Source organism: Synechococcus sp. PCC 6717, assembly GCF_022698185.1.
Classification (GTDB): domain Bacteria; phylum Cyanobacteriota; class Cyanobacteriia; order Thermosynechococcales; family Thermosynechococcaceae; genus Thermosynechococcus; species Thermosynechococcus lividus.
On sequence record NZ_JAKLTV010000001.1, the window covers coordinates 1 to 57,671 of the forward strand.

Below are 57,671 nucleotides of genomic sequence, written 5' to 3' on the forward strand. Positions count from 1 at the left end.
ACTTCTTTCTGAATACGGTTCTTGTTAGTAATGCTGGGGCAAATGGTACTGTTGATGTATCTGCAAGCCTCAGCGAAGCCCTGCAGAACTTGGTCTAGCTTGACAATTTGCTCTGCAGTGGGATTTAGTTGACAGACAATGGTCAGTATTTGCTGTGGCATGAGTTCATTTTATGCGCTTAAATGGTAATATGGCAACTGAAGTTGCTAAAGGAGCTTTCCTCCCTGTACTGAAGTACGGGGCTTCCAGCCCTAACCGTTGTGAAACAAGTAAGTTTATGGTAACCCGTACCTATCGCTCCACCCCTCACTGGCAACAGTGGGTCTTGTGGGTGACGCCGTCGTTGCGAGGATCGCGGCGGCAACCACGCACTGCGCGGCAGCGGCGTACATTCCTGTATCCGTTGGTGGGGCTAGGGGGAGCACTGTTGCTGTGGCAAACGGATAGTCAGCTCCTGCTGGCCACCCTCAGTGGTGTGGGAACCGTGTGGCTGTTAGCGCGCTGGCAGCGGGTGCTCTACGAGTACGCTCAACACCTAAAAACGCAAGTAGCTCAGGCTGCCCAACACCCCCTAGGGGCTACGGTGGCCGCTGGGGCGATCGCCTGCTTGGGCACCTACACCCTCACCCATCTCTGGCAGGGTGCAACGGATCATTGGTTGGTCATTGCCCTTGTCCTACAAGGCGCCCTCTTACTAGCGTTACTCACGGTGTTGATCTGGGTGGCGGCTCAGCAGCAACAGCAGCAATTGCAGCGCTGGCTCCAAGAGCTGAGTCATGCAAATCCCTTACACCGTCTCATCGCCATTCGACAGTTGAGCTGCTTGGTGGATCGCGGCGATCGCCAGTGTGCTCAGGAAGCCCTCTACTTGCTCCTCAACCAAGAAACAGAGCCTCTCGTGCGGCGAGCCGCGTTGTCCGTTTTAGACCAGCTTGATGACACCCCATAACCCCAACTGGCTAGAGCGGTGGTGTATTGCCCACCTCACTCGCGCCATTGCTCGGGTGATTGACGTCGTGCCACAGCGCCTAGATTACGAGGGCTTTGTTGCCATTAGCCAGCAGGTGAAGCAGGGGCGATCGCCCGCAGCGCAGCAGCAGGTCATTGCCGCTGTTTTTGCCCAAGTTATTCCCCCATGGATCAGTACCATTGTCCGCACCCTATTTCGGCCAACGCGCTGGGTGTGTGAAACCAATGCTTGGTTTGCCACCCGCCTCACGGGCTGGTTAGTTGGATCTAGCGATCGCTACTGGGTGGAGGTGCTCTCCCCCAATCAAACTCCCCAACGGCAACTCAGCGGCGTGCGGATTCAAAAGTGTTACTACCTCGCACAAGCAGAGTGCGCGGCATTGTGCATCAATCTGTGCAAGCACCCCACCGAGGAGTTTTTTCGCAACCAGTTGGGTCTTCCCCTCACCATGACCCCCAACTTTAGCGATTACAGTTGTGAAATGGTCTTTGGCACCCCGCTGACCCCCATCCCMCCCCCTGCCATTCCGCGCTGTTTTGAGCAGCCCCATCTTGACCCCTGCCCCCACGTTCTTGGTTCAACGCCGGGTGCGATCGCCAAAGAGGGCTAAATAATCTTGGCTTTCGGTGCCTAGCCAGCGATCCCAAAACGTAAAGTAAAGGCCATAGTTACAGTGAAATTGGCTGTGGTGCAAACTGTGGTGCGTCGCGCCAATGAACCACCGCCCCAGCCAGTGGGTAGCAAAGGAACGGGGATAGATCTCTAGATTCAAATGATTAATCACACTGGAAAGGGTCATCACGGTTAACTGCGCCACAATCGTGTAGGGATGCAGAGGCACCACCAAAATAACTGCGGGTAAAAACAGGGCTTGCAGCAGCGATTCCCACGGATGGAAGGCAAAGGCCGTCCACGGCGAAGCCACAATGCTGTGGTGATGTACCCGATGCACATGGCGATAAATACGGGGATGGTGCATCCAGCGGTGCAACCAATAGTAGTAGGTTTCGTGCAACAGTAAGACCACTAAGAGGCTAACGGGCACGTACAGGTAATCCCGCCAAGACTGGAGATCGACATAGATAGCGGTCCAGCCCTGCTGCCAAATCACCGCCGTCACTGCCCCCGCCAGTGCAAAAATAGCCGAGGTGAGGAGCGACCAACCAAATTCCTGGCAAAATTGCCAGCGGCGATAGGGACGCAAATTGACGCGCCGCCTCCTGAGCGGGGTGTAACCCGCTAGGCCATAAAACAATGAAAAGAGACCGGCAATGAGGATAAGACGGCTGACAATCATTAAAAACATGACCCCAACCATGATCACAAAGAGGGTGGGGTCACTTAAGTTATAGGGAATCATGGTGGCAGGTGATGCAGCTCAGCGCCTAGAGCCAGCCCAGCCAGTGCAGAAAACCTTCGCCCGTCCAATATTCCCACGCCAGCAGTGCCACTAAGCCAATCATTGCGGCTCGACCGTTCATCCGCTCAGCAAAGGTATTAAACCCATACTTAGGGGTTTCTAGCTTTGGCGATCGACTAGGCTGTGTTTGCGATGCCATACCTACTCCTCGTCGTCGGTATTTTCTTCACCCTCTGGGAAGTAAAAGCCTTTGGCACGCTCAGTCAAAATTGATTTACCAATCGACAAGGCGCGTTGTGCCTGAAGAGCGGCTTGACGTTTCCAAACAGCGCGGCGCATACTGCGCTTAGATTTCGAGGTTTTTTTCTTGGGGCAGGCCATGATGGTGTCTCGCCGAGTTCAACTTTCGCAATCTCTAACTATACTGCAAATATTGATCCGCAGCAAGTTTAAGGAGTGCTGGTACGGTGGATCCCCTGAACAGGTCTATGCAACTATTTACCCTAGCGGCTAACGTCAATCTTTACGATGCCCCGACGGGCGATCGCCTCGCCACCCAAGGGGCGGCGGCACGCTTTCTGTGGGCACCGGCTCTGCAACCTGCACAACCCACCGCCCGGCTCTATGTTCAACTAGCGGAGGATGAGTACTGGGGCTGGCTTGACCCATCTGACTACCCGAAGTTACAGCCGGCAACCACCCCCTATCAGCCCATCCCCTGCGATCGCGCCGCCGTTGTCAGTGCTATTGAAGCCATTATTGAGTTTTGCGAAGCAGCCCGCCGGGTGCCCCACGAATACCTATGGGGCGGGACAGTGGCTCCCCACTACGATTGTTCGGGCTTAATCCAGGCCAGCTTTGCCAGCCAAGGGATTTGGCTCCCGCGGGATGCCTACCAGCAGGAGGCCTTTACCACCCCCATCGCCCCCAGAGGCGCAACCATTGACGAAGTCTTACCCAAATTGGAGCGGGGCGATCTGATCTTCTTTGGCACCCAACAGAAGGCTACCCACGTTGCCCTGTACCTAGGGGAGGGGTACTACCTCCATAGCTCCGGTAAAGAGTGTGGCCGCAACGGCATTGGTGTTGATACCTTGCTCCCCAGTGCTGATCCGGTGGGTACCGCCTATCGGCAACAGTTCCGTGGGGCGGGGCGGGTGGAGTCGAGCTACCTGCCCATGCCCAACTTCTGCGCCTTTTGATAGACTTTGCCTTCCGTGAGGAGGGACGGCGCAATCACAATTTCCACCTGCTGCATTTCCCGCAGGTCTTTCGCCCCCAAAGTGCCCATACTCGTTTGCAGTGCCCCCAAGAAATTATGGGTACCATCATCAAGCTGGGCGGGACCGCGCAAAATTTGCTCTAGGGTGCCCGTTGTGCCCACATGAATACGGGTTCCCCGAGGTAGCACCGGACTTGGGGTGGCCATCCCCCAGTGATAGCCGCGACCGGGGGCTTCCTTAGCGCGGGCAAAGGGCGACCCCATCATCACGGCATCGGCACCACAGGCAATACACTTACAGACATCGCCCCCCGTCACTAAGCCGCCATCGGCAATGACTGCCACATAGCGTTGGCTTTCTTGGAAGTAGGCATCTCGCGCAGCTGCACACTCAGCGATCGCCGTCACTTGCGGTACCCCGACCCCCAAAACTCCGCGGGAGGTACACGCGGCTCCTGGCCCAATACCCACCAGAATAGCGGCAGCACCGCAGCGCATGAGGCTGAGCGCCACCTCGTAGGTCACACAGTTACCCAGAATCACAGGCATAGGCATCCGCTGGCAAAACGCTGCCAAATCTAGGGGTGCCACAGAGTCGGATGCCAGATGAAATGGTGACACTACCGTTGCCTGCACAAATACAAGATCGGCACCCGCCGCTGCCACCGTATCCCCGAAGCGACTGGCACCCGCAGGGGTTAAACTCACAGCAGCAATTCCCCCCTGCGACTTAATTTCGTGAATGCGCTGCTTAATGAGGTCTGGTTGAATGGGTTGAGCATAAAGTTGCTGCATCAGGGGGACAAATTCGTCCACACTGACACTGGTAATCTGCTCGAGAATTGGGGCTGGATCGGCATAGCGCGTTTGAACCCCCTCGAGGTTMAATACTCCCAACGCCCCCATCTGGCTGAGTTTGACCGCCATTGTGACATCCACAACCCCATCCATGGCACTGGCAATAATCGGAATCTCTCGCTCAAGGGTGCCCAGTCGCCAGCGAGTATCTGCGAGTTGGGGGTCTAGGGTACGACTGCCGGGAACCAACGCAATTTCATCAATACCGTAAGCGCGACGGGCGGTGCGGTGTCCCCCAAGTTGAATGGTCATGGTGTTCCTCGTAGGTGCATTAGGTGGATAAAACATAGTGGTGCAGCTATTGCCACAGCGCCTGTGACAATTTACAAAAATTTACAACTAATGTACCAGTAACCGCTACCCACTAGTTCACTGGTGGTTTGGGCGATCGCCGGATCGATTGAAACGATGCGGGGCGCGGTGGAGGCGCACCTAGCCGCTGCGGTCGTTGTGGGCGAGCACTCCCACCAGTTGCGGGACGGGGTTTGCGCTTCGGCTTCAGCTTGCGGGGGGGCAACACACCCACCACGGTGGCTTCATTGACCACTAGGGTGGTGCCTTCCCGCTGCACTTGAAAATCCCAAAAATAGCCCGGTGATTTCATAGAGACCGTCCCTTTAAGTTTGATCTTAAAGGCTTTGATTTTATCGCCACGGCGGCGCGGTAGTTGCTGCACTTTCACAACCACAAAGTTTTTGTCTTGGGAATTAAAAATAACTTCACCGCGCACCGAAAAATAGCCGTCACTAACACCGGGATCGCTATCGATCGTCTGCTCTTGCTGCAAGCGTTCAGGTTCCCACACACCGACCACCTGCAGATGCAACCTAACATCATTGTCCACCTCCCGGGTACGGGGATAGACCACCCACAGATGGGGCTCATTGAGATCAAGATATTTTTTAATCAGGTTCATCACCTGTCCCAACAGAACCGTCTCAATTTCGGCGCCGTCTTCCGTAATTAATACACCACGGTTAAATTCCGTTTCGCTAGCAGGGACATAGCGACCCCGCACAACGCCGATGGCGCGGTACTGCATGCGATCGCTGGGGGGGGGGATGGGTTGCGGGCGACGGAGGATGTCTCCCTTAGATGGTTCAGATGGGTCAGCCACACTCATCTCTGGCATCTCTGGCTTGGGGGGGGCTGGTTTTTTACTCCCTGAAGAGATACTGACAATTTCCGGGCGAGCTTTGGCTGGGGGTGTCAATTCTGGGTCTGTCGCGGTGGGCGGCGTGGCTTGGCTTTTGGGCAGACGGGGGCGCTTGGCCCGGGGTTCAGGAGTCATAGCGGTTCTCGCAAACGTTTCCGGTCATGAACAGTTCAGCCATATTCAGCAGGGAAATGGGACACGGCAATGCTAAACAGCGTACCCTCAATTATGCGATGCGACTTGGGAGCTAAGCAACATCATTCCTATTGCTGTCTTTAATGGGGGGCTTCGGCGTGAACGATCGCCCCAAAGTCACCAATCACAGCCGCACAGTTGCGCAATAGCCCCAGTAAGGCTAAACGATTGGCGCGCAGGTGATTCTCGTCTGCCATAACCAGCACGCTCTCATCACCATCAAAAAAGCGACTGACGATGGGGGTGAGGGTTTGTAGGGTGGTGACAATGTCGCTATAGGTGCGAGTTTGCTGTGCTTGCTTCACGGTGGGCAGTGCCGCTTTCAAAGCCGCATAAAACTCTTTTTCAATAGGAGCTTCGAGAAACTTAGCCTTGACCGCTCGCAAGTCCAACCGCTGTGGGTCTAAGTCTCCCTGCCGCGCCAAGCGAGCAGCGCGATTCACCGTAGGATAGATGGTTTGCAACTGGCCAGAATCACGCAACTGCTGTAAAAACCGCGCGCGATCGCCCGCGTCAAGGACATCGGCAAGGGCGCGGTTCTGAAGATCGGGCACATCGTCAGGACTAATGGCATTCACCAGATCGTAGTCAATCCCCTGCTCGTCCTGCAGGAGGGTGCGCAACCGTTGACTAAAAAACTGGCTAAGTTGGGCGTAGAGATCGTTGGGGGAGAGTTTAGCCTGAAATTGCTGGCAGAATTGCTGGCTGCCCTCCTGCAACAGTTCCAGCAGATTAAGGCGTAACCGTCCGTGCCACAGGATGGTAATGATGGCGTTGGCGGCTCGCCGCAGGGCAAAGGGATCCGACGACCCCGTAGGGCATAATCCCAACCCAAATAACGCAATCAGGGTATCTAGGCGATCGGCCAGACCAACCACCTGACCAGTGAGGGTCTGAGGGAGTTTATCCCCCGCAAAACGTGGTAAGTAATGCTCAAGGATGCCGGTGGCAACCGCTGGCGATTCCCCAGATACGGTGGCATAAACTTGACCCATATACCCCTGTAGCTCCGGGAACTCCCCCACCATCTGGGTGACCAGATCGGCTTTGCACAGATAGGCGGTTCGCTCAATCGCGGCGCGATCGGCAGCTGAACAATTGAGCGCCTTGGCAATGGTGGTGGCAAGGGCAGTGATTCGCTCTCCTTTGGCGGCCATAGATCCTAGCTCATCCTGGAACGTGACCGCTGCCAGTTTGGCTACATAGCTCTCTAGGGGCTGGGCTGTATCGGCATTATAGAAGAATTCTGCATCTGCAAGCCGAGCGCGGATCACCCGCTCATTGCCTGCGCGAATGAGGGGAGTGGCGGTGGGAGCGCCATTACTAATGGTGATAAAGGCAGGTAGCAGGGCTTGGCGTTGGTTATCGGTATAAACCGGAAAATACCGCTGGTGCGAGATCAACACCGTGGTGATCACCTCTAGGGGTAGCCCTAGAAATCGTGGCTCAAAGGCGCCTAGAACAGCTGTTGGCCACTCTACCAAGTGGGTGACCTCCTCTATCAGGGGAACCTCCAGATCTACCCAGCCCCCTACCTCCTTGGCTAGCTCATGAATTTGCTTGCGGATTGTTGCTTCACGGGCGCGGGGATCCACGAGCACCCCTGCGGTTTCTAGCGCTCTAGCGTAGTCCCTCCCATGGGACAGGGCAATCGTCTCTGAGGCTAGGACACGATGGCCATGGGTGTGGCGATCGCTGACAATGCAAACTGAATGGCTGTGCAACGTCAAGGGCAGCACCTGATCATCCCAGAGCAGCACTAACCAACGAATCGGGCGCGCAAATCGTAGGTCCCCATCTCCCCAGCGCATAAAACGAGGCCCGTCAAGAGTCTCTAGCCACTGCCGACTCAGGTGGCTCAACAGATCAGGCGTGGGTTGACCAGGGCGGACTTGCCGCAGATAGACCACGTCTCCCTTGGGGGTGGCTCGCACCTCAATCTCCTTCAGGTCTCCTTGGCGAGAGCGCAAGAAGCCGAGCAACGCAGGCGTGGGTTCGCCATCGCGAAAGGCAGCACTGGCAGCTGGCCCTTTGATCTCGAGGGACTGATCTGGCTGCTGGGCTGGTAGATCCTCAATGAGCACGGCTAGGCGACGAGGGGTGGCTAACACCTGAACCGTGCCACTAAGACCATGCTCCTGCAACGTTGCCGGAACGATCGCTTGCCACTGGGCGATCGCGCTCGCAACAAACCGAGCCGGTAAATCTTCCGTTCCCACCTCTAAAAGGAACGTATGCTGAGCAGACTTTGGCATGAACCTTGAATACGAGATGGATGAGCTTAGCGATTTGCGCGAGCATGAACGGCTTGCGCTTCGTCGGGATGAATTCCCAAGCGAGTGAGGTTAATGCGTCCTTTGTTATCAACTTCGCGAATTTTGACGACGATTTCATCGCCAACATTCACTTCATCCTCGACCTTGCCAACCCGATACTCGGCCAATTGGGAAATGTGGATCATGCCCTCTTTTCCGGGTAGAAACTCAACAAATGCGCCAATGGGGATAATCCGCGTCACTTTACCCAAATAGACATCCCCCGCATTGAGTTTACGGGTTAAGGCTTCAATGGCACTGCGAGCCTGCTTGGCATTTGCAGCATTGGGCGCACTAATGGTCACGATTCCGTCTTCGGCAATATCAATCTTGACTCCAAACTGCTCGGAAATGCCGCGCACTGTTTTCCCCCCAGGACCAATGACTAGGCCAATGGTATCGGCGGGGATCTGCAACGTCAGCAACCGTGGCACACTATCGCGCAACTCTAAGCGGTGGGTGCCAATAACCGCCAACATTTTTTCAAGAATATGCAGTCGGGCGGGTCGTGCCTGCTCAATCGCCTGCTTGATCACCGCCACGGGTAGGCCGGTAATTTTCATGTCCATTTGCAGGGCGGTGATGCCACTATCTGTCCCCGCAACTTTGAAGTCCATATCTCCAAGAAAATCCTCAATGCCCTGAATATCGGTGAGGATGCGAATTTCATCGCCTTCTTTAATCAGCCCCATCGCTGCGCCACTCACCGGTTTGCTAATGGGCACGCCGGTATCCATCAGCGAGAGGGTGGAGCCACAGACTGATGCCATGGAGGTGGAGCCATCGGAGGACAATACTTCCGACACAACACGGATGACGTAGGGAAACTGATCTTTAGGCGGTAGCACCGGCTCAAGGGCACGCTCTGCAAGGGCACCATGGCCAATCTCCCGTCGTCCGGGAGAGCGCAACGGCCTGACTTCCCCCACAGAATAGGGGGGAAAGTTGTAGTGGTGGAGGTAGCGCTTCGTGTCTTCGGGGTGGAGATCGTCGAGCGCTTGGGCATCTGCCGGGGAGCCAAGGGTGGTCACCGACAAGACTTGGGTTAGGCCACGGTTAAACAGGGCACTGCCATGGACGCGATCTGGCAGCACACCAACTTCGCACCAAATGGGTCGTACTTCGTCTAAACGGCGACCATCCACCCGCACGCCCTCGGTAATAATTTGCTGACGCATCAGTTTCTTGGTGACGGCCTTAAAGAGGGTGGCCAGGGCTTTAGGGTTGGCGGCGGCGGCAACAGCCACTGGATCCTCTGGGGGCAGATTGGCAATCTCTTGGGCGATCGCCCCTTGCACCTCATCTAGGGCAGCATCCCGAACATTTTTATCTTTCTCAAAGCGCTTGAGAATCGCCGTCACAGGATCAACGGCGCGTTCATAGATAAAGTTTTCTAGGGTGGGGTCAACCACTGGCGGCGGCGCTTGGACAATCTCTAGCCCTAGCTCTGTGAGCAGATCCCGCTGGGCTTGGATGAGGTCTTGGATGACTTCATAGCCAAAATCAATGGCCTCGACCATATCGGCTTCAGGGAGTTGGTTGGCGCCGGCTTCGACCATCMCCACMCCGTCAGGCGTACCTGCCACGACTAAATCAAGGCCACCGCGTTCAATTTCTTGGTAGGTGGGGTTAATAATAAATTCATCCCCGACCAGTCCCACCCGAACCGCCGCCATCGGGCCATGAAAGGGAATTTGCGCCAGCAACACGGCGATGGAGGCACCGGTGACTGCCAACACATCAGGGGGCACATTTTCATCGAGGGACACCGTAGTCGCAACCACCTGCAAATCATCCCGCAACCACTGGGGAAAGAGGGGCCGCAAGGGACGGTCGATGAGGCGACCAATGAGAATTGCTTTTTCGGGGGGGCGACCTTCACGCCGTAAAAAACCGCCAGGAATGCGACCAGCGGCATAAAGACGCTCTTCGTAGTCCACGACAAGGGGGAGAAAATCGATACCTTCGCGGGCACCGGCGCGATTGGCTGTCACGAGAACTGCTGTTTCACCGGAGCTGATGAGAATTGAACCCGCTGCCTGGGGTGCAAATTTTTTCAGTACAACCTTAATATCCCTGCCATCTAGGGGGATAATCTTTTCCAGACCATTCATTTGTGCTCTATTCTGTCCTTTTATTTCTTCTTCTTTACTAGGATAGCTGCTTCTGCTCCTAATCCGCTGTCTCAATGCTCGAGGATCAAGCGGCTGCCGCAAAGAGCAGCAAGGCTGGGGGTGGCAGTCCAATTCTGGGTCAGCAGTATTTGCAGCAACTGCGCCGATCGCTGGCTGGCGGCTTCTGGGCTGAGACCTAAGTAAAAACTAGCGGTGTGATGGCTATCGGTATTCAGGGTTTGCAGCAAGTCATCGGCATAGTGCAATGCTTTTTGGAGTTGGGTTTGCAGATTTGTCCACACATCCAAATTGCGGAGGTTGCTCAGGGTTTCAGCGACAACATCTTGGCGGTGTTGCAGAAAAATGGTGCGCCCTTGCAGTTCAACAGGTAAATCGGCAAAGAGAATCACTGGCCCGTAGCCAATGATATGCACGGTCTCCATCCATTTGGTTTGGGGCAGGAGTAATTCCCGCACAATGTGGCAGGCTAAGGCTGTAATGATCAGCCCTTGACTGTGAGCCACTAGGTATAATTCAGCACCGGCTTGTAGCCCTTTGACAATTTCGTAGGCGAGGCGCAGGGTGGGACGGGGTGCCCCTGCCGGGAATACGCCGTAGAGGTATTGGGCAAAATCACTCCAGCCAAGGCGCTGTAAAAAGGGTAACGCTAAAAGGCTGCTGATGGCGGCGGGGGTCTCAGGGGTCAGGGGACGGTGTTGCACCTCCTTGGGCTGGGCGATCGCCAACATATCTGCATCATCACCCAGTTCTTTGGTGATGAGTTGTTCAAGGAGTTTGGCATAGGCACGCCGGCGATCGCCGGCACGGTCGTTGTTTTCTACTGTTGGCCAAAAATGGTAGAGTTCTGCTTTGCCCAGCAAACTTTCCAACAGATCGGCTTGGAGACCGTGGGTTTGGTTATGGATACCGCGAATCTCAAGGGGATGGGCAGCCGTTAACTCCGCAAGGCGATTGAGATCCCGCTGTTGCTTGGCGCGATCGCTACTCACGCCATTCACATGCAGTAAGCGGCGGCGGGCAGCGAATGGAGGCAGAGGATTGGGAACAAGAATAGTGCCGTCAAGGAGAGGTTCCATTGAACACGAATACTGCTAATTGGTTTGTTACTTGTCTAGATTTTGGGTCAAGGTTTTGTCAAAAATGAGACGAATGAGATAACTATCATCGGTTCTGAAGAGTCAGGCGTAATTGCTCTAGCCCCCATCCATTTGGGAAGATCTGCCCCATCGGTTAACGCTCGATGAGCCACGGCGGCGTGTTGAGCACACAGAAGCACGGATCTTGGGCTAGCCACTGGGATCCCACCTGATGGAGCGCCGCCATCACCGGCTGAAGCTGCTGTCCTTTGGGGGTTAGGGAATATTCCACCCGAGGCGGCACCTCCGCATAGACCCGTCGTTCCACTAGGCCATGGGCTTCCAGTTCCCGCAAACGCTGGGTCAAGGTCTTAGTGCTCACTCCCGGTAGCGCTGCCAACAGCTCGTGGGTGCGGCGATCGCCCTCAAATAGCTCCCGTAACAGCAAAATTGACCACTTATTGCCCAACAAATCCACCACAAACTGAATCGGACATTGGACATCAATACACGCCTTCGCCATTGACATCTGCCATTTAGATCGATCCTACTCCTTCACAGCCCCGCCGAGAACACCCCCATTGTCGGCATTCTCATTGTCGGCATTCTAGACACTGCCATGAGGGATTTTGACAGGTTGACACAAAACTCAATATTTCTTAAGAATGTCCTCTGGTCAAGCTATCTGGGTAATGCTTTACTCCAAGTTCCTATAGGGATAGCGCGGTAACTGCCTTGTGAGAACTCATCGCTTCAGGGAAAGATGTTGCACAGTATCGATAGCAACACGCACAGTTATGGTCAGTACCTCCTCTGCTGAAGCAGCCAGTCTGCGGCCAGGAATTAAAGCACCAGCTCAAGAAACCCTTTTAACGCCTCGCTTTTATACCACCGATTTTGATGCCGTTGCTCAGATGGATTTGTCTGGGCATGAGGATGAAATTGAGTCGGTATTGGCCGAACTGCGAGCCGACTACAACCGCTATCACTTCGTGCGCAATGCGGAGTTTGATCAATGCTGGGATAGCATCGATGGCGAAACCCGGCAGGCCTTCATTGACTTCCTAGAGCGCTCCTGTACGTCTGAATTTTCAGGGTTCTTGCTGTTCAAAGAACTGTCTCGCAAACTCAAGGGGCGTAACCCTGTTCTGTCGGAAGCCTTTGCACTTCTTGCCCGTGATGAAGCCCGCCATGCTGGCTTTCTCAACAAAGCCATGGCTGACTTTGGTCTATCCCTCGATTTGGGCTATCTGACCAAAAACCGCACCTATACGTTCTTCCCACCAGAATGGGTTATCTACACGGTTTACCTATCCGAGAAAATTGGATATTGGCGCTACATTCTAATCTATCGCCATCTGGAACAGCATCCTGAACATCGCATCTACCCGCTGTTCAAGTACTTTGAAAGCTGGTGCCAAGACGAAAACCGTCACGGTGACTTCTTCAAGGTCTTACTGCGATCGCAACCCAAACTGTGGAATACTTTGGGCGGTCGCCTCTGGGCTCGGTTCTTCCTGCTTACCGTTTTTGTCACCCATACCTTGACGGTGCTGGAACGGGCAACGTTCTACGAGTCCATTGGGTTAGATCCGGATCAATTCAATAAAGACGTCATCCGCAATACCAACGAAACGGCTCGGCGTGCCTTTCCCTGTATTCTCAACACCGACCATCCTACCTTTTTCCCGCGCCTGAACACCTGCGCGATCGCGAACCAGCATCTAGCCGAGATTGCCAGCACCCAGCGTCCTGCTGTAATCAAGCTGATCCAGAAACTGCCATGGATGGCAGTCATTATCTGGCAAATGCTGTGCCTCTATCTAATTCCGTCTGTGAACGCTGAACAATCACGAGAAACTGTTCGTTAGGAGAGTCTCCATGAGTTCATTGTCTGCTCGCCTCCGCGAAGGAACCCAGCAGTCCCATACGGCGGCTGAAAATACGGCCTTTATGAAGTGTTTTTTGAAAGGGATTGTGGAACCGGAGCCATTGCGCAAACTCTTTGCAAATTTATACTTTGTTTACAGCACCTTGGAAGACCTCTTCCGCCAATATATTGATCATCCTGTCGTTGGGGCGATGTATTTCCCGGAGTTAAACCGAGCGGAACAACTGGCTAAGGATTTGTCCTATTACTATGGCCCCCAGTGGCGCGATCAAATTACCCCATCTCCCGCCGGCCAAGCCTACTGCGATCGCCTGCGTCTGCTGGCGGAGGTTGACCCACTGTTGCTCATTGCCCATGCCTATACCCGCTACATGGGCGATCTATCGGGGGGGCAGGCTCTAAAGCGGATCATTCGCTCGGCGCTCAACCTACCCGACGGTGTGGGAACTCAGATGTATGAATTTCCAGCATTGCCAACCGCCGAAGCCCGACAAGCCATGAAGGAACAGTATCGCCAAACCCTTGATTCTCTGCCCATTGATGAGGATACGGTGGAACGGATGATTGCCGCCGCTAATGATGCCTTTATGCTCAACCGCAACATCATGCACGAGCTGGAAGAGGATGTAAAGGCCGCCATCGGGGAGCATACCTTTCACCTGCTCACGCGCCACGATCGCCCCGGCAGCACCACGCCCCATGCCCAAGGGGGCGATCGCGAACTCGTCCTAGGCTAGGCATTGGCGCTTGGGGAATCCGCTCTTTGAAGGTTCAGCGCTTGAAATCCCAGCGTCAGGTGATACAGCACTCGACATGTGCTGGGGTAGCTTGGGACTGTTCCGACTCGATTGATCTGCTCATCCATTTTGCTCATCCATTTGACGTATGAAACCTAGCCATCATGAAACCGCTTTCTCAGACCGTTGAATTTGATGCGGCTCTGCTTAACAAATACAATCAGCCACTGCCGCGCTACACGAGCTATCCTCCTGCAACAGAGCTATCTCCCGATTTTGATACAACCTCATTTCGAGCGGCGATCGCTCTGGGAAACTATAAGAAAACACCCCTATCCCTCTATTGCCACATTCCCTTTTGCGAAACCGCCTGCTATTTCTGCGGCTGCAATACCATCGTGACACCGCGTAAGGGCATTGCTACACCCTATGTCGATTACTTGGGGCGCCATATTCGTCAGATAGCGCCCCTGATCTCTCGCGATCGCCGGGTGCATCAACTCCACTGGGGCGGCGGTACGCCTAATTATCTAAATATCCATCAGGTTGACTATCTATGGGAACAGATTTCCCAGCAGTTTACCTTTGATGACAGAGCCGAAATTTCCATTGAGATTAACCCTCGAGATGGCGATCGCCAGTATCTCAATCATCTGCGGCAGCTTGGATTTAATCGCATTAGCTTTGGCATCCAAGACTTTAACCCCACGGTACAGGCAGCGATCAACCGGATACAACCAGAATCAATGCTGTTTAATGTGATGGACTGGATCCGGGAGGCGGGCTTTAAGAGTGTCAATGTGGATCTGATCTATGGATTGCCCTACCAAACTGTGGATAGCTTCCGGGAAACAGTAGAAAAAACCCTAGCGCTCAACCCCGATCGCATCGCGGTGTTTAACTTTGCCTATATTCCCTGGATGAAGCCGATTCAAAAGCGCATGCCCGCATCAGAAATGCCCAGCAGTGCGGAAAAGCTCCAAATCCTTCAGCAAACCATCGCCCAGTTAACCGATGCAGGCTATGTATTTATCGGCATGGATCACTTTGCCAAGCCCAACGACGAACTGGCGATCGCCCAGCAGACCGGCAAACTCCATCGCAACTTCCAAGGTTACACCACCCAGCCCGAGTCTGACCTAGTTGGATTTGGCATAACCTCCATCAGCATGGTGCAGGATGTCTATGTCCAAAACCATAAGCGCATTGGGGATTTCTACCGAGCTTTAGATACCAACCAGCTTCCTATCGAGCGCGGCGTGCGGCTCAGCCAAGATGATCTGATTCGTCGAACGGTGATCATGGAACTGATGTGTCAGTTCCAACTCTCGGTGCAGGATCTAGAAGCCAAGTATCACCTCGGGTTTGACCTCGACTTCAACGACTACTTTGCCCCCGTCTTGCCCCAGCTCGATGCCCTAGAAGCCGATGGATTGCTGAAGCGCTCGCGGGATGGCATCGAAGTAACCCCCAGTGGCCGCCTGCTGATTCGCAACATTGCTGCTGTATTTGATGCCTACTTGGGCGATCGCACCGGCAACGTATTCTCCAAATCTATATAGATTGATATAGATTGATTATGACCACTAGTGCACCAAGTCAACCCACTCGCTATCCCCTCAACTGGCTGATTGTCTTCTTCTTCACCGCTGTCCATGCCTTAGCCATGCTGGCTCCTTGGTTTTTCTCTTGGTCGGCCTTGGGGGTGATGCTCCTGCTCCATTGGCTGTTTGGCAGCATTGGCATCTGCTTGGGCTACCATCGCCTGCTCAGCCACCGCAGCTTTCAGGTTCCCCGCTGGCTGGAATATGCGATCGCCCTAGTGGGGGCAATGGCTCTACAGGGCGGGCCGATCTTCTGGGTGGCCGGCCATCGACTACACCACGCCCATACGGAGGATGTGGAGCAGGATCCCTACTCCGCTAAGCGTGGCTTTTGGTGGAGCCACATGCTGTGGATGATCTATCCCCATCCCGACTACTTCAACTACGATCGCTACCAAAAATTTGCGCCTGACCTAGTTCGCCAAGGCTTCTACCGCTGGCTCAACCGCTACTTCATTCTGCTGCAACTGCCCCTCGCGATCGCCCTGTATGCCCTAGGCGGCTGGCCCTTCGTCATCTACGGTGTTTTCCTGCGGTCAGTGTTGCTGTGGCATAGCACTTGGTTGATCAACTCCGTCACCCATATGTGGGGGTATCGCACCTTTCACATCAACGATAATTCCCGTAACCTATGGTGGGCTGCGATTTTGACCTATGGCGAGGGCTGGCACAATAACCACCACGCCTATCCCCATGTGGCGAAGGCAGGCTGGCGGTGGTGGGAGATTGATGTCACTTGGTGGGCTATCTGGATATTGAAAACCCTAGGGCTAGCCCGGAACGTCGTAATGCCAACGGCGACGGCTCTCGCCCTCGCTGCGCAACCGGTGCGGCGATCGCCCTAAATCGCCAAACCAAATCTATTCGAGGGATAGGAAAGGGCTTATCCCTTTCAGGGCGGCTCAAGTCTTCGAAATATGAAGCAACCCCCCACCCAYCCCCACATCAACCGCCGCTGTGGGGTTAGGCATAGCCATGGGTTTGGAGGAAGGGGATATCAATGGTTGAATCGGTTGCGGGTGCCGCTGATCGCCCCAAGAGTTTATGGGTATATTTCCCAAGGAGATCGGCTTCTAAGTTCACGGCATCCCCAATCTGAAGAAACTGGAGGGTTGTTTCCCGATAGGTATGGGGAATAACCGCCACCGTAAATTCATCCCCCAGTTCATTACAGGCAGCCACCGTCAAGCTAATGCCATTGATGGCAATACTGCCCTTGGGAATGATGTAGGTAGCCACCGCTAGGGGTGCGGCAACGGTCAGCTCCCAACTCTCACCAGTGGGGGCGATCGCCCTCAGAGAGCCCACCCCATCCACGTGACCGGTTACAAAATGCCCACCCAGTTTATCCCCAACCCGCAATGCTGGCTCTAAATTTACCGCCGCACCTTGCTGGGCTTTTTCCCCTAGGGTCGTGCGCTGGAGCGTCTCTGGAGAGACACTCACCCGAAAGCTACTGCGATCAAAGGTTTCCACCGTCAGGCACACCCCATCCACGGCAATACTATCGCCAATAGCCATCTCCTTGAGAAACGGTGCCATCGCCGCAGTAATGAGCAACTGGTGCTCGGAGTGCCACTGCACCTGTCCAACCGCTTGAATAATGCCTGTAAACATCAGCAACCCTTAGAGAGTTCGTAGATAGCGTAGGGAGCCACTCGAGTTTCATCGAGCTAGGCCTCCCTTGGTGCGAGGGGTGTGTAGAGCTAGACTGTCATAATATCTTTTTCTTTTTCTGCGAGCAGGGCATCTACTTTGCTGATGTACTTATCGGTTAACTTCTGAAGCTTATCCTGTAGATCCTTGACTTGATCTTCAGACAGCTCACCTGCTTTCCCTTGTTTTTTCACCTGATCGATAGCATCGCGGCGGATATTGCGAATCGCAACTTTACCATTTTCAGCAATTTTGGCGGCTGTTTTCACTAATTCTTTGCGGCGCTCGGTAGTGAGGGGGGGAATATTTAAGCGCACACTGGTGCCGTCATTGTTGGGGGTTAAACCCAGATCCGACAGTTGAATCGCTTTTTCAACAGCGGCAAGGCTGGAGCGATCGTAGGGCTGAATGAGAATCGTTGTTGCATCGGGGGTGGAAATAGTAGCTAAGGAGCGCAGGGGCGTTTCAGTGCCGTAGTAATCCACCATCACCCGGTCTAGTAAGGCCGCATTGGCGCGACCCGTGCGGATACTATTAAAGTCGTGCTGGGTTGCTTCCACGGATTTTTGCATCCGCTCTTCGACATCAGCTAATTTCACAGGAGCCTCCAACCATCGTACCAATGGGTTCCCCAGTCAACGCACGGTAGATATTGCCCGCCGTTTCTAAGCTAAACACAATGATGGGGATATCATTATCTTTACACAGGGCGATCGCCGTACTGTCCATGACCGCCAAGTTATGGGTCAGGGCGTGGGTGTAGGTTAACGTTCGATAGCGTCGGGCATTTGGGTTTTCTTGAGGGTCGGCATCATAGACCCCATCTACCTTGGTTGCTTTGAAAATGACTTCGGCATCAATTTCTGCGGCTCGCAGCGCAGCGGTAGTATCCGTGGTAAAAAAGGGATTCCCAGAGCCAGCGCCAAAGATCACCACACGGCCTTTTTCCAGATGGCGGATAGCGCGGCGACGAATGTAAGGTTCGGCAATCTCCTGCATCGCGATCGCCGTCTGTACCCGGGTGGGCACATTCATTTGTTCAAGGGCATCCTGCAGGGTCATGGCATTCATCACTGTGGCAATCATGCCAATGTAGTCCGCCGTTGCTCGATCCATGCCAGCGGCAGCCCCCTTCATCCCCCGAAAGATGTTGCCACCGCCCACAACAATAGCTGTTTGTACCCCTGCTTGAACCACTTGGGCAATTTCACTGGCAAAGGCCTGAACTACTTTCGGGTCAATACCGTAGTTGAGGCCACCCATGAGGGCTTCACCGCTCAATTTGAGCAAGACGCGGCGGTAGTTAGGACTCATGGCAAAGACTGTCGCACTCCAATAGCTCCCCATCAACCATAGCAGGTTCAGTTACCGCCGCAGTAGCCTACACAGAGGGATAGCTTGGTAGCCCCGTACTTTAGTACGGGGAGGAAAAGCTACCTAGCAACTTTAGTTGCTCTGTGCTAATCTATACTTAATCGCCATCCTTGGTGAAAAACCCAATCGGCGACAGTTGTTACAAGTAAGCAGAACTTTGGGGCTTTGCCTCAAGGAACTGTGTAGGGGCGGTTTGCTCACGCCTTTACGAGTTCGTTTGTGGACTGCGTAAGAATCCCCCGACTTTAGTCGGTGGGAGTGTCAAGGTTGCCATTCTCAGCGGAGGCGTTCCTAAAAATTGTCTGGAAAAGCAATGGGGTTGGCCGCCGCCTGTAACCGCCGCTGCACCTGTACCAGATGGGGGCTATAAAGGGGCAGCGGTTCCGTAAGCTGATGGGGGCGCAAACCCTGCTCAAGAACGTAGGCGGCCACCGTGCCTGTGCCAGCCCCCACCGACCACTCGTAGGGGTGCACCCGATAGGCCGCAGCCGCAATATGGCTGGTGGCAATATTTTTGCCGGTCACCAGTAAATTATTGATGCGGGGGGGAATCAATGCTCGCAAGGGCACTTGGAACGGATAGGTTTGACCAGCCCCTTGACGTTCTCGCGGGCGTTCAATATTACCTGCAGCTTCTGGGGGGTGTTGCAGCATACAGGGATGAAAATCAATGGGATAGTAGCCAATGCCAATACTGTCGGGATAAAGTCGCGCCCGACGCCGCCATTGCATCTGACTCAGGGGAAGCACACCGCGAGCAACCGCCAGTCCCTGCAACCCACCCATGCGAATCGCTAGTTGTTGGAACTGCTCTGCACCGAGAGTCTGGGGATAGTAAGGATCTTGCCAGTAGGGCTTTGCAGAAATATCAATCTCATCAATACTAAACCCCGCTGGCCAGCCCCCCTGATAGCGACCCACCAACCGTCGCCCTTCGCGAATATAGGGGAATTTAGACAGGCCATGAGCCGTGCCCATCGGCGAATCATACCCCTGTAGATAGCGCAGATAGGGGTTGGGTTGCTTGATGTTATCCCCTAAGACTGCATCGGTGGTGCCAGTGGCCAGCCAGTAAAAGTAATTCCGTGCCAGTTCTTCTGCTGCCGCTAAGCCAGCAATCCGCCAGCCTCCCTGCCAGCGTCGGGGTTGGAGTTGACCACTGGCCAGCAGTTGCGATCGCGTCAACAATAAATTATCCATCGCCGTTCCTGGGCCGTAGTCATTGCCCCGCTCCCAGTTTTGCATCGAAATATCCCCCACACTGACTTGTCGGGAGCCTTGAGCGGGCTGAGCACTAAAAATGCGCCGATAGGTGAGCACCAATACTGGCTCTTGGCCAAAACGCAAATGGGCATAGCTGTAAAAGGGGGCAAAGCGATCGTAACTGGCGGGACGGCGATAGGTTTGAGGCTCAGCCATGACCTCAAGGGCAAAGGTATAGGTAATGGCTTGGGGGCAGTAGGGATAGGGAACAGGACTAGAGGCGGACGGGTTGTCCACGCTCACAGGATCAATCCCCAAGCGATAGGGGAGATCCGCCAAGGCCAGCACCTCTCCTGTTTCAGTGGCTTCAATCACCATCCAGTCGCCCGCGGTGGGGGGCTGAAAATTGAGAATGGTTTTGCTCAACCGTGGTGAGTCTTGATCGCTGTAAATGTCTGCCAGAGTTTGGGAGAGGGGGTCGGTATTTAGCGGTGGGGCTTGGGGGGCACGTCGGTGTTGAATGCCGCGCACATGGCGGATGAGTTGCCCGGGTTGCTGTGGATCGTCTGCGGGGGTGATCTCCTGCACCACTGTATTGAGAAACACCTTGAGGGTGCCCCGCCCCTGAGCCGCCATTTCTTGCAGCAGGTCACTCACAAGGGTTGCCCCCACTGCTGGCAGAAAGCAAACCTCACTGACCCAGCAATCTCCCGGGCGGTTTTGGGCAATGATGCGGCGACGGAGTTGGCTATAGCCAGCGGGAAACCACCACTGTTGTCGCTGGCGCAGTTGTTCATCGAGGGCAGAGGTGCCCTGGGCTGACAGTTGCCCCCCCAACCAATCGGTGATTTCGGTAAGGCAAACAGTTTTGCCGTAGCGTAATCCTTCGTAAGCAGTGGCCACGCCAGCTAAGCCACCGCCAATCACTAAAATGTCGCACTCAACGGTTTGGGGAGCGGCAAGGGCACGCTGGTTAGACAGCGGGGCGATCGCCACCAAGCAACCCATTAACCACCCATAGCAAGTCCGCATGGGGCAAGTTCTCCCGACGTGACTCTCGCAACGACTGTGCCAGCCAGCACCGCAAGTTTGCCCCTAGGCATGGGGGTAGAACTTAACGGCGCGGTCGTGCCAATTTCTGTACTATACTTAGACCCGTAAGCCATGTCACTCATCAGCGTTAGGAACGAGCGTCAGGAAACTAATCGCATGAATGAATTTGAAACATCGCCAGCCACGGAAACAACCCATACAGAAGCCTCCGTTCTTGAGGTGGACACAACTCCAGCCGGCAGTTTAGCTGGACGTGAACCCGCAACACCCGCCCCTACGGTGGGAGGGTTAACCGATGAGCAGTGGCAACAAGCCCGCGAAAAGCTGTACTGGGTGCTGACGGTCTTTCCCGATCAGGTGAGTACATTTTTGGGAGAGTACAAGCAACCCCTACGGACGCTGCTGATTATTTTGGCAACGGTTCCCTTTGTGGCACTGGCGATCGCGATTTTGGAAGTTGTGAATGCTATTCCCCTGTTGGCACCCACCTGCCAACTCATTGGCTTTGGCTACGGCACTTGGTTCCTGTATCGCTATGTCTTGTTTGATTCAGGACGGCGAGAATTGACTCAAAAGGTCAATGATTATAAGGCACGTATTCTCGGGGATACCACATCTACCCCTTCATAAGCGATGCGGCTGCACTACCTGCAACATGTGCCCTTTGAACCCCCCGCTCACATTACAGCGTGGGCACACTCACGGGGACATCACTGGCAGGGTACCCATCTTTACGCTGGTGAAACCCTCCCCACGCTTGCAGACATCGATGCCTTGATTGTTATGGGTGGGTCGATGGGGGTCAATGACGAAGCAGTTTATCCTTGGTTACGGGCAGAAAAAGCATTTCTAAGGGCGGCGATCGCCCACGGGATGCCAATTCTGGGTATTTGCCTAGGGGCACAACTCCTAGCCCAGGTGCTCGGGGCTAGCGTTACCGCCGGTATTGCCAAAGAAATTGGGTGGTATCCTATTAACCTCACCCCTGCCGCCCAACAGCACCCATGGTTTCAGGCGTGGCCATCTTCCCTCACCGTTTTTCATTGGCATGGCGATACCTTTAGCTTGCCGTCGGGAGCGATCCCCCTAGCCACCAGTGCTGTCTGCCAGCAGCAAGGCTTCCTTTGGGGCGATCGCGTCTTGGGATTGCAATTTCACCTTGAAGTGACCCCGGCCACCATTGCGGATCTCATCCACCACTGTGGCACTGAGTTAGGCTCCGGGGCTTACACTCAATCGGCGGCTGACATAGTGGCGAAGGCTGGGCAAACCCAAGTACTGATCCCCTACTTAGAGCAATTGCTGGATCGGTGGCTGACTGGGATGGTCTAAACCTGCTGCAAAACTGCCGCTGACTGGTAGGATGATCCCAAGACAAACCGAGATAACAACGTGAACCGTCTTCAAACCACTTTTAGTATCGAAGGCTTTCAGCGGCAAATTCACAGTGCGCCAGTCCCTGTCATTGTCCATTTTTGGGCACCCTGGTGCGGCCTGTGCCGCCTCATTGATCCCCTCTTGGATCAACTGGAGCAGTCCTTACCGCAGCGGTTACAGGTGCTCAAAATCAATGCCGATGAGCATTTTGCCCTAAGCCGCCATTTTCAACTCACGACCTTACCCACCCTGCTATTTTTTGAGCGCGGCGAGCTAGTACAGCGGTTTGACCCAGCACTAGTGAAGGGAGATTTTCGCCAAGCTCTGCAGCAGGTGCTTTGCCGTTCCTTTCCATCGCTGCTGGCAGCGGAGTCCCGCTCATAAACCGTAGGGTAGCACTGCAATGGCTTGGCTGCGTCGCCTGAATCACTTTTTAGAACGCCGCTGGGTTACACCTGCCTATGGCGGTGGGCTGCTGCTGGGGATGACTCTCTTTTTATTTGCGGCGGCAGTGAACTCCATGGCCGGTTGGCTATACGTCATTACTGGTATTATTTTGGGGTTATTAATTGTTGCTGCGATTCTGCCGCCGCGACATCTGCGAGGGATAGTTTTAGAGCGCGCACCTGTAACGCCTGTGCACGCGGGCGATCGCCTGCGGTTGCATCTTTATGTAACCAATGCCACCACCTCCCCCCGAAATAGCCTTCAGGTGATTGATCGGCTGCCCCGTGCCCTCTGGTCACCGACCCAAAGCCAACCGCCGCAGCAGGCCATTGCCGAAATTTTGCCCCACCACACCTACGACTGGCAGTACGACCTCATCCCACACCGGCGGGGGGKTTACGATTGGCAGTGGGTCTCCCTGCGAACGGCCTCGCCCTTGGGTCTATTTTGGTGTCAACGGCAGGTGAGTGTGCCAAGCCAACTGGTGGTTTATCCCCAAGTACTGCAACTACACCACTGTCCCCTGCTGGATCAACTGGGTCAAGAACTGTCCCAAGACTGGCGCGATCGCCAACACCATCTCCACGTTGCCCAAGAGGGTATTACCCGCTCCCTGAGACCCTACCGCTGGGGCGATCCGTTGCGCTTAGTCCATTGGCGCACGAGTGCCCGCTACGGCGAACTGCGGGTGCGGGAGTTCGACACCTTCAGCGGTGGCAATGCCATCACCATTGCCCTTGATACAACCCCCCGCTGGCAGGAGGAGGATTTTGAACAGGCCGTGATTGCCGCAGCCAGCCTCTACGTGTATAGCCAGCAACAGCAAATTCCCGTGCAATTTTGGAGTGCTGCCACGGGGATGGTGCACGGACAAGCAGCGGTTCTGCGCACCTTAGCGGACATTCAACCCCAGGCCACGGTTGCCCCCTACCCCATTGATCCGATTCTTTGGCTAACGTCTGAATCCTCGACCCTAGACCAGTTACCCCCCGGTAGTGTCACCCTACTGTGGAGATCACAAGCGCCACCCCGTCAACCAGGAATCCTGTGCATCCATGGCGATCGCCCCCTTAGCCTCCAGCTCCAAGCTAGCCTCAGTACTCGCTAAGTGCTACTGTGACGGTTCTGATTACGGGAATTGGTCTATTGACTACCCTTGGTGAAAACGCCCCCCAAACGTGGCAGCGGTATCTTCAGGGGGAAACCGGCTTACAGCCAAAAGGCTTACCAACCGGAACCGTAGGCGTTATCGGCACAACGACCCAACCCTTAGAGATAATTCTGAGCCAAACCGTTGCTGAAGCACTAGCGGATGCAGGTTTAGCCGCGCCTCTGGTGGATGGGGGGGTCGTCGTTGGCTCCAGTCGAAGTTTTCAAGCCCAGTGGGAAGCATGGCTGCGCTCAGAGGAACCATCGCTACCTCTGAATCACTGGCTAGAGCGGTTACCAGCAGCAGTATCCCAGCAGGTGGCTCAACAGGCTGGCATCGTTGGTCCGGTGTTGAATCCGACGGCGGCCTGCGCCACGGGGATTTGGGCGATCGCCCAAGGGGCAATGCTGATCCAGCAGGGGCAGTGCGACGTTGTGCTCGCAGGGGCAGTAGAGTCGCCCCTGTCACCCCTGACGTTTGCTGGCTTTCAGCGGTTGGGGGTGTTAGCCTCTGAGCGGGTGGCGCCCTTCGATCGCGATCGCCAAGGGTTGGGGCTGGCGGCGGGTGGAGCCATTCTAGTGCTGGAGTCGGAGCGCCATAGCCGCTCTCGCCAAGTTCAGCCCTATGGTGCCATTGCTGGGGTCGGTCTCACCGCCGATGCCGAACAGATCGCTGCGCCAAGTTTACGCCAAGAAGGGGCGATCGCCGCCATTCAAAAGGCTCTGCATCAGAGCCAATGCACCCCTGCAGAGATTGACTATATCCATAGCCATGGCACCGGCACCCGGCTAAATGATGCAGCAGAAGCGGCCTGGATCCAAAAACTGTTTGGGTTCCATACCCCCGTTACCAGCAGCAAAGGGGCGGTTGGCCATACCCTTGGGGCAGCAGGGGCGATCGCCACCGCCCTATCCTGTTTATCCCTGAAAGACCAGCACATTCCCCCCTGTGTAGGCTGTCAGCACCCTGCCTTTGACCTCGATATTGTCCTGAAGGCACGGGCTGCTCACCTGCGGCGGATTCTCTGCTGTAGTTATGGCTTTGGCGGCCAGAATGCAGTGCTGGTGCTGGCAGCTCCCTAAAATGTCCCCTAACTAGCAAGGTACTCATGAATATCGCTCCGGCGCTTGCGCAGCTTACTGAGGGCTTCCCGCTCAATTTGCCGCACCCGCTCCCGGCTAATGTTTAACAACTCACCCACCTTGGCAAGGGTCAGGGGTTGCCCATCTTCTAGGCCAAACCGCAGGGAGAGCACTTGGCGTTGCTGCGGGGTTAAGTCCGCCATCAGCCGCTCTAAATCACTGCGCAAGGACGACTGAGCCGTAAACTCTTCCGGCGAAATCGAGGTATCCTCCAGCAGTTCGCCCAGTTCAGTATCTTGGTTGTCCCCCACCCGCACATCCAACGACAAGGGCTGCCGCGCCCGCTCCAGATACTCCCGCACTTGAGCTGGGGTGAGTTCCAGTTCTGCTGCCAGTTCGTTAATGGTGGCGGCTCGTCCTAGCCGCTGGGAGAGTTGGCGTTGCGCCTTCTTGATTTTGTTGAGCTTCTCGGTAATGTGAATGGGGAGCCGAATGGTGCGCCCCTTCTCAGCGATCGCCCGCGTAATAGCTTGGCGAATCCACCAGTACGCATAGGTAGAAAAGCGATACCCCTTCGTCGGATCAAACTTTTCCACCCCCCGCTGCATCCCAATCGTGCCCTCTTGAATCAGATCCAGCAGATCTACATTGCGCTTAATATACTTCTTGGCCACCGACACCACTAGGCGCAGATTGGCTTCCACCATCTTGCGCTTAGCCCGCTCGCCCATCTCAATAGCGCTCTCTAGCTCCGCTGGGTTGATATTAGCGGCAGTTGCCCACTCCTGTAGAGTTGGTTCACGCTTGAGGTCAGTGGCAAGCTGTTCGCGCAGCTCATTGAGTAGGGCAAGGTGCTGTACCTGTTTACCATAGATAACTTCTTGCTCGTGGGTTAGTAACGGTACACGACCAATCTCCCGCAGATAAGTACGTACCAAGTCTTTTGAAGTCTCCATAGTCACCATCGCTCGATATGAAGGTTGACAGCAGTTAGTCGTTGAAATGCTTTTGATATTGGTTCTTTAGGGTAGTACGGACAAACTCTCCTGCTAAAGGGTGCAGTCAAACCAGTGGTGCTTTAACAGCTTTTTAGCAGATGTATTAGATATATTAAGAATCTTAACATTTCTAAATCTGTTAATCGGAATACTAACATTGCCCTTTGGGGGTTTTTAATCTTTTCTTTATATTTGCCCTATTGAGAAAGACCTATGGTCGCGGTGGGGTACAGTGGGTTGGGTAGAGGCACTACAACGGTGCAGGGAGGGACAGTGCTGCAGCAAACAATCACTGAGGTGGTGCGTGGTGGTCTGATTGTGTCCTGCCAAGCCCCTCCAGACTCCCCCTTAGCCGCACCGGAGATCATTAAGGCCATGGCCGAAGCGGCGGTTCTGCGAGGCGCAGTAGCGGTGCGGATCAACACGCCGGAACATATCCGTGCAGTTCGCCAAGGGGTGAACGTGCCGATTATTGGCCTATGGAAGCAGGTATTGCCTGAAACTCCGGTGTACATTACCCCTCGCTTTGCCGATGCGATGGCCGTTGCCGCAGCGGGGGCAGATGTCATTGCCCTAGATGCGACGGAGCGCAGCCGCCCGGAACCCTTAGCCCCCTTGATTGAACGGATTCACACTGAACTGGGCAAGCTCGTCATGGCGGATATTGACTCGGTTGCCAGTGCCGCAGCAGCTGTGAGTGCGGGCGCTGATTGGGTCGCCACCACCCTATTTGGCTATACAGAGGCAACGGCGGCAGAGACACCGCCGAGTTGGGAGCTATTGACGGCGCTGGTGCAAACCTTGAGCGTACCTATCCTCTGCGAGGGGGGCATTGCCAGTCCAGCCATGGCCGCTAAGGCACTAGCCCTCGGTGCCCATGCAGTGGTTGTTGGTACTGCTATTACGGGGATTGACCGTCAGGTAGAGGTCTATCGGCAGGCGTTGAGGTCAGAGTAAGGCGCTTGCAAGCTATCGAGGGTACTCCCCATCGGGCCAAGGTAGCGACAGAGATAGGGGGAAAACACTTCGTAAATAAGGGTTAGGGGGCGGCGATCGTGCCAAAACAGATAGTGGCGACCCCAAAACGGCCCTGCTTCGCCAAACGCAGCAGCAAGGGTATCGCAGTGGCCGAAATAAACGGCTTGAATATCGCGATAAAGTTCTACTTTGCGCTGGGCAAGGTTCGTCCAAATGGGCATAGCGCGGTTTTGCAAGTACTCATCCACATGGGCGGCTTCCCACCAGGAGGCTGCGTAGGCAAGGCGCTGACCCGAGGCCGTGCGCAACCACACCTGACGGCGCAGGCGTGGCCCCGGAATCAGTTGCAGTTGGGGTGGCGCAGCATCATGTTCATGCCCAATGGCCGACATATCAATCACATCCACTTCCGTTGCTTCGCGGGTCAACAGTTGTAGGTGCCGCGTAGGGGAGCCATCTCCTAAGATGAGAATTTGCCATGCTGGGGCAAGCAGCTCGTGGGGCAGCCCCTGCTGGATCGTTGCAAAGTCTCCCTGCCATAGCGGCTCAAGGGCGTGCCACGAGGATGAAGTGGTTGAGGGCAACAGCGAAGCAGTCAAGGAGAGTACAGGTTGCTTAACAAAACTTCGTTAATTGTAGCAAGGATTTTACGGACGCTAGGGTGCTATGGGGTACAGTCAATAATGAGGCAGGAGTATTCAACCCACTAGGCAAGTAGGATGACAACGACAACAGATACGACAGCGGAGTTAACCCCTGAGCAAACTGGCACATGGATTAAAGGACTGTTGAGTGTTGCCTGTGCTGACGGCCACTTTGACCCCGAGGAGCAGAAGCTCATTGCCAGCCTCATCCAAGACGAAATTGCCCCTGACATTGACATTGATCATTTTTCCCCCGTCACGGATGCCGAATTAGTTGCTGCCTTTGGGGGCGATCGCCCCTTGGCTGAAAACTTCTTGCGCACAGCGGTTATGGTGGGGCTGGCCAACGGCATTTACTCCCAATCCGAAGATGCTGAACTACAACGCTTCTGCCGTGCCCTGGGGCTAGAAATTGACGCTTTGGAATCGCTAAAACATACCCTTGACGGGCGGCACGACGCCGGTGAGCACACCCTGCGGCTGCTAGATCCAGTGCGCAACTGGTTAGACGACCTCGAAATAAAAGATCCCAAGGTGGCGCGGTTTCTCTGCCGTTTAATTCCCCCCCAATGCCCCTTTGAGCGCGACATCACCCTCTTTGGGCGCAAAATTGTTCACATTCCCCCCCTCTGTAAACTCAATCCCCTTTATGATCAGTTAGTGGGGTTACGCTTCCGATCGCTGACGTACTTAGCCGATGAGTGCGGTGAGGACATTACCCCCTACTGTTAACATGCATCCTGCTACTCTCTATGCCCAATAAACCCAAAATTGCGATCGCCCATCTTGGCTGCGACAAAAATCGTGTTGACACTGAACATATGATTGGGTTGTTGGCGGCAGCAGGCTACGGAGTAAGCACCGATGAAACCGAGGCCGATTACGTTATTGTCAATACCTGTAGTTTTATCCAAGCTGCCCGCCAAGAGTCGGTGCGCACCCTTGTCGAACTCGCAGAGGCCAATAAAAAAATTGTGATTACCGGCTGCCTAGCGCAGCACTTTCAGGGGGAATTATTGGCGGAGATTCCCGAAGCGGTGGCGGTTGTTGGCAGTGGTGACTACCAACACATTGTTGAGGTCATTGAGCGGGCTGAAACGGGTGAGCGGGTGCAGCGGGTGAGTGCCGTGCCGACCTACATTGCCGATGAAACGGTGCCCCGCTATCGCACAACCCCAGAGCCAGTGGCCTACCTGCGGATTGCGGAAGGCTGTGATTACCGCTGCGCCTTTTGTATTATTCCGCACCTGCGGGGCGATCAGCGATCGCGCTCCATTGAATCCATTGTTGCCGAAGCCCACCAACTGGCGGCTGAGGGGGTGCAGGAAATTATTCTGGTCTCACAAATTACCACCAACTACGGCTTGGATCTCTACGGCCAGCCAAAACTGGCTGATCTGATCCGCGCCCTTGGGGAGGTCGATGTGCCGTGGATTCGCCTCCACTATGCCTATCCGACTGGTTTAAGCGAGGCGGTGATGGCTGCCATCCGCGACACTGCCAATGTGTTGCCCTACCTTGATTTGCCCTTGCAGCACTCCCACCCTGATGTGTTACGCGCCATGAATCGCCCTTGGCAGGCAGGCGTGAACGATCGCCTCATTGAACAGGTCAAAGCCCAACTGCCGGGTGCTGTCCTGCGGACGACCTTTATTGTTGGGTTTCCGGGGGAAACTGAGGCTCACTTTGAGCACCTCTGCGAGTTTGTGCAGCGTCACGAGTTTGATCATGTGGGGGTGTTTACCTACTCTGCGGAGGAAGGCACTGCCGCCTACCACCTGCCCGATCAACTGCCGGAGGCGGTAAAAACCACCCGCCGCAATCGCCTGATGGAACTACAGCAGCCCATTGCCCAGCGTAAAAACCTTGCCGAAGTAGGGAAGGTGGTTCCTGTCCTCATGGAGCAAGAGAACCCGCAAACGGGGGAATTCCTTGGCCGTTCGCCCCGCTTTGCCCCCGATGTGGATGGTGTGGTTTACGTGAAGGGGGCGGCTCGGCTCGGCGCTATCATGGCGGTGGAAATTACTGCCGCCGATGTCTATGACTTGTACGGCAGGATCGCCCTTTAAGTACGGTTTTACCCCTAGGCGAATCCCGCAACAGCCGCTATGGTCAAAGCAGTTGGGGTTCCTGCCATGCTTCGTCCGCGCTCGGCCACCTATACCCGTGATATGCTGCGCGATCCACCGCAGACGGATCGCTTTTGGCAGTGGCATGCTGGGGTCAGGGCGCTGGAGGAGCTACTGCGCTATAGCGCCCCTAGTACCGGTTTTTTGGTGTCTTCCCCCAGTTTAATTCTTGACTATCCGGCGCTTAAAACCTACGTGCTGGCGCAGGGGCGATCGCTAGCGTACCTACCCGCCCAAGAGCGTCAGCAACTTCCCCAAGTGACGATCATTCCAAGTACCAGTGGCTGGCTTAGTCCCTTTTGCCTAGTGTTGAGCGCTGAGGTTAGTGTACTGCTGGTGTATCAGCCAGAGCAGGGGTTACGGTTTTCCTTCGCCCCGGAAGAAATCTATACATTTTGGCAGCATTTACGGCAAGAGCACCCCTCCTCAGGGTTGAAACCGATTGATGAGTGGTTGCGGGAGGTTGGTATTCGCTGCCCTGGCTATCGGCTGGTGAGCCAGTTTGGTCAGTGGCTGCTGGACTATAGCCAGCCTGTACCCACGCCAGCCACCGCCGCGCCAACCGCCCCAGACGCTGCGGATGTCAATATTCTCCAAGCCCTTGCCCACGAAGTGCGAACCCCCCTAACCACCATCAATACTCTTATCCAACTGCTCCAGCGCCAGCAGGACTTGCCCCAGCGCACTTACCAGTACCTGCATAAAATTGGCCAAGAAATCCATGAGCAAATGACCCGCTTTGATCTGCTCACCCAAGCTGCGGAGATGCTCTCTAGTCCCGCATCAAAAACACCCATGGCCTTGGGGCGCACGTGCCTTCAGACGTTGTTGACAACCAATTTACCGCGCTGGCAGAAGCAGGCCGCACGCCGCCAAGTGAGCTTATATCTCCAGTGCCCTGCTAACCTGCCAGTGGTGCTTAGTGATCCGGAGTCGCTGGATCAGGTGCTCACCGGGTTGGTGGAATACTACAGCCAAACCCTTGCCGCTGAGAGCGCCCTTCAGTTAGTAGTGCAGCCAGCGGGGCATCAGGTCAAACTGGAGTTGCGATCGCCTCAGTATAAACACCGCAGTGATTTAGCCTCCCTTGGGCAACTTTTACTCTGGCATCCGGCAACCGGCCAACTGAGCCTCAACTTCCAAGCGGCCAAGCTCTTGATTGAAGCGGTTGGTGCAAAAGTTACCCAACGGCACGATCGCCATGCGGGCGAGATCCTCACCCTTTATTTGCCCATTGCCCGTGACAGTGGCTGACACTGCGGACAATAGTGACTTGAGCGCCCAGCAATACGCAACTGCTCAATGGGGGTGCTACACACCCGGCAGGGCTGCCCTTTGCGGCCATAGACCCATGCCTGTCCGCCGTAGCGCCCATTGACCCCAAGAGTGCTAACAAAGGTGCGCAGGGTTGTACCGCCTGCAGCAATCCCTGCCTCTAGGACGTGGCGCACCGTCTGATGGAGCTGCTCCACTTGATTGGGGGTGAGAGCATCGCTAGGGGTCAGCGGATGCAACGCCGCCAAAAAAAGACTTTCATCGGCATAGATATTCCCCATGCCGGCCACAATGCGTTGATCGAGTAAGGTACTCTTGAGGGGGCGACGGCAGCGATGCAACTGGGCGGCTAAAAATGCAGGACTGAAGGCCTCGCTTAGCGGCTCTGGGCCAAGGGTGGCAAGGGTCGGAATCAGAGTGGCGATCGCCTCGAAGTTGGGAAGCAGCCAACACCGCCCAAAGGTACGCTGATCCACAAAGCGCAGTTCCATCCCCTCAGGAAAGAACCAGCGAATACGGGTATGGGAGCACAGGGGCTGCGAGGTGGCCAGCCACAACAACTGGCCACTCATGCGTAAGTGCACAACCAGTATTGCCCCGTTGTCGAATGTGCCTAACAAATACTTGCCCCGCCGCTGCCATCCCACAAAGTAGCGACCCTTCAAGTCATTCCTAAAAACATCCGGGCTGTCTGGGTAAGCAAGCGAGCGGGCTAAACACACTTCCGCTCCTACAAGCGGCTGATGGAGGGTTAGCGTCTCTAGCCCACGCCGTACTGTTTCTACTTCCGGTAACTCCGGCACAAGGGCACCCAACGTGCTCTAGGGAGCCAACTACTTCCCTTTTTTGGGAGCACTTACTTCTTCCACTTCGCTGAGGGMAAAKTTATTGGTGTTGACACCGCCAGCACTGCCACTGAAACCGGTGTAGTTGACCTTGTCAAACCGCACAATCACTGGATACTTAATCCCACTTTGATCGACCGAGGCAACGGTGCCAATTTCGTTGTACCAGTAGGATTCGGGGCGGAGAATTCTGACTTTAGAACCACGTTGCACCATGAGTTATGTCCTAAATATCTCTGAACGGCTAGACTTAAGACTACTATGACCGCTACAGCTTGTTACGCTCGCTCCACAAAATTTCACAGAACACCTGCAATGCAGATCCTTGAGCACACCGACGATTCTCTGCGTTTGCGCGATCGCCCACGACTGCTGTGGTTTCTTGGTGGCTTGTTTCTCCTTGCTAGCGGCGCAATCCCCGTTGCCTTTGGCCACCATGAACTGTTGTGCCAGCGCCAAACAGAACCCTTGACCTGTGTGCTCACCAATACCTACGCGCTGCATCAACAACGCCTGAACATCCCCATTGCTAACCTGCGCCGCGCCCACTTAAATCGAGATACCGATAGTGATGGCGACACGACCTACCGCGTGGAACTGCTGACTGGCAGCCGCACCATTCCCTTTGGCAGTTTCTCCTCCGATCGGGGCGATCGCCAGAGAACGGTAGAGCGCATTAACCAATTTTTGGAGAATCCAAGCCAACCTCAACTGCACCTCACTCAGGATGAGCGCTGGATTGGTTGGCTGATTTTAGCCATTACACTCCCCATTGGGGGTGGGCTTGTGCTGTTACCCTCAGTGGTCGATGTCGAGATGGATCGCACCAGTGGAACGTGGACACTGCGGCGGCGGAATTTGTGGGGGCACCAGACACAGGAGTATCGCCTACGGGATATTACAGACGTTTTCCTAGAGGTTAGCCATAGCTCCGATAGCGACAGTACGTATCGTATTGTATTTCAGCTAAAATCTGGCGAAACTATTCCCCTGCGGCACTACTATAGCAGTGGTCGTCGCGATAAGCAGCAAACTGTGGACTGCCTACGGGAGTTTTTGTGCCTGCCAAGCGCGCTAGAGGATGACGCTCTTTAAGAGTGAAGTAGCACCCCTTGCCAACGGTAAACGGGTAACCCCTGTGCCAAAACGTACTGCTCCCGTTCTGTGGCCACAGGCCATGGGCTTTGGGGCAGCCAATTGGGTGGTGACGCGGCAAAGGCAGGATGGGCGCGGAACTGCTGCACCATGGCAACGGCAACCTCGAGGACATCGGACTGGAGAATGACACGGCCACCGGGACAGAGGTGCTGCGCAAGGGTTGCCACCAGATCGGGGGTGACCACTCGCCGCTTGTGGTGCCGCCGCTTAAACCATGGATCCGGAAATTGGATACTCACCGTTTGCAGCGGTACGCCTTGGAGTAGCCTCCCTAGGTGGGCATTTGCATTACCCCATAGATAATGCAGGTTCAACAGGCCATGGCGATCGCGGCGTTCATTCGCCGCCACAACCAACGGATAGCGAATTTCTAGGCCAAGGAAATTTTGCTCAGGATGCAGGGCCGCCATCTGCAATAGAAACGTGCCACGCGCTGAGCCAATATCTAGATGTAATGGCTGGGACGCGATGGCGTAGATGCGTGACCAATCCGGTACCGCAACCTCTTGCTGAAACCTGCGACTGAGGGGGTTGACGTGCTGTCGTAACCGCACAACAGTGGTGCGATCGCCCATACTCTAGAGCGTCTAAAGCTTATTGAGATTCAAGCCCGCTTCCTTAGCAAAAGCTGCTAAGCCTTTACGCTCAAGGGTTTTAATGGCTTTTGTCGAAAGGCGCAGCCGCACCCAACGCTTACCCTCTGGCCACCATACCCGTTTCCATTGCAGGTTCACTTCTTGCAGCTTTTTTGTCCGCCGATGGGAGTGGGAAATGGCGTAGGCGTTATTGGCCTTTTTTCCGGTGAGTTGACAAACGCGGCTCATAATCTTAAGTCCCTTGCAAGGCAATTGCTAGTCGTTAGACATAACCAAGTCCTTCATTCTAGCATAGAAACGTGCTTCAGCCTGTAAATCATTGGTGTGCTCCTCACACCTCAAGGCGCGGAAGTCTAGATTCGGCGGGATGAGCCTCTCTAATTCTTCGCTCAGCGTATCCCATAGCTTAGCTGTGGGGTCGTATCCCCACGTTTGGTACACTGAACACAAACCTGCTGAGTTGCTATCGTGTTGTGGCACGGATGCTAGAGCTAAGGTGAAACTTTTGCCGAAACGACACTCTACGGCAGTCTCTCGGCGCTGGCGAAACTGGCTTTTACTGGCACTGGCAACAGTCCTAGTGATGGTGGGGGCGATCGTTGCGCGGCAGTATTGGTCTGCTCCGCCGTTAGAGACTCTCTATCCACTCACCCTAGAGGCCCCTCCCCAACGCCGCGCTCAGCTAGAAGAATGGGCGCAGGCAAAGGATCCCCTTAAACGCGATCGCGCCCGCTACTTGCTGGCGGTGGATGCGCTGCGACACAACGCCCCACAGGAAAGTTTGCGGTGGCTTGAAAATTTAGAGGCCACCTACCGACCCATGGCGGCACGGATTCTCCTGCTGCGCTCAGATGCCTATCGGCAAGCGGGTCAAGGACGCAAGGCAACGCAGACATGGCAGCAGCTGATCCGCGACTATGGCAAGGAGCCGGAAGCCGCCGTGGCGTTGCTCAACCTCCAGCAGCCCGACCGGGCGATCGCCCAGTTTCCGCAGCATCCCGCTGTGGTGAACTATGTCCACACCCAGTTACAAAACAGCCCGGATCACGTCCCCTACCTCAAGCTGGTGGCTCGTTATGGGCTGTATCTTAAAGACTATGGCACCTATCTAGAGATTCTGCGGCAGCGTTACCCTCAGGAGTTAACCCCTGCTGACTGGGAGGCGATCGCCTTTGGCTATTGGGAAAAGATGCAGTATGCCCCTGCCGCCGCCGCCTATGACCGTGCGCCCCAAACGCCCTTGAACCGTTATCGAGTCGGCAGAGGTCGTCAACTGAGTAACGATACCTCAGGGGCGATCGCCGCCTACCAAGACCTTATTCAACGCTTTCCCAACACTCAAGAAGCCGCTTTAGCGCAATTGCGCCTTGCCCGACTGGCTAACTCCCCAGCAGATCGCCTGCCGCTACTGGCGATCGCGTTGAAACTGGCCACTAACAGCCAATCGAGTGCGATTGCGGCGGATGTGCTGCTAGAGCAGTATCGCACCTATCGGGAACTGGGGAATGAGACCGCTGCCCAGCGCACTCAACAACAACTCTTGCAAACCTATGGGGGTAGCACCGCTGCTGCTGAACTTCGCTGGCAGTTAGCAGAGGCAGCAGCACAACAGCGTCAGTGGCAAACTGCTCAACGCTGGGTTGGCGAACTCCTCAAGCATAACCCCAATAGTGAAATAGCGCCCCGTGCGGCGTTCTGGCTGGGAAAATGGTTAGGAGAGGCTGGCGGATCCCAAGCTCAAACCGCTGCGTGGCGATCGCTCATAAGTCAGTACCCCCATTCCTACTATGGATGGCGTGCCGCCAGTTTACTCCAGCAACCCGTCGGTACCTTTACAACGCTGCGGCAACAACACCCCCGCATCGATCGCGATCGCGCTCACCCCTTACCCCTGAGCGCTGGCAGCCCAACCCTTCAGGAACTCTACTTGCTGGGGCAAACGCAGGACGCATGGCAGCGCTGGCAATGGGAATTCCAAAATCGGGTCACCCCCACTGCTGCTGAGCAACTGACCGATGGCCTGATCCGTCTTGGGGTGGGTGAGTATCTCGATGGCATCTTCATGCTTGAAAACCTGTTTGTGCGTGCGAGGAATGAACCCGATACCGCAACCTTTTTCGAGTCAATTCAGCGTGACCCTCGCTTTTGGTATGCTCTGTATCCATTGCCCTACTGGGACATTGTTCAAAAGTGGTCTGCTGCTCGCAATCTCAACCCCCTGCTGGTGATGGCGCTGATTCGCCAAGAGTCGCGCTTTGAACCCGACATTCGTTCCGTTGTGGGGGCAACAGGGTTAATGCAACTGATGCCAGACACTGCGACTTGGATTGCAGATCAGCTGAGCCTGAGCGATTTCTCCCTTGAAGACCCAGAGGACAATATCCGTTTAGGGACATGGTATTTTGACTACACCCACAATCGATACCAACAAAATACATTGCTTGCCTTAGCTAGCTATAATGCTGGTCCAGGTAACGTTAGTGATTGGCTACAGCGGTTTGATGCCAGTGATGGCGATCGCTTTATTGAAACCATTCCCTTTCCCGAAACCTATGGCTATGTCAAACGGGTTTTAGAAAATTACTGGAACTATCTCCAGCTTTATACCACACCCCGTGACTAACGCTCGCGTTCTGCTGGTATGGTGACCGTGCCCCCCTCCTATGACTCTCCCCCCTCAGCGCTGGTATGTGCCGCCAATTGATTCGACTCTGTGTGAGTCCTTGATGGATGCATTGGGGTGCGATCGCCCCCTTGCGGAAATTTATCTTCGCCGCGGGTTGACCACGCCTGCCCTCGTGCAACGCTTTTTAGAGCCAGAAACCCTTGATTTACCCTCCCCCAGTACGGTTTTTGCAGATTTAGACTTAGCGGTAGAACTGCTGCGACAGGCGATCGCCGGGGGGGAGAGCATCACCATCTGTGGCGATTATGATGCCGATGGGATGACAAGTACCGCCCTACTGCTGCGGGCATTGCGCCATCTCGGCGCAACCATTGACTACACTATTCCGTCACGAATGCACGAAGGCTATGGCATTAATGAGCGCATCGTTCGTGAGTGCCACCAGCGGGGGGTCAAGATGATTCTGACGGTGGATAACGGCATTGCAGCGGTACAGCCCATTGCCCTAGCTCGCGAACTTGGGCTGATTGTAATTGTGACGGATCATCACGATATTCCCGCTCAACTGCCACCCGCCCATGCCATCCTCAATCCCAAGCTCGTGGATCCTGATTCCCCCTACCACAGTTTGGCGGGGGTGGGGATGGCCTACATCCTTGCCCTATCGCTGGCGCAGCGGCTGGAGAAGCTGTGCGGGCTGGTGCGCCCCTTACGGGAGTTGTGCACGCTAGGAACCATTGCCGATCTCGCCCCCCTAGTGGGTGTCAATCGTCGCTGGGTAAAACAGGGGTTACAGACCATTCCCACGTCCTCGTTAGTGGGGGTACAGGCCTTGATGGAGGTCTCTAACAGTTTGCCCCAAACCAATACCGCCCTGAAGCCCAGTGCCGTTGGCTTTCGCCTAGGGCCACGCATTAACGCCATTGGTCGTATTGGCGATCCACAGACTGTCATTGAGTTATTGACGACAGACGATCCTGCTACAGCGGCAACCTTGGCAGCCACCTGCGAACAGACAAATCGCACCCGTCAAGAATTATGCGCCGCCATTGAGGCTGAGGCGATCGCCCACCTAGAAGCAAGGGGGGTTGATCCGGTCGCCGAGTGGGTGCTGGTGCTTGTTCAACCCGACTGGCATCATGGGGTGATTGGCATTGTGGCCTCCCGCTTAGTGGAGCGCTATGGCGTGCCGGTTTTTATTGGCACTTATGAAACCCAGACCACCATTCGTGGTTCTGCGCGCAGTATTCCCGAATTTAACGTATTTGCATCTCTAGAGGCCACGAAATCCCTGCTACTCAAGTATGGCGGCCATAAAGCGGCTGGKGGGTTTACGTTACTCGCCGAGCATCTCGATGAATGGCGCGATCGCCTACGTGCCTTTGCCAAGACCTGTCTCAAGAAAGAGCAGTTGCGCCCCTTAGTCACCATTGATGCTGAACTCCACTTTAGCCAACTCAACTGGGAATTTTACGAGCAGGTAGAACGGCTACAACCCTTTGGCAGTGAAAATCCGCAGCCAGTTTTTTGCAGTCGCCGCGTCACAGTTGTGAGCCAATCTACGATGGGACAGCACGGAGAGCACCTCAAGCTCACCCTGCAGCAGGGCAATAGTCCACCTATGAAGGCCAAAGCATGGCGCTGGGGACAGGTGTTGCCCCTGCCCTCACCCATTGACATTGCCTATACCCTTGTCACCAATACGTGGAACGGCGAAACACACTTAGAACTAGAACTACAAGGCGTGCAGCGAAGCGGTGCTACGCGCTTAGAGTGGCAGTGTCCTGAACCACCCCCCCACCAGCCTCCCCATTGGCAACCGTTATCGGAGAATTGGCTATCCCACCTCAGTGGGGGTGCTCTACTGTACGGCTATGACCGCCCCCTCATTCCCTCAGAAACCACCACCGCTACAATTCAGTACGATCGCCCTCGCTGCCGTTGCCAGCAGTTGATCCTTTGGTCGTTACCCCCCTCATGGACCCACCTGCGTTGGTTACTGGCGATCGCCCAGCCCCAAACTGTCCATGTCGGTTCGCGCATTCCCCGCATCCTCCCAGAGCCTAAACTCATAGCCGCCATCCAAACCGCGATTCTCAACACTGCAACAGTCAACCTGTTGGCTCTCAGTCAAGACTATTGGATCGCCCCGTGCACCCTTGTCGCTGTGTTACGCCACCTTGGCTATGACTGTGAGGGCTTTGCCCCTACCCTCAGCATTGCCGAAGAGCTTGGGCGACTCCAGCGGTGGTATCGGCTACAGGCCACTCATCTCGCTCGGCTCTGCGCAGATCAATCCACCCAGTCAACTGGCCAATCCTGATGGCGATGCAATAGCGCGGTGGGCTGCCCGAACCGTTAAGGAATACAAAGATTTCCCGCTTTTCTCTTAATTTAAGCTAAGGTCGAATACTTTTTGGCCCACAGCCCTATGCTACATTTGTGGGAATTTGATACGGTGAGGCAGGTGTGTTTATTCGATTCCAGCCACGGCGGCGACCAGCGCCTCCGGAAGAGGGACACCTCTTCTGGCAACTGGTGTTATGGATCGGGATCGGCTTTCTCTCCGCCAGCATTGGTGCTGTCTGGGGGCTGATGAGTCAAAGTACCCCCCTGATGCAACGATCGTTGTCGGCGAGCGAATGGCGGGTCTTCCAGCGGGGCGATCGCACCGCCGCTACCCTCGACCAGCCAATCAACTTACTGCTCATCGGCTCTAAGGTACTCACCTCCGATTTGGATGAACCGCCGAATCCTCATCTCACCTACCATGCCCTTGTTAACTCCGTAGAGGGGCTATCGGACTCGTTACTGTTAGTCCGGTTTGACCCCCTCAATCAACGGCTGGTGGTACTCTCAATTCCCCGCGACACCCTCACATTTATTCGTGGGCGTGGGGATGCCAAAATTAATGAGGCCAATGCCTTGGGCGGCCCCGCCTTAGCGGCAGAAACCGTTAGCGATTTACTGGGGGGGGTGCCCATTGATCGCTATTTCCGCATTAACGTTCAGGGCATTGAGCGATTAATCGATGCCTTGGGCGGCGTGACCGTTGATGTGCCCCAAGCGATGAACTACCGCGACGATAGCCAACGACTCTACATTGATCTCAAACCCGGTCGCCAGCACCTGAATGGCAATGAATCCCTGCAATTTTTGCGCTTTCGCTACGATGCCCTAGGGGATATTGGCCGTGTTCAACGCCAACAGATGTTTTTGCGCTCACTGATGGAGCAATCGGCACGCCCGGAAACCCTTGCTCGAATTCCCAGTATTCTCGGCATTATTCGTGAGAATTTAGATACTAACCTGAGCGTAGAGGAGTTACTGAGTCTGAGTCAGTTTATGGCTCAGCTACCGCGATCGCGCATTGAGTTTCTGTTGTTGCCCGGCAACTTCAATGGCACGGGGGAGTCGGAAATCAGTTACTGGTTGCCGAACTATCGCCGGATTGCTTGGCTCTCTGATACTTACTTTCGCGATACACCCACCGCCGACCCCCGCGAAACCCCTATCACCTATCCCGAAAATGTGCGGATTGCTCTGCAAAACACTAGTCTCAGTGAGGCAGCAGTAGAGCAATTGCGCCACCAGCTTTGGGAGGCTGGGTATCGGGATCAGTTTGTGGCCGACGCCTTGAGCCAACCCATTGAAATTACCCGGATTATTGCCCAGCAGGGAGACTTGGCGGCGGCACGGCGCGTGCAACTGCTGTTAGGCTTTGGTGAAGTACGAGTCGAAAGTACGGGCGTGCTAGCATCAGATGTAACAATCCAGCTCGGTAACGATGCGCGCGATCGCCTCACGCCAAGCGCTCAACCTAACGTGTCCCAAACTGATCTGTGAGTGAACCGTACGTTATTGGGGTTGATCTGGGTGGCACCGCCATCAAAATGGGGCGCTTTAGTCCTAAGGGCGACTGCCTCAATGCAGTGACATGGCCAACCCCTCAGCCCCCCTATCCAGAGGCCGTTCTCAAGGCCGTTGTCCAAGGGATTCAAGAATTAGACCCAGATGATCGCGCGATCGCGATCGGAATGGGGGTTCCAGGGCCTGTGGATGCCGCCGGGCGGGTGGCGCGGCGTGCCATTAACCTTGGCTGGTACGATGTTCATGTCAGTGACACCCTCGAGCACCTCACCGCAAAGCCCACGATTATTGGCAATGATGCCAACTGTGCTGGCCTCGGCGAAGCATGGCTAGGGGCAGGCCGCCAGTTTCAAAATTTAATTCTGCTCACCTTAGGGACAGGCGTTGGGGGTGCCATCATCCTCAATGGTGAACTATTTGTGGGGCATGACGGTACGGCGGGTGAGCTAGGTTTAATTACCCTCGACTACAACGGTGCTCCCTGTAATAGCGGCAATCGTGGCTCTCTTGAGCAACATGTTTCGGCACAAGCCATTCGCCGCCGACTCGGTTGCGAACCCCACGAGCTAGATCAGCGTGCCCGCCAAGGCGATACCGAGGCGATCGCCTTCTGGCAACAGTACGGCCGTGAGTTGGCCGCTGGAATTGCCAGTTTAGTCTATGTGCTAACCCCCGAAGCCGTCATTATTGGCGGTGGCATTAGTGCAGGCAGTGATTTGTTCTTTCCCAGCATGATCGCCGAATTAGAAGAGCGAGTACTGCCCACCTCACGGAGTAACCTACAATGCCTACGAGCTACCCTAGGTAATCAAGCGGGGATGGTTGGTGCCGCAAAGCTCGCATGGCAATTTGTTAAGAAACAGTTTTGACATACTCCCCATGCCTAAAGGCAGGGGATTCTTGTTCTTGGTTCTGCGACAGCACTTATCGCATCAGGTTGCCCTGCTACAACAGCGGTGCTTATCTCCCCAAGCGTTCCCCCTTGCGGGGCAGTTCCCTTTTGCCCAAAGGTACTGTTAAACCAACCAAAAAAAACTTAGGTTGTTTTCTAGCCGTTAGGCTATTGGGTTTTTAGAGAGGTTGATTACCCTTACCTCTGGTTTTAGTTTAAACTAAAATCACTCTAAAAGACGAGTTTTTAGGCCTAAAATTTTCGATAACACAACATGCGCCTTATATCCCCATGCCTGAAGGCAGGGGCTTTACGGCGTTTTCGGTAAAAGTCTATCCCAGAGTTTCCCCTCGCACCATTCAGTGCGTCTCGAAAGCGTGCAGCAGCCATACATGGCTATCAACCGTCCTACCAGCATTTTGCTACGTTATCAAGGAGGGTAGAGGTGAGGGAATTCCACGAGAACAGTTAGAATAAAAATAAATTTCTTGCGCCCGCTGCCTGCTGCCATGAACGCCTTTGCTCCTAGCATCCCGACTGATATTGACCTTCCCGAGTGGTTAGTAACATGCCTGCGGCAGCCCAGTAGCGAAAATGATGAGGACTTGGTATGCCGCGCCTTTCAGTTTGCTTACGATCTCCATCAAGGACAGCAACGTGCCTCAGGGGAACCCTACATTGCCCATCCCGTTGCAGTGGCTAGTATTCTGCGGGACTTGGGGGGTGGCCCAGCGCTGATTGCCGCAGGCTTCTTACACGATGTGATTGAAGATACTGCCATTACTGCCGAAGAGCTAGAAGCAGAATTTGGCACCGAAGTCCGGCGGTTAGTAGAAGGGGTAACGAAACTCTCGAAATTTAACTTTTCCAGCAAAACTGAGCGTCAAGCGGAAAGTTTCCGGCGGATGTTCTTGGCGATGGCTCAAGATATCCGTGTCATTGTGGTCAAATTGGCGGATCGGCTGCACAATATGCGGACACTGGAGTATTTACCAGAGCAGCGTCGTCGCCCCATTGCCCAAGAAACCCGCGATGTGTTTGCCCCCCTTGCCAACCGTTTAGGGATTTGGCGCATTAAATGGGAGCTTGAAGATCTGGCCTTTAAGTATCTTGAACCAGAGGCCTACCGTCAGATACAGGAGTTAGTAGCTGAAAAACGCGCCGATCGCGAGGCGCAGTTACAGGCGGCCATTAGCCAGCTTCAAGACCGTCTCAATGACATGGGGTTTGGCTATCTCGAGATTAGTGGTCGTCCCAAGCATCTTTACAGCATCTATCAAAAGATGAAGCGCCAGCAAAAAGAATTCCACGAAATCTACGACGTGGCAGGAATTCGCATCCTAGTGGCCACGAAGGACGAGTGCTATCGTGCCCTAGCAGTGGTTCACGACTGCTTCTTATCGGTACCTGGTCGCTTCAAAGACTATATCAGCTTACCCAAGCCCAACCAGTACCAGTCGCTGCATACGGTGGTGATAGGTCTGGGAGGCCGCCCTCTGGAGGTGCAAATTCGCACGCTAGAAATGCACCATGTCTCGGAGTATGGGATTGCTGCCCATTGGAAGTACAAAGAAGCGGGTAACTCGCTGCCGCAACAGTGGAGTGGCCGAGATCAAAAATTCACGTGGTTACGTCAACTCCTTGACTGGCAAAATGACCTCAAAGATGCCCAAGAGTACCTTGATAGCATCCGTGATGATCTATTTGATCGCGAAGTTTATGTATTTACGCCCCAAGGGGACGTCTTAGCCTTGCAGCAAGGAGCAACTCCCCTTGATTTTGCTTACCACATTCACACCGATGTGGGGAATCACTGTGCGGGTGCTCGGGTCAATGGCCGTATGGTTACCCTCGATACCCCTCTGCGTAATGGCGACATTGTGGAAATTATTACCCAGAAAAATGCCCACCCTAGTTTGGATTGGCTGAATTTTGTCTGTACCACCGCAGCGCGAAATCGTATTCGCCAGTGGTATAAGCGATCGCGGCGGGATGAAAATCTGCAACGCGGGCGGGAACTCCTTGAAAAGGAATTGGGTAAATCAGGTCTAGATAGTCTGCTGAAGTCACCGCAAATGCAGCAGGTGGCTGAGCGCAGTAACTATCAAACTGTTGATGATCTCGTGGCGGCCTTGGGCTATGGTGAAATTACCCTCAATTTAGTGGTAAATCGTCTCCGTGCGGCCACGTTGGCGCGTCCCGATGTGGCTCCGCCCGAATTACCGCCAGAGACTGCACCAATTAATCGGGTMCCTGCCTCTACAAAACCCAGTGACTCGCCGATTTTAGGAGTTGAGGGGCTAGTGTATCACATTGCAGGCTGTTGTGCCCCAGTGCCCGATGAACCGATTATTGGTGTCGTGACCCTTGGCAGTCGCGGGATTTCTATTCATCGGCAGGGCTGTAGTAACCTTGAGGCGATCGCGGGCGATCGCCTCATTCCTGTGAGTTGGAATACCAAAACGGCGCAGCACCGACCGCAAACCTATCCGGTTGATGTTCAAATTGAAGTCATTGACCGTGTGGGTATTCTCAAAGATATTTTGACCCGTTTAACCGATAATCACATCAATGTCCGGAAGGCCAATGTCCGCACCGATCCGGGGCGAACGGCCATCATTGATCTGTGTATTGATATTGTGAATGCGAAACAACTGGATAATATACTGGCTCAAATTAAAAAAATTACGGATGTGCTAAATATACGTCGCCGTCAGCAGACAGACATCACGTCCCCTTAGCCCGTTGCGCTTGTGCCCCTTCTGACACTGGAAACGCTCCAACGGTGTCCAGCCGAACTGCTTGCTCCTGCGCTAGCGTGCTTGCAGCGGGTACAGCAGTCGTGGCCGCCGCCGCATCCGGTGTGGGTGGTTCCCGCAACCCTATGGCACGAGGTACACCCCGCACTGGTGCCCCTATGGGAGCAAGCGAGTGATCAGTGGCAGGCGACAGCGCCGAACCATATCACGCTGAAAGCCCTAGCCACAGAGATGAGCCAACGCATCTCGCCCCTCGATGTGGGTGAGTTACCCGTAGTGTTTGAGGCGTGCCACCACTATTGGCAGCAGCAGGGGGGCGATCGCCATCTTGTAATAACTAGCTATCTGTGGCTAGACCACCACGACTTACCGTGGGGGATAGGCAGTGCCAGCGTGCTGACAAACCCCAGTATGCCCGTGGCTCACCATACCATCGAAGTGGCCTATCGCCAAGTGGTGCAGGCCAGAAACCTCTATACCTACTGGCAGCAAGGGTGGAACGTTAGCAATTTACGGGTGGCCGTATTAATCTATCCCCTAGCGACGGTGATGGCGTCGGGATGGTGGTGCAGCGCAACTGGCGGGACAGGGGTTGCCTATGAGGGGGTGCACTTACCGCACCACGGGCATCTACCGGGCAATGCTGGTGTATTGCCCACAGACTGGCAGACCTTGGTAGCGCAGTGCCCCATTACCGTGCAACCCTATCTGTGGCTCTGGCATCAGGCCTACAACCGTGTTTGGGTTGGTCAATGTTTGGCAGAACCCTATTCCCCTGAGCAACCGCCAGCCCCCCTTCAGCGGAGCATTGTGGGGGAAGGCATTCCCGCTGCCCCCGGCCAAGCCATTGCCCCTGCTTTGGTGATCACCGACCCCTGTGCCCCCAGTGTGGTTGTCGGGCGCATTTTGGTGACCAAAACTATTCCTCCCCATTGGCTGCCATTGGTGAGTGCGGCGGCGGGTATTATTTGCGAACAGGGAGGGCTAACCAGTCATGGAGCCATCTTAGCGCGGGAGTTGAGCCGCCCGGCAGTGGTGGGTGTCCCTAATGCCACGCAAACGATTGCATCGGGAACACTGCTGTTCCTTGATGGGAATAGTGGAGCCGTCTATCAGCTTCCGCCGCAACCCCTGCGGGCAGAGGTGACCGCTACAACCCAGCCCCAGCAGCCCCCCGCTCGAGGCGATCGCCTTCCCCTACAGATTTTGGTGAATGTGAGCCAAGTGAGTGCGCTGCGGGGACTGCGGAGTCTGCCCTGCGATGGCATTGGCCTAGTGCGCTCAGAGTTAATGCTGTTGAGTTTTCTGGATGGTCGTCATCCGTGTCACTGGTTGCAACAGGGGGACGCAGACGAATTACGCGATCGCTGGGTGCATCACCTAACCCAGTTAATGCGGGCGATCGCCCCGCGCCCAGTGTTTTACCGCACCTTAGACCTGCGTGCGGAAGACTATCGGCACCTGTTGGGGGGAGCCAGCTTTGAGTCAGAAAGCCATCCTGCCTTTGGCTTACGGGGGGTGAGTCGCTACCCCCACTTTGCCGAGTTATTCGATCTGGAACTGGAGGTGCTCGCCATTGCCCACCGCCTTGAGGACACGCCCCTACGGGTGATCTTACCCTTTGTTCGCAGTGTTAGCGAAGTGGCCTACTGTCAGGCTGCCTTGGCTCGTCACCACCTCACCCAAGCGCAGGGAATTGAATTGTGGGTGATGGCAGAGGTGCCCGCCATTTTATTTTTAATGAGCGACCTTGCGGCTTTGGGGATTAGCGGTATTACCATTGGCACCAATGACCTAACCCAACTGCTGCTGGGGGTTGATCGCGAGCGAGTCCTCCACGAGTTCAGTGAAGACCACCCTGCCGTCAAAGGGGCGATCGCCCAACTGATCCAGCAGGCAAAAGCACTGAAGTTGCGGTGCAGTTTGTGCGGTGAAGCCCTCATCCACCATAGAGACTGGTTACCATGGCTAGTAGAGCTAGGGCTAGATAGCATTTCCGTGAGTCCAGAGGCCGTGCTACAGGTGTGGGCACAGTTGACGAGGTAGGGGTAGCCTCTGGCGGCTTTGTAAACTACTCCCAGCTAAAGCAGGGAGCTTTCAGTAGCCCTGCAGTTAGCAAGCCAACCGCGAGCCTCTGGGGTGGTTTACAACACCCCCAATCGACCGTTACCAGTGCCTTGAACAACCGTTTCTGGTGTCCGCAGTACAATTATAACCTAAAACAACTGAAGTTGCTAAAGGAGCTTTCCTCCCCGCACTGAAGTACGGGGCTTCCAGCCCTACCCGATGTGACACTCCCCGCCGTGGAACGGCGAGGCTTCTCTAAGTTAGGCTAGAGCAAAACCAATCTGCCCTAACTTGCCGTGCCAGTTTCTACTAGGGCTTTTTCGATGGCCGCGGTAATTTTCTTGGGCAGTTCAGGCTTGTCTCCAGCCAAGCCGGGTTGAATATCTGCCCAATTGTTGACGAGGATGTAGGCGATCGCGGCCAGTTCCGTCTGTCCCAAAAACAGAATTGTTTTGGTTTTACCTGGCTTTTTCGGATCCTCCTCTGCACCCAAGAATTTCAAAGCTAACTTGGCGGCCAATGCAGCTTGTTCTTCAGGAATTTCGGTTTGGGTTAGTAAGGATTTCAGATTAGGTAACCACGAGCGAGAACGATTGGCAAACTAGCCAGGACTCACCTCTGAATATTTCTGATAATGCAGTCGCACTGCCCGCTTTTGGCATTGGCTAGAGATGCGGGCACGGGGACGACCGCCAAAAATTGTGGATTTGGGCATCCCATTTTCATCCCGGTTTAAGTTGGCGGGGGGAAAGCTTTGAATCAAATGCAGTTCAAGTTTCATGAGAACCTCCTTTAGGAAATAAAAGATTTAACTAACAAGTCCAAACAACAATAAGGTTCATCTTTTTCGATGACGAAAGAGAGTTGATACATTATTTTTCCTCCTGATTTTTCCGATTAATGAGGTGCGGGTTTTGCAATCATGTAGCTAACAAATTGAGGATCATCGACACGCTGAGAGGCATCTAATACCTCTAGGCCGACGACATTGCCCTGGTCATCAAAGTCGAAGATAATCCCTGATACATCTTCATCACTTTCGCTAATGGGCGTATCTCTAAATAAAATTCTCAGTACATCAACCTCTGGGTCGTAAATAATTTTCATGACATCCTCCAGTATTTTTGAATTTTGCTAGTTCGATAGACTGTGATTACAACCGATGGCGAGATAGTTTCATCTACAAAGACTCGCAGAAGATATTGCTTTTCGCCATCAAAACGGATTCTAGATTGGTAAATAGTGCGCCGATTTCGCCCTAGCAAGATCTGCTCCGGCTGCGAAAGTACTGCTTCTACCTGTTCTCGGGCAATGCCCCGGCGCTGCATTTCTTCCAAAGCGTGGGCTGTAAATCTAAGCTGACTCACGACTCAGCCTCGTCAGCTATACTAGGTGGTGCTGCCCGCCAGAAGGTTTTGGCCCACTGGTCTTGGATAAATTGATCAGGATGATCCCAGAAACAGAGATCGGCTATGAGTTGGGGATAGTAGATGGGAATTTTCTTGTCCTTTTTACTTTTAATCTGTCGCACCAACGCTGTAATCGGAGATTGGATATTAGCAAGATCGGTATCTAGCAAGGCTTTAAATCGCCGTTCTGGGCCTTTAGATTGACTGCTGTTGTGTCCCCTGAGGAACTCGAAACATTGGGAGAGGCTCTCTTGGATCTTCAAGCCCTAACCAGACCTCACCCTTATGCCGCATTGAGCCATATAATGGTGGCTAAAGCCACTATCGATTTATCTCCATAGCTAAAGCTAGGGGTTTGCGTCTCGTTTTTCGGTCAGGCAACGCTGGCAAATGTCCGCAAAGGCTTGGGCAGGATCTGGAGCCGTGAGAATCGGGCGACCTATCACCAAGTAGGAGGCGCCAGCAGCAAAGGCTGCCTCTGGCGTTAGCGATCGCGCCTGATCAGCGGTTGCCGTTCCCGTTGGCCGAATCCCCGGACACACCCGTAAAAAGGATTCCCCCCACAGGGTTTTGATCTGAGCAGCTTCCTGGGCAGAGCAGACAATTCCCCCTAGGCCTGCTTCGTAGGCAAGGCTGGCCATACGCTTGACGTAGGTGGGCACCTCTAGGTCACACTGCAATTGGGTTCGCAAGGTAACTGCATCAATGCTGGTGAGGAGGGTAACCCCAAGGAGTTGGGTGGGGGTATGCGCCAGCGCCGCCTGAGCCGCCTGTAACCCCGCCAGCCCCGTAGCGGTGTGAATAGTTAGGAAGTCAACCCCAAAGGGGGCGATCGCCCGGGCTGCCGCAGCAACGGTATTGGGAATGTCGTGGAGTTTGAGATCTAAGAAAATACGTTTTTCCTCGGCTTTGAGCACCTCAAGAATGGCTGGGCCAGTAGCACAAAAGAGCTCCAGCCCAACTTTCCAGAATTGCACCTGCGGTAGCGCCTTCAGGGTGGCGATCGCCTCGGAGAGGGTGGGCACATCCAGAGCAACAATAATTTTTGCAGCAACAGCAGTAGGGGACTCAAACACAGGCATTTAGAGAAAACAGGTTTAGAGAGGACGGCGCACACAACGTAAGAGCCACAGAGCCACAATAATACCCGTCAGTTGCGCCGCAATGGTATTCACCTTGGCCTGAATAATGAAAATTTCCAAGGGTTCAATGAGCACATTCGTTGCATAGACCGCAGCCCCTTGGGGAATCGACAACACCTTCAGCAGCAACATCCCCACATTCCATTCAGCCGCTGCCACCGTAAAGATCATCCCCGCCACATTCACCCACAACCCAATATTTAAGCTGCGAATAACGTGCTCCTTGGTGGGTCGGTTTTCTGGGCGATCTAAGCGGCGCCCCAGTTGCGGATAGCGATAGCAGCAGTAAATACTCACCCCCAAAAAGACTAAGCCAATAATGGCCAGTACCAAGCCTAAGGTGGGACTGCCTTGGGATCGATTGAGGTTGAAACTGCGGCTAAAGATGACAATAATCACAATTAGCAGTGAGACAAACCCCAAGACCACCTGAGTCCAAAAGCCAATCCAACCAAACCGCTGCAGTTCTTGGCCAAGGCGGTGCAGTGGTTGCGTTGTACTGCGATGAGAGGGGGCGTTACCGGGGAGGCGTTCCATGGGATCTTGTGAGGAATGGCTCAGGCTTGATCATAGCGAATTATCGATGCGGGTCTTTTTATAGTAGTGATGTGGGCGGGCTAAAACCCCTCCGCTTTAGCGAGGGGATACAGCCAACTCAGGGGGCTTTAGCCCTCTCTATGCGTTAAACTAGAGACGTGGAAAGTAGGCGTATCAACTACGCGAAGAAACATCCTAGTACGGAGAGATCCCGGCAAGTAAGTCACTACCGCTTTGGCGGCAAGCCTAAACCACTGCAAGCAATGGCAGGATGTTGAGCGTATCGAATTGGCTAGTGTTGAAAAGCGCGAAACCACAAACCGAAACATAAACGTAGTCCCAATAGCAGGAATGCTTGAGGTGAGTAGGGGGTCTTTGACTGCTCCCACCCGCATTAAGTTGTGGGTGACAGCTCAAGGGAAAAGCGAAGCAATGTGGCTTCAGCCCGTTGCGTAGCATCCTTTGGGAATCCCCTCTCTTTCAAAGAGGGGAGAAGTCAAGGCTAGGACAGCATATTGCCATCTAGACTTTAACGGATTTGCTGCCCCATAGTTTGTTACGATAATGTGATGTCAATACTACGGACATAACCTTATCCTTATCGTCCACCTCTGATCTTGTGGTTGTCTTCTATGGTTCAAGAGCGTAGTCTCCCCTCGTTATCCGTTCCCCAAACCACTATTACTCGCGAACAGGGGTTAGCCCTTTATGAGGATATGGTTTTGGGGCGTACCTTTGAGGATAAGTGTGCGGAAATGTACTACCGTGGGCGGATGTTTGGGTTTGTTCATCTCTATAACGGCCAAGAGGCGGTGTCCACCGGTGTGATTAAGGCCATGCGCCCAGATGACTATGTGTGTAGCACCTACCGCGATCATGTGCATGCGTTGAGTGCAGGAGTGCCCGCGCGGCAGGTTATGGCAGAATTATTTGGCAAAGCAACAGGATGCAGTAAAGGACGGGGTGGTTCTATGCACCTGTTTTCGGCGGAGCATAACTTTTTAGGGGGCTTTGCCTTTGTTGCTGAAGGCATTCCTGTAGCGACGGGGGCAGCATTTCAGTCGATGTACCGCCGTCACGTTATGGGGGATACCAATGCCGATCAAGTGACGGCGTGCTTCTTTGGTGATGGGGCAAGCAATAATGGCCAGTTTTTTGAATGTTTGAATATGGCTGCCCTCTGGAAATTGCCTATCCTCTTTGTGGTTGAAAATAATAAGTGGGCCATTGGGATGGCGCACGATCGCGCTAGCTCGGAAACTGAGATTTACCAGAAAGCCAAAGCATTTGGCATGGTCGGCGAAGAAGTGGATGGCATGGATGTGCTGGCAGTTCGCACGGTTGCTGAGGCGGCGATCGCCCGTGCCCGTGCTGGGGAAGGCCCAACCCTCATTGAAGCCCTGACCTATCGATTCCGAGGGCACTCGCTGGCTGATCCGGACGAGTTGCGCTCTAAGGAAGAAAAGGAATTTTGGCTAAAGCGTGACCCAATTAAAAAGTTGGGGGCGTACTTGGTAGAGCAAGCTCTAGCGACTACGGAAGACCTACAAAATATCGAGAAAAAGGTACAAGCTAGCGTTGATGAAGCGGTGGAATTTGCGGAAAATAGCCCCGAGCCGCAACCGGAGGAGCTTTACGATTACATTTTTGCGGACGATTAGTCGTTTGGTTCAGAGAAAACGCCTAACCGCAGCGCCGTTTTACCTCAGTTTATGACCTAGTAGAAACTAGGGGGGAATTTTAACCGCAGGCTTAAAAGTTTCTAACTCTAGGGTCAGTTTACTGCCACCCACGGTGATGATTCCCATATGTTTTGTAATTGTAGATCACAAAACAATATTGGCAGTCACCAACGCCGCAGCCAGACTAGGCTTAATATAGCACGAGGCTCAGGTTCGCGGGTAGAGCCGACAGGAATTGCGACAAAGAGGCTAGATCATGGTTTTCCACAGGCAGTATCAGATTCCTGTCAACGAATTGAACTGGTAGTTTGACCCACGCGGGCCGCCTGTTCCCGGTACTGCCTGTACCAGTGGTACTTGATCAAAGCTATTGCTGGCGGTTTGCCCTTGAATTTGAACCCCTTGACGCAGTAATTGCTGGGTGGCGGCGCGATCGCCCCCCTGAGCCATCGCTCGGGCTAAGGCTTGGGTGGCATCGTAGGCGGTTGTGGTTCGCCAGCTAATTTGCCCCCGCCATGCTTGAGCCGCCTGTTGGGCAAAGGGATCGTTGGGGCTAGTGCTCCAGGGAACTGCCAAAATCATGCCGTTGATGGCACTATCTCCTTTAATGAGGAGATCGGGCGTATAGAGCTGATCACTGCCAAAGAGTTGAATAGGGGGGGGTTGGGTTTGGTTGGCGATCGCCAAGGCAACGGCATCATTGACCCGGGCACGACTCATGGCCAAAATGGCTGTGTTGGCACCCGCTTGCCGCGCAGTCGTCATCGCTTGGCTTGCATTAAAGCCCGCTGCTGCTGCATTGATCTCCTGAACGACTGAGGCACCGAAGCTAGGGAGGGTAACAGCTAGCTTGGTTTTGAGGTCGTTGCTGTAGGGGCTATCGCTGTTGTAAATGAGGGCAACTTTGGGGTTGGGCACAGTTTTGGCCGCCATCTTAGCAAGGGTATTGGCCGCATTGTCAAGGTATGTTTCGAGCAGTTGCTGCCCCTTCTGGCTCAGGGAGAGGGTTTGCACCTTGACTGTTGTGCCTGCGCCAGTGGTTACACTGGTTGTCAAGGGCGACAGTGCCGCCATGCCTGCTTGTTCGTACCGTTGCAATGCCGCACGACTGTTGGCATCGGCACCATGACCTAGTACCCCCTGCACAGAACTGTTAATTAAATCCTCGGCCAAACTGGTCACACCGTTGGGGCTGTTTTCATTGACAATGGCCACTTCAAGGGCACGATTGGGCGCGCTAGCGTTAAAGTTTGTTTGGTGCTGAGCCACACCGCGTAAAATTTCCTTGGCCGTGTCTGGGCTGCTGCCAATAGGGACAACGGCAGCCATGGTCATGGGCTGTCCTGTTTGGCGTGCCCGGGCATTATTGAGGTAAATGCGAGCTTCCGGGTCATTGGGATCGGCATCGACTAGAGCCTGGTACTTGGCGATCGCCACGGCCCAGTTCCCCTGATCAAAGGCAAGGGCAGCCTCCTGCTTGAGGGCGGCTCGCTGAGGATTCGGCTCATTGATCAGGATTTTTTCCCCTTGACTGATATAGGCACTGTTGCGAGTACTGGTTTGGCTGACCAATTGGCGGCTGTTCCCATGGGCGTTAACAGTGGGCTGTCCTGTGGGAGTTTTATCCCCCAATAGCAAGCGATAGCCTAAATAGCCAATCCCCCCCACTAACCCAGCAGCAGCAATTAACAGCGCCACTAACGCAACCGGAAAGGTTCTCCCTGTTGCCTTAGGATTTGCTGCGGCCATTGCCTCGCGGGGCAGGCCACAGATAACGCAGTCTGGCCCAAAATTTTCGTAGGGGGGGTGGGCACCACTGGCATTTGGGTAGCTCTGACCATTTTTAGGGGTGCCATCGCAAATCCATGACCCTGAGGGTTGTGCCATGATGCCTCTTCCTGTAACGACGGCAGCAGCTTAAGCCCGTGCTAGGACTGGATTATCACTTTCAACCTCATCCTGGTCACTCTCTGCCTCGGTGGTAATGGTCATAAACCGCAGAATTGCCTCATTCAGGCGCATGGCTTTTTCCATCGGAGCGATCGCCGTGCCGGGTGCTGTATAGGTCATGAGCACATAGTACCCTTCCCGTAGTTTCTTAATAGGATAGGCAAAACGGCGCTTGCCACGATTTTGCAGTTTTAGTTTGGTGGCACCCTGTTCCTCTAACAACGTGCGAAATTGGCTAATAATTTGCTCCAGTTGCTCCTCACCAACATCCGGGCGAATAATGTAGAGGGTTTCGTAAGTACGATTAATCACACGCAAGCTCCTTATGGACTGAAGACCTTTTGAATTTGCATCAAAAAGTAAGGCTTTATAATTCTAACACCGTAGTTTGCAATCCTTTACAGGAGGTCGGGGGGCATGGTCGATCGCTTTGTGCGAGTACAAACCACGGCGGGGCAAGTGTGCTATGGCACACTGCAATTGAACCGTGAGGTCATCGTTTGGGATGCTGCACCGTGGCTGCACGGGCAACCCACCCCCCAAGTGCTGCGCCCCGACGCTTATCAACTATTAGCACCCTGTTCGCCATCAAAAATTGTTGCCGTTGGCCGCAACTACCCCAAGCATGCGGCGGAAATGGGAAGCACAGTGCCAACAGAGCCGCTTATTTTTCTCAAGCCCCCCACCACTGTGCAAGCCCCTGGTGCTCCCATCTGGTATCCTCCCCAGATTAGCCAACTAGACTATGAAGGGGAGCTGGCGGTAGTGATAGGGGAACGCACCCGCGCCTGCACCCCAACCGAGGCGCTCAGCCATATCTGGGGCTATACTGTGGCCAATGATGTCACCGCTCGAGATATTCAACAGCGAGAGCAGCAGTGGACTCGTTCAAAAGGATTTGATACCTTTTGTCCCCTTGGTCCGTGGATTGTTCGCCATGTGGCTAGCGATGCCCGCTTGCAAACCTTTGTGAACGATGCACCACAACCAATGCAGTCGGCCACCATTGATCAAATGGTTTTTTCCCCCGCCAAGCTGGTGAGCTTTATTAGCTATGTGATGACGCTGCTGCCTGGCGATGTGATCTTAACTGGTACGCCGGAGGGAATTGGCTCGCTTAAGGTGGGCGATCGCGTCCGGGTTGAGGTTGAAGGCATTGGCAGCTTAGTCTCGATCGTCACTACCCCAGAAACACCGTGGACTCCATCTCTAGAACGTATCTACTAAGCCGATAGTTCACCATCGGGAAGAATCGCTTGGGTCATATCCACCACACTGAGATCCACACCGCTGAGACTGGCACCGGTCAAAATCGCTTCAATGAGGTTTGCCCCCCGTAGATCAGCACCGCTCAGGTTTGCCCCCATTAAGTTCGCACCAATTAAAATCGCCGAATTTAGATCCGCCCCGCGCAAGAGTGCCCGTGCCAAGCTTACCCCCCGCAGGTCAGCCCCCACCAACTTGGCTTTGTCAAGGCAGGCATGGCGTAAATTGGCTTCCTTAAACGACACCTCCCGCAAATTGGCTTCTTCTAAGCGAGCGCGGCGCAGGTTTGCCCCAATCAGCACGGCTCGCTCAAGGTTGGCTTGCTGCAAATTGGTGGCTCCTAGGTTGGCACCCCGCAGGTTGGCTTGTACCAGTTGGCTTTCCCGCAGGATGGCATCTGCTAAGTCAGCACCGCGCAGGTAAGCCTCGGTCAAGTTGGCACGACTCAGGTTGGCGCGCTCCAGTTCCGCTAGGGTCAAATCCGCTAAGGTCAGGTTTGCATCCCGCAAAATGGCTTCACTGAGTTGGGCACCGGTGAGGTTAGCTTCACTGAGATCCGCATTGGCCAAGTTGGCACGACTCAAATCAGCCCCCGTTAAGTTAGCTTTCCGTAGCGATACCCAGCGTAGATCCGCACTCACAAGAATCACCCCTCGGAGGTCGGCGCCGCGCAAATCCGCTTGGCTCAGGTTCACGTCGCTGAGAATGGCGCCTTGCAGATCTGCCCCTTGCAGGTTCGCTCCCTGCAGTGCGGCATCGGTGAGATCGGCGCGAGACAGGTCAATCCCTGTGAGAATGCAGCGACTGAGGTTGGCGCGGCGCAAATGAGTGCCGCTAAAGTCGCGATCGCCAAGGTTATAGCGTTTGAGTAAAACGTCAGCATCCACAGTGCGTACTGCTGTCCCCCTCCATAGATCACAACATCCTACGTCACCTATGAGTCTTTTAAGCGAATTCGGACAGTGTAAAGCGTTTGTTGCGGATTCCGAACTTGGGTGGTCACACCCAAGGCGGCAAAGGGTTGCAGCGATCGCGCCACATCTGGTGCCAATTGCGGCAGCAGCAGGCTATTTTCAAACAGACTCAGATCGCTAAGGTTAATATACAACTGCGCCCCGCGCGGATGGGGAATAACGGCACGGTACAGTGGGCTATCGGCAAGGGGGCGAGGTGGCCGGGGGGTAATATCCGCCAAGAGGGACGGCCCTAGACCTAAAAACAGGGTGTTATTGCTGAGCCAGCCGTGCTGGGCAACCGGTAAGCCAGGGGGAATACTCCACGTGGTCATGGGCTGCGGCGCTGGGCTGGTTTGCTGGATCCGCCACTTCAGCCGATCGCGAATTTGCTGATCCAGTTCTTGAAATGCTGCTTCCGCACGGGGGCGATCGTTGGTTTGGCTCAAAAATAGGAGGCTGGGAGCATTGCGCAGGGAGGGCACTGGCACAAATGCAGCGGCAAATTCACCGGTCATCCAAGGCACAAAGGTGCTCTGCCAGTCTAGGCCTGTCAAGTCCTCAACAGTGTCGCTAATCGCCTTTTGCACACCCTGGGGCGTATTTTGCCAGAGGGCTTGAAAGGAGCCAGCACCGTAAAACGCTAATGTTGTATCGGGCACCAGACGACTCAGCTCCCGACTTTGCCCTTCTTGGATAAGGCGCTGTCGGTCTTGGGGGATCCACGTCACGGCTTGCAGGTCAATGTCCTGCGGAGTCATATCGACAGCAGCCACTAGCCCTTCAATGTCTCGGGGGGGGTTCGGTAGTGCGCCATCGGGAGCCGCAGACTGGCTGGCAACAAAGGCAGGTAAATTGACGTAGAGTTCCACGAGGGGACGGCGGGGGGGTAAGTCCTTGATGGCGTGCTGATAATCGGATTTGGTGGCAATACCGTTATTTGCCTGAGCGGTGGTAATGACCTCTTTAAGGGCGCTCTGGTGCCGACTCCAGACAATATAAGACTGATCAGCATGGTTGACGAGGGCGATCGCCCCCTGTTCAGCTGTCGGTAAAACTCCTTTCGCGCTAAAGATCTTGATGCCGTTCACCTCAGTGAGGGGCGATCCCATAAAGCGTTGCAGCAGTTGCTCCCCCATCGGCAGGTTAAGGGTGGGCACAATCCACACAAACGGCGGTTCAGGCAACTCTTKCACCGTCTCTGGGGTCATCGGCAACATCACTAAGGTGGCCTGCTTGCCAATGAAGGGACGCACCTCTTTAAGATAGTCAGCCCCTGCCAACTCAACACCCCTAGGAGATACCGGCCCATAGTCTGGTGCTAACCAAGGCTGACGCTGGAGCAGGTTGCTTTGAGCAACGGCTTGCCATGGGCTAGGATCGGTGGGGAGCGATAGAGTAAACAAGGCATTTTGAGGGGCGATCGCCATTCCCGCTGCGACAGGACGACGACTCAACTGTTGCCAAAGAAATATCGCCGCTGCCACCCCCGCACCAACGACAACAACCGCCACCCCCCCCCATACCCAAGAGCGACGCCGTTGAAGCCGCGGTACTGACGGTTTAGACTGCGTTGTCATAGTGAACCTCGCCAAGGTGATGGTAAAGAGTAGTCCGCTGACAGGGAGTGCGCCCAACAGAGCGAATCGCAGCTTCAAGATCGGCCACCCCCAGAGCTGTGCCGCCCCGCGCCCCCGCGACGGAGGTAATGTGCTCCTCCATGAGGGTGCCCCCCAAGTCATTACAGCCCCAATGTAGCGCCATGGTTGCTCCTGCTAAGCCTAACTTGACCCAACTGGGTTGATGGTTAGGAATCCACTGCCCCAGAAATAAGCGTGCCACGGCGGTCAGTACCAACGTTGGCCATAACCGTGGTTGTGGGTGCCCCACCCATTGTCGCATGGCTCTGGGGGCGTGTTCCCCAACGTAGGGCAGTAGAATAAATTCGCTGATGCGGCCAGGGTAGCCCTTGTCTAAGGCGGTGCGCTGTAGCTCTTTTAGGTGCTGCAAATGGGCGATTTGATCTTGGGGTGTTTCAATATGGCCGCAGAGCATGGTACTGGTTGTCCACACCCCTAGCCGGTGGGCTGTACCAACAATCTCTATCCAAGTTGCCGTATCAAGTTTCTCAGGGCAAATTTTAGCGCGGACAGCATCCACCAGCACTTCTGCGGCGGTGCCTGGCATTGAGTCCACCCCCGTTTCATGGAGGGTCGCAATCACCTCAGCGTAGGAGTGGCCATCTTCGCGGGCAATAAACTGAATTTCTTGGGGGGAAAATGCGTGCAGGTGCACCTGCGGAAAGGCTGTTTTAATCTCGCGGACAAGCTGCTGATAGTACCGCAGGCTCGACCCCCGCACCTTGGCAGCGGGATTCAGCCCCCCCTGCATACAAAGTTCTGTGGCACCTTGGGCGACGGCCTCAGCAGTTTTCCGGAGGATCGCCTCCGTCGTCAACCAGTAGGCATCCGGAGCGATCGCCTCCCGACGAAAGGCACAAAAAGCACAGTGTTGCTCGCAGATATTGGTGAAATTAATATTCCGGTTAATCACGTAGGTGACAATTTCGCCGACCTGCTGTTGTCGGCATTGATTTGCACTGGCTTGAATGTCTCTTAACAGGGGGGGCAGATCTGTGGCGGACGGGGAGACACTCTCGGCAACAGGCATGGCAGACGCTAAGAGCGTGAGGGCAGATCTCGCCTCCAAACCGTTGCCACTCAGTAGATTGTCTAAGGAAGGTACTCTCAGCATCGGGATGGGGGTTGCAGGAGCCATAGGCCGATACCCTACCAGTATCCTATATTTCACCGATGGAGATCGTGCCCGAATTGCTGCTTGACGCTACGGACTGCGGGATCGATCTTTCTGCAAACCCGTCATCCGTTAAGATTAAAAGATTCAGTCCCATTGTTGTGCCCTCTACTAAGTAATCGGTCGTTTGACTCGCCCCACCATGATTTACCTGCCTGTCACCTTACTGCTCTTTATACTTTTTTTGCTGCTCTTTCCCTTTATTTGGCTGGCGATCGCC

General features: G+C 54.6%; 57 protein-coding genes and 1 other RNA gene (1 of these 58 running past the window's edge). 26 read left to right on the forward strand and 32 right to left on the reverse strand.

The genetic code is table 11. The features are described from left to right. Positions 1–277: 277 nt before the first annotated feature. Positions 278–949 carry a hypothetical protein gene (locus tag L5470_RS00005; RefSeq protein ID WP_499497360.1) on the forward strand — a complete coding sequence of 224 codons (672 nt, stop codon included), beginning with the start codon at positions 278–280 and terminating at the stop codon, positions 947–949. Continuing rightward, positions 936–1,580: a DUF4033 domain-containing protein gene (locus L5470_RS00010; protein WP_099798712.1), complete on the forward strand. Its 645-nt coding sequence runs from the start codon at positions 936–938 to the stop codon at positions 1,578–1,580. The genes L5470_RS00005 and L5470_RS00010 overlap by 14 nt, the downstream gene beginning before the upstream one ends. Here L5470_RS00010 and L5470_RS00015 read toward each other — a convergent pair. The 3 genes from L5470_RS00015 to L5470_RS00025 are packed head-to-tail and all read right to left on the reverse strand — an operon-like array spanning position 1,548 to position 2,711. Next, entirely contained in the window at positions 1,548–2,330 is a 783-nt protein-coding gene (locus L5470_RS00015) for a sterol desaturase family protein (RefSeq protein ID WP_099798713.1), read from the reverse strand. The two genes, L5470_RS00010 and L5470_RS00015, sit on opposite strands and share 33 nt — an antisense overlap. A 25-nt stretch (positions 2,331–2,355) precedes the next feature. Then, positions 2,356–2,529, reverse strand: coding sequence for a CAB/ELIP/HLIP family chlorophyll-binding protein (locus L5470_RS00020; RefSeq protein WP_099798714.1), 174 nt, complete (start codon positions 2,527–2,529; stop codon positions 2,356–2,358). Positions 2,530–2,531: 2 nt separating this feature from the next. Then, positions 2,532–2,711: a 50S ribosomal protein L32 gene (locus L5470_RS00025; RefSeq protein ID WP_099798715.1), complete on the reverse strand. Its 180-nt coding sequence runs from the start codon at positions 2,709–2,711 to the stop codon at positions 2,532–2,534. A 107-nt stretch (positions 2,712–2,818) separates the two neighbouring features. On the opposite strand from L5470_RS00025, the gene L5470_RS00030 reads away from it, so the two are divergent. Further along, positions 2,819–3,532 (forward strand): C40 family peptidase, encoded by a 714-nt coding sequence (locus tag L5470_RS00030; RefSeq protein WP_499497364.1) that lies wholly within the window; start codon positions 2,819–2,821, stop codon positions 3,530–3,532. Here L5470_RS00030 and L5470_RS00035 read toward each other — a convergent pair. The 6 genes from L5470_RS00035 to L5470_RS00060 all read right to left on the reverse strand — a co-directional run bounded on the left by L5470_RS00035 (position 3,499) and on the right by L5470_RS00060 (position 11,810). Beyond that, the gene (locus L5470_RS00035; protein ID WP_499497366.1) at positions 3,499–4,662 is read right to left on the reverse strand and encodes a GuaB3 family IMP dehydrogenase-related protein; all 1,164 of its coding nucleotides are present in this window, start codon (positions 4,660–4,662) and stop codon (positions 3,499–3,501) included. The two genes, L5470_RS00030 and L5470_RS00035, sit on opposite strands and share 34 nt — an antisense overlap. 112 nt (positions 4,663–4,774) lie before the next feature. Next, positions 4,775–5,701, reverse strand: coding sequence for a heterocyst master regulator PatR (gene patR / locus L5470_RS00040; RefSeq protein WP_499497368.1), 927 nt, complete (start codon positions 5,699–5,701; stop codon positions 4,775–4,777). Between the two features lie 140 nt (positions 5,702–5,841). Beyond that, positions 5,842–8,016, reverse strand: coding sequence for a glycine--tRNA ligase subunit beta (gene glyS, locus L5470_RS00045; RefSeq protein ID WP_499497370.1), 2,175 nt, complete (start codon positions 8,014–8,016; stop codon positions 5,842–5,844). A gap of 26 nt (positions 8,017–8,042) precedes the next feature. Then, a complete protein-coding gene (locus tag L5470_RS00050) occupies positions 8,043–10,190 on the reverse strand; it encodes a polyribonucleotide nucleotidyltransferase (RefSeq protein ID WP_499497372.1) in 2,148 nt (715 codons plus the stop codon). 71 nt (positions 10,191–10,261) lie between these two features. Beyond that, positions 10,262–11,287 (reverse strand): hypothetical protein, encoded by a 1,026-nt coding sequence (locus L5470_RS00055; RefSeq protein ID WP_499497374.1) that lies wholly within the window; start codon positions 11,285–11,287, stop codon positions 10,262–10,264. A gap of 154 nt (positions 11,288–11,441) precedes the next feature. Next, positions 11,442–11,810: a winged helix-turn-helix transcriptional regulator gene (locus L5470_RS00060; protein WP_499497376.1), complete on the reverse strand. Its 369-nt coding sequence runs from the start codon at positions 11,808–11,810 to the stop codon at positions 11,442–11,444. Positions 11,811–12,084: 274 nt separating this feature from the next. Here L5470_RS00060 and acsF point away from each other — a divergent pair, with 274 nt between their 5' ends. From acsF to L5470_RS00080, 4 genes are all read left to right on the forward strand, one after another. Next, positions 12,085–13,158 (forward strand): magnesium-protoporphyrin IX monomethyl ester (oxidative) cyclase, encoded by a 1,074-nt coding sequence (gene acsF / locus L5470_RS00065; RefSeq protein ID WP_499497378.1) that lies wholly within the window; start codon positions 12,085–12,087, stop codon positions 13,156–13,158. Positions 13,159–13,168: 10 nt separating this feature from the next. Continuing rightward, positions 13,169–13,915, forward strand: coding sequence for a biliverdin-producing heme oxygenase (locus tag L5470_RS00070; RefSeq protein ID WP_448527161.1), 747 nt, complete (start codon positions 13,169–13,171; stop codon positions 13,913–13,915). A 164-nt stretch (positions 13,916–14,079) separates the two neighbouring features. Then, positions 14,080–15,477 carry an oxygen-independent coproporphyrinogen III oxidase gene (gene hemN / locus L5470_RS00075; protein WP_499497380.1) on the forward strand — a complete coding sequence of 466 codons (1,398 nt, stop codon included), beginning with the start codon at positions 14,080–14,082 and terminating at the stop codon, positions 15,475–15,477. Positions 15,478–15,494: 17 nt separating this feature from the next. Further along, a complete protein-coding gene (locus tag L5470_RS00080; RefSeq protein WP_499497382.1) occupies positions 15,495–16,364 on the forward strand; it encodes an acyl-CoA desaturase in 870 nt (289 codons plus the stop codon). 118 nt (positions 16,365–16,482) lie between these two features. Here the strand turns inward: L5470_RS00080 and L5470_RS00085 are convergent, their stop codons facing one another. From L5470_RS00085 to L5470_RS00100, 4 genes are all read right to left on the reverse strand, one after another. Then, a complete protein-coding gene (locus tag L5470_RS00085; protein ID WP_099798724.1) occupies positions 16,483–17,136 on the reverse strand; it encodes a riboflavin synthase in 654 nt (217 codons plus the stop codon). A gap of 89 nt (positions 17,137–17,225) precedes the next feature. Next, a complete protein-coding gene (frr, locus tag L5470_RS00090) occupies positions 17,226–17,774 on the reverse strand; it encodes a ribosome recycling factor (protein WP_099798726.1) in 549 nt (182 codons plus the stop codon). Continuing rightward, positions 17,761–18,489 (reverse strand): UMP kinase, encoded by a 729-nt coding sequence (gene pyrH / locus L5470_RS00095; RefSeq protein ID WP_448514898.1) that lies wholly within the window; start codon positions 18,487–18,489, stop codon positions 17,761–17,763. The genes frr and pyrH overlap by 14 nt, the downstream gene beginning before the upstream one ends. A 351-nt stretch (positions 18,490–18,840) precedes the next feature. Then, positions 18,841–20,784 (reverse strand): FAD-dependent oxidoreductase, encoded by a 1,944-nt coding sequence (locus L5470_RS00100; RefSeq protein WP_499497385.1) that lies wholly within the window; start codon positions 20,782–20,784, stop codon positions 18,841–18,843. A gap of 177 nt (positions 20,785–20,961) precedes the next feature. Between L5470_RS00100 and L5470_RS00105 the strand changes: the two genes are divergently transcribed. From L5470_RS00105 to L5470_RS00125, 5 genes are read left to right on the forward strand one after another with little or no spacing between them, the layout of a single operon-like run. Next, positions 20,962–21,435: a CAAD domain-containing protein gene (locus L5470_RS00105; protein WP_099798728.1), complete on the forward strand. Its 474-nt coding sequence runs from the start codon at positions 20,962–20,964 to the stop codon at positions 21,433–21,435. A 3-nt stretch (positions 21,436–21,438) separates the two neighbouring features. Beyond that, entirely contained in the window at positions 21,439–22,137 is a 699-nt protein-coding gene (locus tag L5470_RS00110) for a type 1 glutamine amidotransferase (protein WP_499497388.1), read from the forward strand. 60 nt (positions 22,138–22,197) lie between these two features. Beyond that, on the forward strand, positions 22,198–22,566 hold the full coding sequence (locus L5470_RS00115) for a thioredoxin family protein (RefSeq protein ID WP_099798730.1): 369 nt from the start codon (positions 22,198–22,200) through the stop codon (positions 22,564–22,566). Positions 22,567–22,585: 19 nt separating this feature from the next. Further along, positions 22,586–23,737 carry a DUF58 domain-containing protein gene (locus tag L5470_RS00120; RefSeq protein ID WP_499497390.1) on the forward strand — a complete coding sequence of 384 codons (1,152 nt, stop codon included), beginning with the start codon at positions 22,586–22,588 and terminating at the stop codon, positions 23,735–23,737. Between the two features lie 8 nt (positions 23,738–23,745). Then, a complete protein-coding gene (locus L5470_RS00125; RefSeq protein ID WP_499497392.1) occupies positions 23,746–24,861 on the forward strand; it encodes a beta-ketoacyl-ACP synthase in 1,116 nt (371 codons plus the stop codon). Between the two features lie 8 nt (positions 24,862–24,869). Here the strand turns inward: L5470_RS00125 and L5470_RS00130 are convergent, their stop codons facing one another. Continuing rightward, the gene (locus L5470_RS00130) at positions 24,870–25,826 is read right to left on the reverse strand and encodes an RNA polymerase sigma factor, RpoD/SigA family (RefSeq protein ID WP_198406195.1); all 957 of its coding nucleotides are present in this window, start codon (positions 25,824–25,826) and stop codon (positions 24,870–24,872) included. Positions 25,827–26,132: 306 nt separating this feature from the next. On the opposite strand from L5470_RS00130, the gene L5470_RS00135 reads away from it, so the two are divergent. Next, entirely contained in the window at positions 26,133–26,816 is a 684-nt protein-coding gene (locus tag L5470_RS00135) for an N-acetylmannosamine-6-phosphate 2-epimerase (RefSeq protein WP_499497394.1), read from the forward strand. On the opposite strand, the gene L5470_RS00140 is transcribed toward L5470_RS00135, so the two are convergent. Next, positions 26,789–27,436, reverse strand: a complete 648-nt coding sequence (locus tag L5470_RS00140; protein ID WP_499497396.1) for a chorismate lyase — start codon at positions 27,434–27,436, stop codon at positions 26,789–26,791. The two genes, L5470_RS00135 and L5470_RS00140, sit on opposite strands and share 28 nt — an antisense overlap. Positions 27,437–27,556: 120 nt before the next feature. Between L5470_RS00140 and L5470_RS00145 the strand changes: the two genes are divergently transcribed. Genes L5470_RS00145 through L5470_RS00155 form a run of 3 tightly spaced genes read left to right on the forward strand, consistent with a single transcriptional unit; the run spans position 27,557 to position 30,864 of the window. After that, entirely contained in the window at positions 27,557–28,213 is a 657-nt protein-coding gene (locus L5470_RS00145) for a Mo-dependent nitrogenase C-terminal domain-containing protein (protein WP_499497398.1), read from the forward strand. A 20-nt stretch (positions 28,214–28,233) separates the two neighbouring features. Further along, entirely contained in the window at positions 28,234–29,550 is a 1,317-nt protein-coding gene (rimO, locus tag L5470_RS00150) for a 30S ribosomal protein S12 methylthiotransferase RimO (protein WP_499497400.1), read from the forward strand. A 39-nt stretch (positions 29,551–29,589) separates the two neighbouring features. Beyond that, a complete protein-coding gene (locus tag L5470_RS00155; RefSeq protein WP_499497402.1) occupies positions 29,590–30,864 on the forward strand; it encodes a sensor histidine kinase in 1,275 nt (424 codons plus the stop codon). Here L5470_RS00155 and L5470_RS00160 read toward each other — a convergent pair. Together L5470_RS00160 and L5470_RS00165 are read right to left on the reverse strand one after the other, a co-directional pair. Then, positions 30,834–31,688, reverse strand: coding sequence for a DNA-formamidopyrimidine glycosylase (locus tag L5470_RS00160; RefSeq protein ID WP_499497404.1), 855 nt, complete (start codon positions 31,686–31,688; stop codon positions 30,834–30,836). The two genes, L5470_RS00155 and L5470_RS00160, sit on opposite strands and share 31 nt — an antisense overlap. Before the next feature lie 30 nt (positions 31,689–31,718). After that, positions 31,719–31,946, reverse strand: coding sequence for a photosystem I reaction center subunit IV (locus L5470_RS00165; protein ID WP_499497406.1), 228 nt, complete (start codon positions 31,944–31,946; stop codon positions 31,719–31,721). Positions 31,947–32,045: 99 nt separating this feature from the next. Between L5470_RS00165 and L5470_RS00170 the strand changes: the two genes are divergently transcribed. Further along, positions 32,046–32,825: a hypothetical protein gene (locus tag L5470_RS00170; RefSeq protein ID WP_499497408.1), complete on the forward strand. Its 780-nt coding sequence runs from the start codon at positions 32,046–32,048 to the stop codon at positions 32,823–32,825. Here the strand turns inward: L5470_RS00170 and trmB are convergent. Beyond that, entirely contained in the window at positions 32,822–33,463 is a 642-nt protein-coding gene (gene trmB / locus L5470_RS00175) for a tRNA (guanosine(46)-N7)-methyltransferase TrmB (protein WP_499497410.1), read from the reverse strand. The genes L5470_RS00170 and trmB overlap by 4 nt on opposite strands. A 12-nt stretch (positions 33,464–33,475) precedes the next feature. Beyond that, complete coding sequence (gene rpmB / locus L5470_RS00180; protein ID WP_099798739.1) at positions 33,476–33,712, reverse strand: 50S ribosomal protein L28; 237 nt, start codon at positions 33,710–33,712, stop codon at positions 33,476–33,478. Between the two features lie 268 nt (positions 33,713–33,980). Here rpmB and L5470_RS00185 point away from each other — a divergent pair, with 268 nt between their 5' ends. From L5470_RS00185 to L5470_RS00210, 6 genes are all read left to right on the forward strand, one after another. Continuing rightward, the gene (locus tag L5470_RS00185; protein WP_499497412.1) at positions 33,981–36,107 is read left to right on the forward strand and encodes a lytic transglycosylase domain-containing protein; all 2,127 of its coding nucleotides are present in this window, start codon (positions 33,981–33,983) and stop codon (positions 36,105–36,107) included. 40 nt (positions 36,108–36,147) lie between these two features. Then, on the forward strand, positions 36,148–38,433 hold the full coding sequence (gene recJ / locus L5470_RS00190) for a single-stranded-DNA-specific exonuclease RecJ (RefSeq protein ID WP_499497414.1): 2,286 nt from the start codon (positions 36,148–36,150) through the stop codon (positions 38,431–38,433). 146 nt (positions 38,434–38,579) lie between these two features. Next, on the forward strand, positions 38,580–39,956 hold the full coding sequence (locus L5470_RS00195; RefSeq protein ID WP_499497416.1) for an LCP family protein: 1,377 nt from the start codon (positions 38,580–38,582) through the stop codon (positions 39,954–39,956). Further along, a complete protein-coding gene (locus tag L5470_RS00200) occupies positions 39,953–40,849 on the forward strand; it encodes an ROK family protein (protein WP_099798741.1) in 897 nt (298 codons plus the stop codon). Before L5470_RS00195 ends, L5470_RS00200 begins: the two co-directional genes overlap by 4 nt. Before the next feature lie 532 nt (positions 40,850–41,381). Further along, the gene (locus tag L5470_RS00205) at positions 41,382–43,613 is read left to right on the forward strand and encodes a RelA/SpoT family protein (RefSeq protein WP_499497418.1); all 2,232 of its coding nucleotides are present in this window, start codon (positions 41,382–41,384) and stop codon (positions 43,611–43,613) included. A gap of 12 nt (positions 43,614–43,625) precedes the next feature. Further along, on the forward strand, positions 43,626–45,677 hold the full coding sequence (locus tag L5470_RS00210) for a putative PEP-binding protein (protein WP_499497420.1): 2,052 nt from the start codon (positions 43,626–43,628) through the stop codon (positions 45,675–45,677). 307 nt (positions 45,678–45,984) lie between these two features. Here the strand turns inward: L5470_RS00210 and L5470_RS00215 are convergent, their stop codons facing one another. The 7 genes from L5470_RS00215 to L5470_RS00245 form a co-directional block, all read right to left on the reverse strand. Further along, a complete protein-coding gene (locus L5470_RS00215) occupies positions 45,985–46,218 on the reverse strand; it encodes a hypothetical protein (protein WP_099797878.1) in 234 nt (77 codons plus the stop codon). Positions 46,219–46,299: 81 nt separating this feature from the next. Then, the gene (locus L5470_RS00220; RefSeq protein WP_499497422.1) at positions 46,300–46,479 is read right to left on the reverse strand and encodes a type I-E CRISPR-associated protein Cas7/Cse4/CasC; all 180 of its coding nucleotides are present in this window, start codon (positions 46,477–46,479) and stop codon (positions 46,300–46,302) included. A gap of 116 nt (positions 46,480–46,595) precedes the next feature. Continuing rightward, positions 46,596–46,805: a DUF2283 domain-containing protein gene (locus tag L5470_RS00225; RefSeq protein ID WP_499497424.1), complete on the reverse strand. Its 210-nt coding sequence runs from the start codon at positions 46,803–46,805 to the stop codon at positions 46,596–46,598. Beyond that, positions 46,802–47,065 carry a DUF4258 domain-containing protein gene (locus L5470_RS00230; protein WP_227517500.1) on the reverse strand — a complete coding sequence of 88 codons (264 nt, stop codon included), beginning with the start codon at positions 47,063–47,065 and terminating at the stop codon, positions 46,802–46,804. The genes L5470_RS00225 and L5470_RS00230 overlap by 4 nt, the downstream gene beginning before the upstream one ends. After that, positions 47,062–47,370, reverse strand: a complete 309-nt coding sequence (gene casB, locus L5470_RS00235; RefSeq protein ID WP_499497427.1) for a type I-E CRISPR-associated protein Cse2/CasB — start codon at positions 47,368–47,370, stop codon at positions 47,062–47,064. The genes L5470_RS00230 and casB overlap by 4 nt, the downstream gene beginning before the upstream one ends. An 84-nt stretch (positions 47,371–47,454) precedes the next feature. Beyond that, positions 47,455–48,183 (reverse strand): orotidine-5'-phosphate decarboxylase, encoded by a 729-nt coding sequence (gene pyrF, locus L5470_RS00240; RefSeq protein WP_227517307.1) that lies wholly within the window; start codon positions 48,181–48,183, stop codon positions 47,455–47,457. Positions 48,184–48,204: 21 nt separating this feature from the next. Then, on the reverse strand, positions 48,205–48,786 hold the full coding sequence (locus L5470_RS00245; protein WP_099798933.1) for a DUF3611 family protein: 582 nt from the start codon (positions 48,784–48,786) through the stop codon (positions 48,205–48,207). 632 nt (positions 48,787–49,418) lie between these two features. Between L5470_RS00245 and pdhA the strand changes: the two genes are divergently transcribed. Then, positions 49,419–50,447 (forward strand): pyruvate dehydrogenase (acetyl-transferring) E1 component subunit alpha, encoded by a 1,029-nt coding sequence (gene pdhA, locus L5470_RS00250; RefSeq protein ID WP_499497429.1) that lies wholly within the window; start codon positions 49,419–49,421, stop codon positions 50,445–50,447. A 19-nt stretch (positions 50,448–50,466) separates the two neighbouring features. Here the strand turns inward: pdhA and ssrS are convergent. The 3 genes from ssrS to rpsF all read right to left on the reverse strand — a co-directional run bounded on the left by ssrS (position 50,467) and on the right by rpsF (position 52,730). Next, positions 50,467–50,653: non-coding RNA, 6S RNA (gene ssrS, locus L5470_RS00255), on the reverse strand. 91 nt (positions 50,654–50,744) lie between these two features. Continuing rightward, entirely contained in the window at positions 50,745–52,355 is a 1,611-nt protein-coding gene (locus tag L5470_RS00260; protein ID WP_499497431.1) for an ABC transporter substrate-binding protein, read from the reverse strand. Positions 52,356–52,385: 30 nt separating this feature from the next. Beyond that, on the reverse strand, positions 52,386–52,730 hold the full coding sequence (gene rpsF, locus L5470_RS00265) for a 30S ribosomal protein S6 (protein ID WP_099798930.1): 345 nt from the start codon (positions 52,728–52,730) through the stop codon (positions 52,386–52,388). A 105-nt stretch (positions 52,731–52,835) separates the two neighbouring features. Between rpsF and L5470_RS00270 the strand changes: the two genes are divergently transcribed. Next, on the forward strand, positions 52,836–53,645 hold the full coding sequence (locus L5470_RS00270) for a fumarylacetoacetate hydrolase family protein (protein ID WP_099798929.1): 810 nt from the start codon (positions 52,836–52,838) through the stop codon (positions 53,643–53,645). Here the strand turns inward: L5470_RS00270 and L5470_RS00275 are convergent. Genes L5470_RS00275 through cofH form a run of 3 tightly spaced genes read right to left on the reverse strand, consistent with a single transcriptional unit; the run spans position 53,642 to position 57,391 of the window. After that, a complete protein-coding gene (locus L5470_RS00275) occupies positions 53,642–54,571 on the reverse strand; it encodes a pentapeptide repeat-containing protein (RefSeq protein ID WP_099798928.1) in 930 nt (309 codons plus the stop codon). The genes L5470_RS00270 and L5470_RS00275 overlap by 4 nt on opposite strands. Positions 54,572–54,618: 47 nt before the next feature. Further along, a complete protein-coding gene (locus tag L5470_RS00280; RefSeq protein WP_499497434.1) occupies positions 54,619–56,217 on the reverse strand; it encodes a DUF3352 domain-containing protein in 1,599 nt (532 codons plus the stop codon). After that, entirely contained in the window at positions 56,201–57,391 is a 1,191-nt protein-coding gene (cofH, locus tag L5470_RS00285; RefSeq protein ID WP_499497941.1) for a 7,8-didemethyl-8-hydroxy-5-deazariboflavin synthase subunit CofH, read from the reverse strand. Before cofH ends, L5470_RS00280 begins: the two co-directional genes overlap by 17 nt. Positions 57,392–57,593: 202 nt before the next feature. Here cofH and L5470_RS00290 point away from each other — a divergent pair, with 202 nt between their 5' ends. Then, positions 57,594–57,671, forward strand: partial view of a DUF1614 domain-containing protein gene (locus tag L5470_RS00290; protein ID WP_499497436.1) — the 5' end (the start) only. Its footprint extends 594 nt past the window's final position; 78 of the gene's 672 nt are visible here — the first part of the coding sequence; its start codon is at positions 57,594–57,596; its stop codon lies off the right edge, out of view.

Excerpts from the sequence above, each read along its gene's own strand:
- L5470_RS00005 (WP_499497360.1), top strand. The coding sequence starts at position 278 with ATGGTAACCCGTACCTATCGCTCCACCCCTCACTGGCAACAGTGGGTC.
- L5470_RS00015 (WP_099798713.1), bottom strand. The coding sequence starts at position 2,330 with ATGATTCCCTATAACTTAAGTGACCCCACCCTCTTTGTGATCATGGTT.
- L5470_RS00020 (WP_099798714.1), bottom strand. The coding sequence starts at position 2,529 with ATGGCATCGCAAACACAGCCTAGTCGATCGCCAAAGCTAGAAACCCCT.
- L5470_RS00025 (WP_099798715.1), bottom strand. The coding sequence starts at position 2,711 with ATGGCCTGCCCCAAGAAAAAAACCTCGAAATCTAAGCGCAGTATGCGC.
- L5470_RS00030 (WP_499497364.1), top strand. The coding sequence starts at position 2,819 with ATGCAACTATTTACCCTAGCGGCTAACGTCAATCTTTACGATGCCCCG.
- patR (WP_499497368.1), bottom strand. The coding sequence starts at position 5,701 with ATGACTCCTGAACCCCGGGCCAAGCGCCCCCGTCTGCCCAAAAGCCAA.
- glyS (WP_499497370.1), bottom strand. The coding sequence starts at position 8,016 with ATGCCAAAGTCTGCTCAGCATACGTTCCTTTTAGAGGTGGGAACGGAA.
- L5470_RS00055 (WP_499497374.1), bottom strand. The coding sequence starts at position 11,287 with ATGGAACCTCTCCTTGACGGCACTATTCTTGTTCCCAATCCTCTGCCT.
- L5470_RS00060 (WP_499497376.1), bottom strand. The coding sequence starts at position 11,810 with ATGGCGAAGGCGTGTATTGATGTCCAATGTCCGATTCAGTTTGTGGTG.
- acsF (WP_499497378.1), top strand. The coding sequence starts at position 12,085 with ATGGTCAGTACCTCCTCTGCTGAAGCAGCCAGTCTGCGGCCAGGAATT.
- L5470_RS00070 (WP_448527161.1), top strand. The coding sequence starts at position 13,169 with ATGAGTTCATTGTCTGCTCGCCTCCGCGAAGGAACCCAGCAGTCCCAT.
- hemN (WP_499497380.1), top strand. The coding sequence starts at position 14,080 with ATGAAACCGCTTTCTCAGACCGTTGAATTTGATGCGGCTCTGCTTAAC.
- L5470_RS00080 (WP_499497382.1), top strand. The coding sequence starts at position 15,495 with ATGACCACTAGTGCACCAAGTCAACCCACTCGCTATCCCCTCAACTGG.
- L5470_RS00085 (WP_099798724.1), bottom strand. The coding sequence starts at position 17,136 with ATGTTTACAGGCATTATTCAAGCGGTTGGACAGGTGCAGTGGCACTCC.
- pyrH (WP_448514898.1), bottom strand. The coding sequence starts at position 18,489 with ATGAGTCCTAACTACCGCCGCGTCTTGCTCAAATTGAGCGGTGAAGCC.
- L5470_RS00100 (WP_499497385.1), bottom strand. The coding sequence starts at position 20,784 with ATGCGGACTTGCTATGGGTGGTTAATGGGTTGCTTGGTGGCGATCGCC.
- L5470_RS00105 (WP_099798728.1), top strand. The coding sequence starts at position 20,962 with ATGAATGAATTTGAAACATCGCCAGCCACGGAAACAACCCATACAGAA.
- L5470_RS00110 (WP_499497388.1), top strand. The coding sequence starts at position 21,439 with ATGCGGCTGCACTACCTGCAACATGTGCCCTTTGAACCCCCCGCTCAC.
- L5470_RS00130 (WP_198406195.1), bottom strand. The coding sequence starts at position 25,826 with ATGGTGACTATGGAGACTTCAAAAGACTTGGTACGTACTTATCTGCGG.
- L5470_RS00145 (WP_499497398.1), top strand. The coding sequence starts at position 27,557 with ATGACAACGACAACAGATACGACAGCGGAGTTAACCCCTGAGCAAACT.
- rimO (WP_499497400.1), top strand. The coding sequence starts at position 28,234 with ATGCCCAATAAACCCAAAATTGCGATCGCCCATCTTGGCTGCGACAAA.
- L5470_RS00155 (WP_499497402.1), top strand. The coding sequence starts at position 29,590 with ATGGTCAAAGCAGTTGGGGTTCCTGCCATGCTTCGTCCGCGCTCGGCC.
- L5470_RS00170 (WP_499497408.1), top strand. The coding sequence starts at position 32,046 with ATGCAGATCCTTGAGCACACCGACGATTCTCTGCGTTTGCGCGATCGC.
- trmB (WP_499497410.1), bottom strand. The coding sequence starts at position 33,463 with ATGGGCGATCGCACCACTGTTGTGCGGTTACGACAGCACGTCAACCCC.
- rpmB (WP_099798739.1), bottom strand. The coding sequence starts at position 33,712 with ATGAGCCGCGTTTGTCAACTCACCGGAAAAAAGGCCAATAACGCCTAC.
- L5470_RS00220 (WP_499497422.1), bottom strand. The coding sequence starts at position 46,479 with ATGAAACTTGAACTGCATTTGATTCAAAGCTTTCCCCCCGCCAACTTA.
- L5470_RS00225 (WP_499497424.1), bottom strand. The coding sequence starts at position 46,805 with ATGAAAATTATTTACGACCCAGAGGTTGATGTACTGAGAATTTTATTT.
- L5470_RS00245 (WP_099798933.1), bottom strand. The coding sequence starts at position 48,786 with ATGGAACGCCTCCCCGGTAACGCCCCCTCTCATCGCAGTACAACGCAA.
- pdhA (WP_499497429.1), top strand. The coding sequence starts at position 49,419 with ATGGTTCAAGAGCGTAGTCTCCCCTCGTTATCCGTTCCCCAAACCACT.
- L5470_RS00260 (WP_499497431.1), bottom strand. The coding sequence starts at position 52,355 with ATGGCACAACCCTCAGGGTCATGGATTTGCGATGGCACCCCTAAAAAT.
- L5470_RS00270 (WP_099798929.1), top strand. The coding sequence starts at position 52,836 with ATGGTCGATCGCTTTGTGCGAGTACAAACCACGGCGGGGCAAGTGTGC.
- cofH (WP_499497941.1), bottom strand. The coding sequence starts at position 57,391 with ATGCTGAGAGTACCTTCCTTAGACAATCTACTGAGTGGCAACGGTTTG.